The organism is Aeromonas aquatilis, from assembly GCF_054052405.1.
Genome location: NZ_JBSTYP010000029.1, coordinates 1 through 56,113 on the forward strand (window position 1 = coordinate 1; position 56,113 = coordinate 56,113).

Annotated in this window: 53 protein-coding genes (1 of these 53 cut by a window edge); 20 read left to right on the top strand and 33 right to left on the bottom strand. The window is 60.7% G+C overall.

Annotation, left to right across the window (positions count from 1 at the left end; translation table 11 throughout):
* Window positions 1–142: 142 nt before the first annotated feature.
* Window positions 143–1,111 (bottom strand): calcium/sodium antiporter, encoded by a 969-nt coding sequence (locus ACW5W8_RS12965; RefSeq protein ID WP_498628228.1) that lies wholly within the window; start codon window positions 1,109–1,111, stop codon window positions 143–145.
* Between the two features lie 126 nt (window positions 1,112–1,237).
* Window positions 1,238–1,711 (bottom strand): peroxiredoxin, encoded by a 474-nt coding sequence (locus ACW5W8_RS12970; protein ID WP_498628229.1) that lies wholly within the window; start codon window positions 1,709–1,711, stop codon window positions 1,238–1,240.
* A 155-nt stretch (window positions 1,712–1,866) separates the two neighbouring features.
* Between ACW5W8_RS12970 and ACW5W8_RS12975 the strand changes: the two genes are divergently transcribed.
* Entirely contained in the window at window positions 1,867–2,793 is a 927-nt protein-coding gene (locus ACW5W8_RS12975) for a phenylacetate--CoA ligase family protein (RefSeq protein WP_498628230.1), read from the top strand.
* Between the two features lie 91 nt (window positions 2,794–2,884).
* On the opposite strand, the gene yfcD is transcribed toward ACW5W8_RS12975, so the two are convergent.
* The gene (gene yfcD, locus ACW5W8_RS12980; protein ID WP_498628231.1) at window positions 2,885–3,367 is read right to left on the bottom strand and encodes an NUDIX hydrolase YfcD; all 483 of its coding nucleotides are present in this window, start codon (window positions 3,365–3,367) and stop codon (window positions 2,885–2,887) included.
* 203 nt (window positions 3,368–3,570) lie between these two features.
* Between yfcD and ACW5W8_RS12985 the strand changes: the two genes are divergently transcribed.
* Complete coding sequence (locus tag ACW5W8_RS12985) at window positions 3,571–3,789, top strand: DUF1107 family protein (protein WP_111805429.1); 219 nt, start codon at window positions 3,571–3,573, stop codon at window positions 3,787–3,789.
* Window positions 3,790–3,841: 52 nt separating this feature from the next.
* Here ACW5W8_RS12985 and ACW5W8_RS12990 read toward each other — a convergent pair whose 3' ends face one another.
* The 11 genes from ACW5W8_RS12990 to ACW5W8_RS13040 all read right to left on the bottom strand — a co-directional run bounded on the left by ACW5W8_RS12990 (window position 3,842) and on the right by ACW5W8_RS13040 (window position 13,985).
* The gene (locus ACW5W8_RS12990; RefSeq protein ID WP_498628232.1) at window positions 3,842–4,156 is read right to left on the bottom strand and encodes a DUF2845 domain-containing protein; all 315 of its coding nucleotides are present in this window, start codon (window positions 4,154–4,156) and stop codon (window positions 3,842–3,844) included.
* Window positions 4,157–4,345: 189 nt separating this feature from the next.
* Window positions 4,346–4,957, bottom strand: coding sequence for a BamJ family beta-barrel-assembly machinery protein (bamJ, locus tag ACW5W8_RS12995; protein ID WP_139708705.1), 612 nt, complete (start codon window positions 4,955–4,957; stop codon window positions 4,346–4,348).
* A gap of 149 nt (window positions 4,958–5,106) precedes the next feature.
* On the bottom strand, window positions 5,107–5,832 hold the full coding sequence (locus tag ACW5W8_RS13000) for a copper homeostasis protein CutC (protein ID WP_498628233.1): 726 nt from the start codon (window positions 5,830–5,832) through the stop codon (window positions 5,107–5,109).
* A gap of 41 nt (window positions 5,833–5,873) precedes the next feature.
* On the bottom strand, window positions 5,874–6,776 hold the full coding sequence (locus ACW5W8_RS13005) for an ROK family protein (RefSeq protein WP_005343908.1): 903 nt from the start codon (window positions 6,774–6,776) through the stop codon (window positions 5,874–5,876).
* 108 nt (window positions 6,777–6,884) lie between these two features.
* Entirely contained in the window at window positions 6,885–7,391 is a 507-nt protein-coding gene (locus ACW5W8_RS13010; protein ID WP_498628234.1) for a GNAT family N-acetyltransferase, read from the bottom strand.
* A complete protein-coding gene (locus tag ACW5W8_RS13015) occupies window positions 7,379–8,185 on the bottom strand; it encodes a M48 family metallopeptidase (protein WP_498628235.1) in 807 nt (268 codons plus the stop codon). Before ACW5W8_RS13015 ends, ACW5W8_RS13010 begins: the two co-directional genes overlap by 13 nt.
* A 181-nt stretch (window positions 8,186–8,366) precedes the next feature.
* The gene (locus ACW5W8_RS13020) at window positions 8,367–9,341 is read right to left on the bottom strand and encodes a PstS family phosphate ABC transporter substrate-binding protein (protein ID WP_203118201.1); all 975 of its coding nucleotides are present in this window, start codon (window positions 9,339–9,341) and stop codon (window positions 8,367–8,369) included.
* 329 nt (window positions 9,342–9,670) lie between these two features.
* On the bottom strand, window positions 9,671–10,966 hold the full coding sequence (gene phoR / locus ACW5W8_RS13025) for a phosphate regulon sensor histidine kinase PhoR (protein WP_498628236.1): 1,296 nt from the start codon (window positions 10,964–10,966) through the stop codon (window positions 9,671–9,673).
* 8 nt (window positions 10,967–10,974) lie between these two features.
* Window positions 10,975–11,664 (bottom strand): phosphate regulon transcriptional regulator PhoB, encoded by a 690-nt coding sequence (gene phoB, locus ACW5W8_RS13030; protein ID WP_005338414.1) that lies wholly within the window; start codon window positions 11,662–11,664, stop codon window positions 10,975–10,977.
* 101 nt (window positions 11,665–11,765) lie between these two features.
* Window positions 11,766–12,176, bottom strand: coding sequence for a VOC family protein (locus tag ACW5W8_RS13035; RefSeq protein WP_498628237.1), 411 nt, complete (start codon window positions 12,174–12,176; stop codon window positions 11,766–11,768).
* Window positions 12,177–12,305: 129 nt separating this feature from the next.
* A complete protein-coding gene (locus ACW5W8_RS13040) occupies window positions 12,306–13,985 on the bottom strand; it encodes a sigma-54-dependent Fis family transcriptional regulator (protein WP_498628238.1) in 1,680 nt (559 codons plus the stop codon).
* A gap of 236 nt (window positions 13,986–14,221) precedes the next feature.
* Between ACW5W8_RS13040 and exaC the strand changes: the two genes are divergently transcribed.
* Complete coding sequence (gene exaC / locus ACW5W8_RS13045; protein WP_042079825.1) at window positions 14,222–15,739, top strand: acetaldehyde dehydrogenase ExaC; 1,518 nt, start codon at window positions 14,222–14,224, stop codon at window positions 15,737–15,739.
* An 80-nt stretch (window positions 15,740–15,819) separates the two neighbouring features.
* Here the strand turns inward: exaC and ACW5W8_RS13050 are convergent, their stop codons facing one another.
* Window positions 15,820–16,605, bottom strand: coding sequence for a helix-turn-helix transcriptional regulator (locus ACW5W8_RS13050; protein WP_498628239.1), 786 nt, complete (start codon window positions 16,603–16,605; stop codon window positions 15,820–15,822).
* 233 nt (window positions 16,606–16,838) lie between these two features.
* Here ACW5W8_RS13050 and ACW5W8_RS13055 point away from each other — a divergent pair, with 233 nt between their 5' ends.
* Window positions 16,839–17,738: a DMT family transporter gene (locus ACW5W8_RS13055; RefSeq protein ID WP_498628240.1), complete on the top strand. Its 900-nt coding sequence runs from the start codon at window positions 16,839–16,841 to the stop codon at window positions 17,736–17,738.
* 76 nt (window positions 17,739–17,814) lie between these two features.
* On the opposite strand, the gene ACW5W8_RS13060 is transcribed toward ACW5W8_RS13055, so the two are convergent.
* From ACW5W8_RS13060 to ACW5W8_RS13080, 5 genes are all read right to left on the bottom strand, one after another.
* On the bottom strand, window positions 17,815–18,510 hold the full coding sequence (locus ACW5W8_RS13060; RefSeq protein ID WP_075115718.1) for a response regulator: 696 nt from the start codon (window positions 18,508–18,510) through the stop codon (window positions 17,815–17,817).
* A 3-nt stretch (window positions 18,511–18,513) separates the two neighbouring features.
* Window positions 18,514–20,082, bottom strand: coding sequence for an ATP-binding protein (locus ACW5W8_RS13065; protein WP_498628241.1), 1,569 nt, complete (start codon window positions 20,080–20,082; stop codon window positions 18,514–18,516).
* A 17-nt stretch (window positions 20,083–20,099) separates the two neighbouring features.
* Window positions 20,100–21,650: an NAD-dependent malic enzyme gene (locus tag ACW5W8_RS13070; protein WP_498628242.1), complete on the bottom strand. Its 1,551-nt coding sequence runs from the start codon at window positions 21,648–21,650 to the stop codon at window positions 20,100–20,102.
* 23 nt (window positions 21,651–21,673) lie between these two features.
* Window positions 21,674–22,990, bottom strand: coding sequence for a 2-hydroxycarboxylate transporter family protein (locus tag ACW5W8_RS13075; protein WP_498628243.1), 1,317 nt, complete (start codon window positions 22,988–22,990; stop codon window positions 21,674–21,676).
* 517 nt (window positions 22,991–23,507) lie between these two features.
* The gene (locus ACW5W8_RS13080; protein ID WP_498628244.1) at window positions 23,508–23,678 is read right to left on the bottom strand and encodes a hypothetical protein; all 171 of its coding nucleotides are present in this window, start codon (window positions 23,676–23,678) and stop codon (window positions 23,508–23,510) included.
* A gap of 298 nt (window positions 23,679–23,976) precedes the next feature.
* On the opposite strand from ACW5W8_RS13080, the gene ACW5W8_RS13085 reads away from it, so the two are divergent.
* From ACW5W8_RS13085 to ACW5W8_RS13100, 4 genes are all read left to right on the top strand, one after another.
* Window positions 23,977–24,489, top strand: coding sequence for a MarR family transcriptional regulator (locus tag ACW5W8_RS13085; protein ID WP_498628245.1), 513 nt, complete (start codon window positions 23,977–23,979; stop codon window positions 24,487–24,489).
* Window position 24,490: 1 nt separating this feature from the next.
* Entirely contained in the window at window positions 24,491–25,546 is a 1,056-nt protein-coding gene (locus ACW5W8_RS13090) for an HlyD family secretion protein (protein WP_498628246.1), read from the top strand.
* Complete coding sequence (locus tag ACW5W8_RS13095; protein WP_498628247.1) at window positions 25,536–26,639, top strand: DUF2955 domain-containing protein; 1,104 nt, start codon at window positions 25,536–25,538, stop codon at window positions 26,637–26,639. The genes ACW5W8_RS13090 and ACW5W8_RS13095 overlap by 11 nt, the downstream gene beginning before the upstream one ends.
* A gap of 234 nt (window positions 26,640–26,873) precedes the next feature.
* Complete coding sequence (locus tag ACW5W8_RS13100; RefSeq protein WP_498628248.1) at window positions 26,874–27,230, top strand: MliC family protein; 357 nt, start codon at window positions 26,874–26,876, stop codon at window positions 27,228–27,230.
* A gap of 56 nt (window positions 27,231–27,286) precedes the next feature.
* On the opposite strand, the gene ACW5W8_RS13105 is transcribed toward ACW5W8_RS13100, so the two are convergent.
* The 4 genes from ACW5W8_RS13105 to nrdD all read right to left on the bottom strand — a co-directional run bounded on the left by ACW5W8_RS13105 (window position 27,287) and on the right by nrdD (window position 30,818).
* Window positions 27,287–27,679 (bottom strand): TonB family protein, encoded by a 393-nt coding sequence (locus tag ACW5W8_RS13105; RefSeq protein WP_042658002.1) that lies wholly within the window; start codon window positions 27,677–27,679, stop codon window positions 27,287–27,289.
* A 176-nt stretch (window positions 27,680–27,855) separates the two neighbouring features.
* A complete protein-coding gene (locus ACW5W8_RS13110) occupies window positions 27,856–28,026 on the bottom strand; it encodes a YqaE/Pmp3 family membrane protein (protein WP_005343870.1) in 171 nt (56 codons plus the stop codon).
* Window positions 28,027–28,090: 64 nt separating this feature from the next.
* Window positions 28,091–28,600: an anaerobic ribonucleoside-triphosphate reductase-activating protein gene (gene nrdG / locus ACW5W8_RS13115; RefSeq protein ID WP_371155701.1), complete on the bottom strand. Its 510-nt coding sequence runs from the start codon at window positions 28,598–28,600 to the stop codon at window positions 28,091–28,093.
* 100 nt (window positions 28,601–28,700) lie between these two features.
* Window positions 28,701–30,818, bottom strand: a complete 2,118-nt coding sequence (gene nrdD / locus ACW5W8_RS13120; RefSeq protein ID WP_498628249.1) for an anaerobic ribonucleoside-triphosphate reductase — start codon at window positions 30,816–30,818, stop codon at window positions 28,701–28,703.
* Between the two features lie 445 nt (window positions 30,819–31,263).
* Here nrdD and ACW5W8_RS13125 point away from each other — a divergent pair, with 445 nt between their 5' ends.
* Window positions 31,264–32,238, top strand: coding sequence for an ABC transporter substrate-binding protein (locus tag ACW5W8_RS13125; protein ID WP_498628250.1), 975 nt, complete (start codon window positions 31,264–31,266; stop codon window positions 32,236–32,238).
* Window positions 32,239–32,321: 83 nt separating this feature from the next.
* Here ACW5W8_RS13125 and ligA read toward each other — a convergent pair whose 3' ends face one another.
* The 3 genes from ligA to ACW5W8_RS13140 all read right to left on the bottom strand — a co-directional run bounded on the left by ligA (window position 32,322) and on the right by ACW5W8_RS13140 (window position 38,987).
* Window positions 32,322–34,328, bottom strand: coding sequence for an NAD-dependent DNA ligase LigA (gene ligA / locus ACW5W8_RS13130; RefSeq protein WP_498628251.1), 2,007 nt, complete (start codon window positions 34,326–34,328; stop codon window positions 32,322–32,324).
* A 99-nt stretch (window positions 34,329–34,427) separates the two neighbouring features.
* Window positions 34,428–35,597 (bottom strand): cell division protein ZipA, encoded by a 1,170-nt coding sequence (gene zipA, locus ACW5W8_RS13135; RefSeq protein ID WP_498628252.1) that lies wholly within the window; start codon window positions 35,595–35,597, stop codon window positions 34,428–34,430.
* A gap of 15 nt (window positions 35,598–35,612) precedes the next feature.
* Complete coding sequence (locus ACW5W8_RS13140; protein ID WP_498628253.1) at window positions 35,613–38,987, bottom strand: AAA family ATPase; 3,375 nt, start codon at window positions 38,985–38,987, stop codon at window positions 35,613–35,615.
* A 214-nt stretch (window positions 38,988–39,201) separates the two neighbouring features.
* Between ACW5W8_RS13140 and cysZ the strand changes: the two genes are divergently transcribed.
* Both cysZ and ACW5W8_RS13150 read left to right on the top strand, forming a co-directional pair.
* Complete coding sequence (cysZ, locus tag ACW5W8_RS13145) at window positions 39,202–39,966, top strand: sulfate transporter CysZ (RefSeq protein ID WP_498628254.1); 765 nt, start codon at window positions 39,202–39,204, stop codon at window positions 39,964–39,966.
* 146 nt (window positions 39,967–40,112) lie between these two features.
* Complete coding sequence (locus ACW5W8_RS13150; RefSeq protein WP_498628255.1) at window positions 40,113–40,727, top strand: trimeric intracellular cation channel family protein; 615 nt, start codon at window positions 40,113–40,115, stop codon at window positions 40,725–40,727.
* An 85-nt stretch (window positions 40,728–40,812) separates the two neighbouring features.
* Here ACW5W8_RS13150 and ACW5W8_RS13155 read toward each other — a convergent pair whose 3' ends face one another.
* From ACW5W8_RS13155 to ACW5W8_RS13170, 4 genes are all read right to left on the bottom strand, one after another.
* Window positions 40,813–41,064 carry a DUF3862 domain-containing protein gene (locus ACW5W8_RS13155; RefSeq protein ID WP_498628256.1) on the bottom strand — a complete coding sequence of 84 codons (252 nt, stop codon included), beginning with the start codon at window positions 41,062–41,064 and terminating at the stop codon, window positions 40,813–40,815.
* Window positions 41,065–41,111: 47 nt separating this feature from the next.
* Window positions 41,112–41,657, bottom strand: a complete 546-nt coding sequence (gene mepK, locus ACW5W8_RS13160; RefSeq protein WP_498628257.1) for a peptidoglycan L,D-endopeptidase MepK — start codon at window positions 41,655–41,657, stop codon at window positions 41,112–41,114.
* Window positions 41,658–41,807: 150 nt separating this feature from the next.
* Window positions 41,808–43,292, bottom strand: a complete 1,485-nt coding sequence (locus tag ACW5W8_RS13165; RefSeq protein WP_498628268.1) for a L,D-transpeptidase family protein — start codon at window positions 43,290–43,292, stop codon at window positions 41,808–41,810.
* A gap of 91 nt (window positions 43,293–43,383) precedes the next feature.
* Window positions 43,384–44,148 carry a substrate-binding periplasmic protein gene (locus tag ACW5W8_RS13170; protein WP_498628258.1) on the bottom strand — a complete coding sequence of 255 codons (765 nt, stop codon included), beginning with the start codon at window positions 44,146–44,148 and terminating at the stop codon, window positions 43,384–43,386.
* Window positions 44,149–44,471: 323 nt separating this feature from the next.
* On the opposite strand from ACW5W8_RS13170, the gene ACW5W8_RS13175 reads away from it, so the two are divergent.
* The 5 genes from ACW5W8_RS13175 to ACW5W8_RS13195 all read left to right on the top strand — a co-directional run bounded on the left by ACW5W8_RS13175 (window position 44,472) and on the right by ACW5W8_RS13195 (window position 49,966).
* Entirely contained in the window at window positions 44,472–45,017 is a 546-nt protein-coding gene (locus ACW5W8_RS13175) for a hypothetical protein (RefSeq protein WP_498628259.1), read from the top strand.
* A 55-nt stretch (window positions 45,018–45,072) separates the two neighbouring features.
* Window positions 45,073–46,092 carry a glycosyltransferase family 2 protein gene (locus ACW5W8_RS13180; protein ID WP_058056731.1) on the top strand — a complete coding sequence of 340 codons (1,020 nt, stop codon included), beginning with the start codon at window positions 45,073–45,075 and terminating at the stop codon, window positions 46,090–46,092.
* Window positions 46,089–46,460 carry a GtrA family protein gene (locus tag ACW5W8_RS13185; protein WP_005338463.1) on the top strand — a complete coding sequence of 124 codons (372 nt, stop codon included), beginning with the start codon at window positions 46,089–46,091 and terminating at the stop codon, window positions 46,458–46,460. The genes ACW5W8_RS13180 and ACW5W8_RS13185 overlap by 4 nt, the downstream gene beginning before the upstream one ends.
* Entirely contained in the window at window positions 46,460–47,626 is a 1,167-nt protein-coding gene (locus ACW5W8_RS13190; protein WP_201994861.1) for a hypothetical protein, read from the top strand. Before ACW5W8_RS13185 ends, ACW5W8_RS13190 begins: the two co-directional genes overlap by 1 nt.
* 228 nt (window positions 47,627–47,854) lie before the next feature.
* The gene (locus ACW5W8_RS13195) at window positions 47,855–49,966 is read left to right on the top strand and encodes an alpha-amylase (RefSeq protein WP_498628260.1); all 2,112 of its coding nucleotides are present in this window, start codon (window positions 47,855–47,857) and stop codon (window positions 49,964–49,966) included.
* Between the two features lie 75 nt (window positions 49,967–50,041).
* Here the strand turns inward: ACW5W8_RS13195 and ACW5W8_RS13200 are convergent, their stop codons facing one another.
* A complete protein-coding gene (locus ACW5W8_RS13200; RefSeq protein ID WP_498628261.1) occupies window positions 50,042–50,668 on the bottom strand; it encodes a glutathione S-transferase N-terminal domain-containing protein in 627 nt (208 codons plus the stop codon).
* A gap of 171 nt (window positions 50,669–50,839) precedes the next feature.
* Here ACW5W8_RS13200 and ACW5W8_RS13205 point away from each other — a divergent pair, with 171 nt between their 5' ends.
* From ACW5W8_RS13205 to ACW5W8_RS13220, 4 genes are all read left to right on the top strand, one after another.
* The gene (locus ACW5W8_RS13205) at window positions 50,840–51,484 is read left to right on the top strand and encodes a response regulator (RefSeq protein WP_005338467.1); all 645 of its coding nucleotides are present in this window, start codon (window positions 50,840–50,842) and stop codon (window positions 51,482–51,484) included.
* Between the two features lie 113 nt (window positions 51,485–51,597).
* Window positions 51,598–52,194, top strand: coding sequence for a TetR/AcrR family transcriptional regulator (locus tag ACW5W8_RS13210; RefSeq protein ID WP_421318059.1), 597 nt, complete (start codon window positions 51,598–51,600; stop codon window positions 52,192–52,194).
* 82 nt (window positions 52,195–52,276) lie between these two features.
* Window positions 52,277–53,155: an alpha/beta hydrolase gene (locus ACW5W8_RS13215; protein ID WP_498628262.1), complete on the top strand. Its 879-nt coding sequence runs from the start codon at window positions 52,277–52,279 to the stop codon at window positions 53,153–53,155.
* Between the two features lie 112 nt (window positions 53,156–53,267).
* The gene (locus ACW5W8_RS13220) at window positions 53,268–54,413 is read left to right on the top strand and encodes a patatin-like phospholipase family protein (RefSeq protein WP_498628263.1); all 1,146 of its coding nucleotides are present in this window, start codon (window positions 53,268–53,270) and stop codon (window positions 54,411–54,413) included.
* Window positions 54,414–54,441: 28 nt separating this feature from the next.
* On the opposite strand, the gene ACW5W8_RS13225 is transcribed toward ACW5W8_RS13220, so the two are convergent.
* Window positions 54,442–56,113, bottom strand: the 3' portion of a protein-coding gene (locus tag ACW5W8_RS13225) for a cation:proton antiporter domain-containing protein (protein ID WP_498628264.1). Its footprint extends 281 nt past the window's final position; 1,672 of the gene's 1,953 nt are visible here — the last part of the coding sequence; its start codon lies off the right edge, out of view; its stop codon occupies window positions 54,442–54,444.

Here is a 56,113-nt window from a genome sequence, read left to right on the forward strand (position 1 = left end):
TTGAAAGGCTGGGGTATCCATGATGGTAGACCTCAAGGTGATGGCCTACTTCAAGCTTAGCCTTTCAACACGTAATTGGGACATAGCCAAAAACAAGAGGGGGAAGCTTGCGCTTCCCCCTCTCTCATTTCACCAACCCCTATCAGATAAACTGACTGGTCAGCAGCCAGCCTGTGTAGGCAACGAAGCAGGTGAGCAGCACGCCCCCCTCCAGCCGGTTGATGCGGCCCTGCCCCTTGCGGCCCAGACACATCACCAGCAGCAGCAGGGTCAGCCCCATCATGATACTCCAGTCACGGGTGAGCACCTCCGGCGCCACATCGAGCGGGTGGATGCACGCCGCAATCCCCACCACCGCCAGGGTGTTGAACAGGTTGGAGCCGAGCACGTTGCCAAGGGCCAGATCATGCTCGTTCTTGCGAATGGCGATCAGCGACGAGGCCAGCTCCGGCAGAGAGGTTCCTACCGCGACTATGGTAAGACCAATCACCAGATCGCTGATACCGAGCGCCTGAGCGATGGTCACCGCCCCCCAGACCAGCAGGCGGGAAGCACCGATCAGCAGCACCAACCCGACCACCAGCCAGAAGATGGCGCTCTTGAGGGACATCCCCTCGCTCTCGATATCCTCGGCGGTCTCGGTATCCAGCGCATCTCCCTTGCCATTCATGCCAGCCCAGATGGACCAGCCCATCAGGGCAACAAAGACGGCCCCCAGAATGATCGCATCCATCCGGCCCAGATGGCCATCGATCAGCAGGGCGCCGGAGAGCAGGGTAATACCAAGCAGGATCGGGATCTCCTTGCGCACTACCTGAGAAGCTACCGCGATAGGGCTGATCAGTGCCGTCAGACCCAGGATCAGCGCGATATTGGTGATGTTGGAGCCATAGGCATTACCGAGCGCCAACCCGGGATTGCCCTGGGACGCAGCCAGTGCCGAGACCACCATCTCCGGGGCCGAGGTACCAAAACCGATGATCACCATGCCGATCAGCAGCGGCGGCATCCCCGCATAACGGGCGGTGGCGGCTGCGCCATCGACAAACTTGTCTGCACTCCAGACCAGCAGCGCCAGTCCGGCAATCAGGGCAACAAAAGCCAGGGTCATAGGATCTTCATCTCTTGTTATCTGCAACGAAGCGCCAGCCCAAACGGGCAGGCACCATGGGAAAGTGGCGCCAGTGTAGCTGTGCCACCTCCCATTTCAAGGGGAAATCAAACCGTGATTAACATTTCACAGTGCAGCCAGCAGGCTCGCGGCATCTGAGACCTCAAACTTGCCTGGCGCCTCCACAAACAGCTGCTCGACCACACCATCGTTGGCGATCAACGCAAAGCGCTGGGCACGGATGCCGCCAAAGGCGCCGGTATCCTTGGCCAGATCCAGCGCCCGGGTCCAGCTGCCATCGCCATCTGCCAGCATGGTGATCACCTCGGCATTCTGGGCCGTCTGCCAGGCCCGCATCACGAAAGCGTCGTTGACCGACAGGCAACAGATGGCATCCACCCCTTTGGCCATAAACTGATCGGCCAGCACCACATAGCCGGGCAGATGAGCATTGGAGCAGGTAGGAGTAAAGGCGCCGGGTACCGCAAACAGCACCACTTTTTTACCGGCGAACAGCGTCTTGCTATCCCGCAGCTGCTTGCCCTCGGCGGTGATAAAGGTAAATTCGCCCGCAGGCAGGGGTTGTCCTACAGCAATCATGATTTCTCGTCCTGAGTCGTGATGGGAAGTCGCCAGTTTATCCCAGAGTGACGATGCCGCCTAACAGCGGCTCTGAGCCTGACCCTGGATAGCGGCAGGCATTTTCCCCTTGGGCAGACTACTCTTGAGCTGGTTTCACGGCGCCAGGAGGCCCCATGCAACACTATTACGATGGTCTGGAAATTCGTCCCCCCGCCATGCGCGAACAGCAGCAACTGGACCAGCTCAATCATCAGCTTACCCATGTCAGTCAATATTGCGCCGGTTACTCCAGCGCCTATCGCCAGTGCCGCCTCGAGGATCTGGCAGAGCTGGCCACCCTGCCACTGCTCGACAGCAAAGAGCTCTTTGCCGCCCAGCAGGCTCATCCCCCCTTTGCCGGTCTCACCGGCCGCCCCGCCAGTCAGGCGCTGCGGGTCTTCTCCTGTCCGGGCCAGCTGGCCATACCCGAGTATGCGGGTGCTGACTGGTGGGGGGCCGCCCGAGCACTGTTTGCCGCCGGCTTCAAGGCGGGGGAAGTGATGCTCAACAGCCACGACTATCATGCTGGTCCCACCGCCTTTATCTTCGATAACGGCGCCCGCCAGCTGGGGGCTCCCGTGGTACCCTGCGGCCCCCACGATACCCAGCGCCAGCTGGAGGCACTGCTGCGCTATCAACCCACCGGCTACGTCGGCCCGCTGGTGACCCTGCTCGACCTGCTGGAAGCGGCCGAAGCGGCGGAGATCCCGAGCGACTCGCTGCGCCACGCCCTACTGTGCGAAGCCACCCATCCTGAAACCGCACCACTGCGCGCCATTCATGGCATTGCGGCCCTCAACTGTCTGGTGTGGCAGGATGTGGGGGTGGTGGCCTACGAGAGTCAGCCCGGTCAGGGCTTTATCGTCAACGAGAGCTGCATCGTCGAAATCATCGATCCCGCCAGCGGCAATCCCGTGAGTGGCGACGAGACCGGCCAGCTGGTGGTGACCCGACTCGATCTGGAGTATCCGCTGCTGCGGCTAGCCACCGACTGGCAAGGTCACTGGCTTGCCAAGCAAAGCTCGTGCGGACGCACCAATCGGCGCCTCAAACTGGTGTAGCCACCCCAACAGATGCACACATGCAAACGGGCAGCCATCAGGCTGCCCGTCTTGTTGCTGAACCGGAAAAGAACATATCTGAAGAAAGACGTTAGCGTCTTGCCTGCCAGGTGGCGATGGCGAGCAGGGAGTCGGGGGTAAATTCGGCGGCACGCTCGGCAATCTCGGCCAGGCTCATCCAGTGCACCGCGCTTACCTCTTCGGCCTGCAACTGCAGCGGCCCCTGATAACGGCAACTGAAGAGGCCACCCCAGACCCGGTAGCCCTCCCCTTCCGCATAAAAGCTGCCAAAGCCCTGCAGAGGAACATCCATAATCCCCAGCTCCTCGGCCAGCTCGCGGCGGGCGGAGCGCTCCATCTCCTCACCGGTGGTGACCACGCCACCGGCGCAGGCATCCAGCATGCCGGGGCAGAAATCCTTGCTGAGGGTGCGTCGCTGCACCAGGATCCGATCCGCGTCGTCGAGCACCAGAATATAGCTGGCGCGATGGCAGAGATTCTCCCGCCGCACCTTGGCTCGCTCGGCCACGCCAATCACCCGGTTATCCTCGTCCACCACATCAACCCATTCCACGCACAGGCCCTTCTATTTGTTCCATTCAAGCCCGCAGTATATCGGTGCGGTGGTTTGCCATGGCACAACTTTTTCGATGATGCCGTCAATTTGCCGAGCTCACTGGCAAAATAAGGATTCATGCAAATCTTTATAAACCGTCATATCAGTGTCATCGACCGACACCATAGTGTGCCCTGTCCAGGCAATCAGGGAACCGTGTGATGAAGGTATTCAAGCAGTTATCCCCACGGCAGATCGCTCGCTACATCAAGAGCTTTCACCGAGGCTATTTTGCCATCGAGTCGCTGGGGACATTTGAATTCAACGCCGGCAGGATCAGCCTCCATGGCCTGACCTGCCGCCAGCGGCTGAGGCTGGCCCGCCAGATCAATCAGGCCGTCAGCCAGCTTCGTCACAACGAGCCCTTGCCGGACATGTGAGTCAAAGGGTCTTGCCCTACTGTCTGTTGTGCAACCATGTTTTGCCCGCCGGCTACTCGCCGCGCGGGCCGTTTTCGATGTCGGTGATGATGCCGTTGCGCACCGTCACGAAGCGCATGAACTCGTTCTTGCCGAAGTTGTAGGTCCAGCGTTCGCCATATTTGACCTGCACCAGGTTGCCAAACTGGTTCTCCTCGTTGCGGTTGAGCTCTTCTCGCAGCATGGGCTCACCGCACTTGATCAGCATCTCGGCGGTGGTGTCGCCCTCGGTGATCAGGGCGTTCTTGCAACGCATGGCATCAGCACTGGCCGGAATACTCAGCAGCAACAGGGCCAGCCCCGCTACCTTATTCATCTTCTTGCTCATCGAGTTCTCCTTCTCCGGTCGCATGAGTCGCAGTATGCCTGTTCCCGTTGCTGAAAAAACCAGTCAATGGCGCAAAAGTGCCGCCCTTTTCTGCTCTCCAGCCCGCTGGCCGCGACAAATGTTGTCTATCAGATTGCACCAAAAACAAACGGCGACCCGAGGGTCGCCGTTTGCATCAAACCAGCAGGATCACAGGATGTCCAGCAGCTCGACTTCAAATACCAGTGCAGAGTAGGGCGGGATGGAACCGGCACCACGGGCACCGTAGGCCAGATCGTGGGGGATGTAGAGCTTCCACTTGGAACCAACCGGCATCATCTGCAGTGCTTCAACCCAGCCAGCGATCACGCCGGTTACCGGGAATTCAGCCGGCTGGCCACGGGCGACGGAGCTGTCGAATACACCACCGTGGGTGAAGGTACCGTGGTAGTGCACGCGCACGGACTGACCGGCTACCGGAACAGCACCGTTGCCTTCGACCAGCACTTCGTATTGCAGACCGGAATCGGTCACGTTTACGTCGTCGCGCTTGGCGTTGTCAGCCAGGAAGGCTTCGCCGTCAGCAGCTGCGGCCTTGGCGACGGCTTCCTGCTCTTCTTGCATGCGTGCAGTGATCACCTGGAAGGCATCATTGATATCGTCACGGCTGACCGCGAACTCCAGACCATTCAGGGCATCTGCCAGACCTTGTTGCAGGGCCGGGATATCCAGACCGGCGAAGGCTTGCTGCGCCAGCTGATCACCCATGTTGCGGCCGATGCCATAGCTGGCCTTCTGTTCGATAGAGTCGTATTGGGACATTGAGATGTTGCTCCAGATCCATGTAGTAAAGAAGCGGGATAATATCAGACTTTTGGCCGGGGTGCTGCCGGGGTGCCCCTGATTTCCCCGTCAGTGGGAGGAACTTCACACAAGATGCGGATGAACGCCGCCCAACGGCGGCGATCTGCTTAACCGCGATCCAGCAAGGCTCTGACTGCAGCAACCTTGGCACCATCGGTGATATTGACCCGACCGTCGTCCGAGGTGCCCATGTTGACGCCATGGGGCACCATGCCACCGCGCCAACCCATGCCGGACATATGCACTTCGCTCACTCCGGTGAACTCGATGATGGTACGCACGTTGTCGGCATTGACCCCGGCCCCCGGCATCAGGCTGGCACGCCCCGCCAGCGCCTGTTGCATCGCCTGCAGATTTTCCAACCCAGCCAGCGCGGTTGCGGCGTGGCCAGAGCTCAGAATGCGTTCGCAACCGGCAGCGACTATGGTCTCCAGATCGAGGCGCCAGTCGGAGGAGAGGTCGATGGCGCGATGGAAGGTGACCCCCAGGGGGCCAGCGGCATCCACCAGCTGTTTGAGCTTGGCGGCAGGCACCCGCCCTTCCTCATCCAGCAAACCGACCACCACCCCTTGCAGACCGGCAGCGCGGGCCGCCGCGATATCTTGCAGCATCATCTCGAACTCGCCGTCGTTGAAACAAAAATCCCCAGCGCGCGGGCGGATCATGGCGTAAACCGGCACGGTGGCGTGGCGGGCTGCCAGCTGCATAAAGCCATAGGAGGGGGTCAGGCCGCCCAGACCCAGCGCAGAGCAGAGCTCGATGCGATCCGCCCCGGATTGCTGGGCGGTGAACAGGGATTCCAGGTTGTCGATACAGATTTCAAGACGGGTCATGAGGACTCCTTTTTCGGGGAGATCAGACCCCACATCTGATCTCATAGATTGAGCAAGGCTGCGCCGCGCACACCACCGGCACCGCCGAAGCGGGCCTGGCGGATCTCGGGCAGGGCGACCCCGGGCAGCAAGTGACCGGGCAGACGCAGCGGCAGCTGTTCATAGAGGGCGGGCAGGCCGCTCAGGCCGCCCCCCAATACCACCACCTCGGGATCAATCACCGAAATGGCAGTGGCAAGCCCGGCGGCCATGATCTCCAACCAGCAGTCGACCGTCTCGACCGCATGGGGTTCATGGGCCTCGAAGCGTCCCACAATCTGGTGACCCGTGGCGCGCTGGCCATGGAAATGGTGATAGAGACGCTCCAGACCGGTGCCGGAGGCATAGGTTTCAAAACAGACCAGACGGCCGCAGCCGCAACGGGGACGGGGCAACTCGGGGTACTTCATCAGCATGGTCGCGGGCAAGGGGTAGTGACCAATCTCGCCCGCCAGCCAGTTGCGCCCCTGAATAAGCTTGCCCGCCAGATAAACAGCGCCGCCGATGCCGGTGCCGATGGTGACGCCGAGCGCACTGCCGGCGCCGTCGGCTGCCCCTTGATGCACTTCGGACCAGAGGAAGCAGTTGGCGTCGTTATCCACCTTGACCGGCCGCTCCAGCAACTCGGCCAGATCGGCGCCCAGATGGCGACCATTGATGGAAGGCAGATTAGCCGCCACTATGCTGTGATCCTGGCTATTGATAACGCCGGGGAAACCGATGCCGACCGAGCCCCGTGCGCCGAAGCGGGCATCCGCCTGCTCGACCCGGGAGCGGATCAGCTGCTGCAACCCCTCATAATCATTGCCCGGGGTACTCATGCGCTCCTCGTGGCAGAGGTTCAATGCACCGTCATAGACCGCAAAAGCGATCTTGGTGCCACCGATATCAAAGCCGTAATACATGCCAGCACTCCCTTGTCAGCCCGTGTTTATCCAACTCTGTTCCAAGGGGGACATTGTATTAATTCGCAAAAAAAATAAAGTGACCGAGGGCGAAAAACGGGAGGGTGATCAGAGCAAACGGCTCATTTGTCGCTGCAGGCAGGTCTGCCCGAGGCTCATCAGGGTGCGCTCCTCGCCATCAAAGACGAAACCGCGGCGCAGGTAGAACCCCTCGCCAATGTGATTGCCATCGAGCAGCCACAACTTGACGCTGCCGCAACCGGCGCGGCGCATCTGCATCGCCACCGCCTGCCACAGCCGTTTGCCATAGCCTTGTCGCCAGTGATCGGGGTGGAGGTAAAAGGCGCGGATCAGGGCGCTGCTCTGCCCCTCTTCCTGCACAGGTTGCCAGTAGAGCAACCCGATAACGACTTCGTCGAGACAGAGCAACATGGGCCTTGGCCCAGCGTCAGCCAACCGCTGCTGCCAGATCTGCAGATGGGAGGTCACCGCCAGCTGTTCCAGCAGATCCGGGCCGAGCACCTGCCCATAGGCAGCGAGCCAGCTGGCTCGCTGCATTACCGTCATGGCGGCAGCATCCTCGGGCCGCGCCATGCGCAGGCTTATGCCTTGCATTGGGGCACCAGACCGTTGGCGCGGGCCTGCTCATAGAGCGGCAACACTTCCGCTTGCTGCGCTTGCAGCTCGGCGATCCGGTTCTCGTTGCTCGGGTGGGTGGAGAGCAGTTGCGGCGGCGTGTTGCCACCGGCAGCGGCACTCATGTTTTGCCACAGGGGAACAGCTTGCGCCGGATTGAACCCGGCGCGCGCCATCAGCTCCAGCCCCAACCTGTCCGCTTCGCTCTCCTGAGTGCGGCCATAGGGGAGCATCACGCCGACCTCAACCCCAAGGCCAAGGGCGGCCATGGTGGCGCCGCGATACTCGCTGGTGCCCATGGCGATGTCCGCAGCCGCCAGACCGATCCCCGCCAGCTGGCTGCGCGAGAGTCGTTCGTTGGAGTGTTGGGCCAATACGTGAGTCAGCTCGTGACCGATGACGGTCGCCAGCTGATCCTGATTCTTGGCCACCTTGAGCAGACCGCTGTAGACACCAATCTTGCCGCCGGGCAGGGCGAAGGCGTTGACCTGTTTGGAGTCAAACACCACCACTTCCCAGTTGGTGATGCCATAGCTGGCCGGCACCTGAGCGGTCACCGCCTTGGCGACACAGGAGACATAGGCGTTGAGTTTGGCATCCTTGCTCACCTTCTCCTGCTTTTTCATCTGCTCGAAGGAGTCAGCACCCAGCTGGTTCATCTGCTGGGGAGAGTAGAGCAGCATCTGGCTGCGGCCGGTCGGCGACTGGGCGCAGGCAACCAGCAGGGAACTACAGAGGGCTACCATGCCAAACTTGGTGAGGGACGCAATCATGAAGGGATCCTTTGCCGTAACATTGCCCTATTCTCGGAAATGCCGCCCTGCTGCGCAAGGGAGCCAGCCCCCGGCTGGCGGAAAAATATCCATCCTGCGCTATTAACAAAACTGACAGTCGCCAAAAACAAAACGAGCCCGCTTGGGGCTCGTTTTATCAGGGCATGCTGACTGCAGGCAGTTACATGATACCCAGCTTTTTCAGGTCAGCCTGTACCACCTTGGCCGGCACCGGCACGTAACCATCTTTGGCAACGATGTTCTGGCCTGCTTTGGAGAGCATCATCTTGACGAACTCTTGCTCCATCGGGGAGAGCGGCTTGTTCGGATGCTTGTTCACGTAAACGTACAGGAAGCGTGACAGCGGATACTTGCCGGTGATGGCGTTATCGGAGGTCGCTTCGATGAAGGTCTTGCCATCCTTGGAGAGCGGTACGGCACGCACGCCGGAGGTGACATAACCGATACCGGAGTAGCCGATACCGTTCAGGGAGGCAGAAACAGACTGCACCACGGAGGCAGAACCCGGCTGCTCGTTCACGCCGCTCTTGAAGTCGCCGTTACACAGGGCGTGCTCCTTGAAGTAACCGTAGGTACCGGATACGGAGTTGCGACCGAACAGTTGCAGATCCTTAGCGGACCAGTTGCCGTCCAGACCCAGATCAGACCACTTGGTGGCAGCCTTGGCTTCGCCGCACTTGAGGGTGCTGGAGAAGATGGCGTCGATCTGCGGCATGGTCAGCCCCTTGATGGGGTTGTCCTTGTTGACGAACACCGCCAGGGCATCGACTGCAACGCGGATGGCAGTCGGCTTGTAACCGTAACGCTTCTCGAATGCCTCCTCTTCACCGGCCTTCATGGCACGGCTCATCGGACCAAACTGGGCAACACCTTCGGTCAGGGCAGTCGGGGCGGTAGAAGAACCGGCGGCCTGGATCTGCACGTTGACGTTGGGGTACAAACGCTTAAATTCTTCGGCCCACAGGGTCATCATGTTGGCCAGGGTGTCCGAGCCGACAGAGGACAGGTTGCCCGAAATGCCGCTGGTCGGGGTGTAATCCGGCAGGTCTTTATCCACACCGGCAGCCAGGGCGCTGACAGAAAACAGGGTTGCTGCGGTGAATCCGATTACACCAGCCAGTTTGTTGAGTTTCATCCAATCTCTCCAAAGTTACAAAAGGCGATTACCTTGAGCTTCATTCTGTCTCCTATCTCCGAGGTGACAGAAGGCTATTGCCAATACATGGCGCCGATTAACACTGTCTTGCGGTAGTCAATTCGACTGAGTCAGCGGTGAGTTCCATTCCGACTCACTCTCCAAAGTTACAGAAGGTCCGTTCTTAAGACGGCGCCAGTATCTGACCTGGCAGTGACAAATTTATGGATTTAATGTGACACTTTAATGACATGGCGGCGCTTTTATCCAAATGGCAAAGGGCTGCCAACGCAGCCCTTCCCGTATATCTAACACCTTGTCATAAAAGACTATTTTATCACCACCATCCGGCTCGGAATGAGAAAGCTGAAGCGGCTGCCAAGGCCAACACGGCTCTCGATATCGAGCTGGCAGTCGTGATGACTGAGGGCATGCTTGACGATGGCAAGGCCCAAGCCTGAGCCGCCGGTGTGGCGCGAGCGGGCCTTGTCGACCCGATAGAACCGCTCGGTCAGCCGCGCCAGATGCTCGGGGGCAATCCCCTCCCCTTCATCGCTCACGGCAAACAGCGCCATCGCCCCCTGCTTGCGCCACTCCACGGTAATTTTTCGCCCCGCCGGGGTGTAGTGGATGGCGTTATAGACCAGGTTGGAGACGGCACTGCGCAGCTGCTCCTGATCCCCGCGCACCAGCAGATTGGGCTGCACCACAAATTCGAGCTGGTGGGCCCGTTCGCCCGAGAGCGCTCGCGCCTCCTGCTCCAGCAGCCCCAGCATGGCAGGCATGTCCACCAGATGGGAGAGATCCACGGTCGGGGCCGCCTCGATACGGGAGAGGGTGAGTAGCTGATTGACCAGATTATCCATCCGGATGGTCTGCTCCATCATCACCCGATGCGCCTTGGCCCACATGGCGGGCGGGGGCGGCTCCTCGGTCATCTCCAGATAGCCTTTGAGCACGGTGAGTGGCGTGCGCAGCTCGTGAGAGACATTGGAGACGAAGTGCTTGCGGGTCTTCTCGAGACTGCGCAAACGGGTGACATCCCGCACCACCAGCATCGCCTGATCGGAGGCGTAGGGCATGATGCGAAACTCGAGAAACTTCTCTTCGTTGACCGGGGAGTGCATCTCGAGGGGCTCGTCATACGCCCCCTTGCCCAGATAGGCGTTAAAGGCAGGATTGCGAATGAGGTTGCCGATATGCTGGCCGGCATCCTCCGGCCAGCGAAAACCGAGCAGTTGCTCTGCCAGCCGGTTGCACCAGAGGATGCTGCCATCTTCGCGAAACACCACGGCCGCATCGGGCAGCGCCTCGGCCCCCTCTCGAAAGCGGCGGATCAGCCCCGCCAGCTCGCGCCGCCGAGCCCGGTGACGCTGTTGCAACTTGTAGATCCCGTTGAAAATGTGCTCCCAGCTGCCACTACCGTTAGGTGGCACCAGGCTGCGGTCGTGCCACAGCCAATCAGACAGCCGCTTCTGGAAACGGTAATGCCAGCCCAGATGCAACACGGCCGCCACCAACAGGCAGAGGGCAAGATGATCAATCAACCAGCCAACCAATGCGAAGGGGGCGTAGAAAAACGCCATTCGCCACAACTGTCGCCGCCAGGCGTAAGGTTGCAACATAACTGCCTCTAGAGACGGGTTGAGAAGCGGTACCCGGCTCCACGCACCGTCTGGATCAATCTGTCGTGCCCTGTCTCTTCAATCGCCTTGCGCAGGCGACGAATATGCACATCCACGGTTCTGTCCTCGACGTACACATTGGTACCCCAGACATTGTTGAGCAGCTGCTCACGGCTGTAGACCCGCTCGGGGTGAGTCATGAAAAAGTGAAGCAGCTTGAATTCGGTCGGCCCCATGTCGAGCGCCTTCTCTTCGGCACTGACCCGGTGGGAGACCGGATCGAGTTTCAGCCCCTGCACCTCGATCACCTCATCCACCGAGGTGGGCGACACGCGGCGCATCACCGCATGGAGGCGAGCGGTCAGCTCCTTGGGCGAGAACGGCTTGGTGATGTAGTCGTCGGCACCGGCCTCCAGACCACGCACCTTGTCCTCCTCTTCACCGCGAGCGGTGAGCATCACCACCGGGATCTGGCGGGTCACTTCATCCTGCTTGAGCTGCTTGATAAACTGGATGCCACTGCCACCCGGCATCATCCAGTCGAGCACGATGAGTTCGGGGTAGGGTTCGCGCACCTTCGCCAGTCCATCGGCGTAATCTTCCGCTTCAATCGTCTCATATCCCTTCTGCTCCAGCACGAAGCAGAGCATTTCGCGGATCGGTGCTTCGTCCTCGACCACCAGAATTCGCTTAGCCATTCCCTTCTCTCTCCTCTGTGAAGATGGGTGCGCCAATTATTAGAACTTTCTGTGACACTTTTATGACTTTATGACAGGCGGGATGATAAACGTTTTCAGATTCAGTTGGCAGCAGCGCGTTGCAGCAAGTCCCAGCGGTTGCCACTGATGTCCTCGAACACCACCACCATGCCGTATGGCTCGCTACGTGGCTGTTCACAAAAATGCACACCGTACGCCTGCATGCGCTGGTAATCACCCCAGAAGTCGTCAGTCTCAAGGAACAGGAACACCCGACCGCCGCCCTGCTGGCCGATGGCGGCCTGTTGCTCGGGCGTGGCGGCGCGAGTCAGCAGCAGCGCCGAACCGGGGGCGCCTTTGGGGGCAACCCGTACCCAGCGCTTGCCCGGTTTGCCCGGTTCATCGAGCCGAGTGTCCTCCAGGAGCGCAAAGCCAAGTCCCTCGGTAAAAAAGCGAATGGCCTGATCGTAATCAGCCACCAGCAGGGTCAGCGCCCCTACGTGTTGTGACATGGCAGAAAATCCTTAACAGATGAGTCAATGGGCGCAACGCCCCGGCAAGGGCGCATCATAGCGGCTGGATGGGCAGGGCTCCAGCCGTCATGTGCGTCTTGAAAACGACCGAAGAGGGGGAGTGAGCGCTCAAGGCGCTTCGCGCAGCGTCCGGTAGAGGGTGGTGCGGCTGATCCCCAGTTGGCGCGCGGCCTCGCTGACGTTGCCGCCGCATGCCGCCAGCGTTTGCTGCACCTGCCGCCGGGTTTGTTCACGCAAGCTGGTCGCCTCCCCCATCGGCAAGGCGCCGGGCTCTGTGGCCACACTGGGTAGATGCAGGTGGGCGGGTTCTATCCAACCCACTCCCTCTGCCAGCACACTGGCCACTTCCAATGCCTGCTTGAGCTGACGCACGTTGCCGGGCAGCGGATGGGCCAGCAGTTGTTGCTCCGCATCGCGGGTCAGACGCAAGGTCGGGTCCATCTCCGCCAACAGTCGCTGGATCAGCCCCAAACGCTCAGCGGCAGGCCAACGGCGCAGCGGCATCAGCTGCTGGCGCCAGCCGCAAATCCGGTAATAGAGGTCTTCGCGAAATGCGCCACTCTGCACCATGGCCGCCAGATCCCGGTGGCTGGCACTGACCAGCCAGAAATCCACCGCCTCCGGCTTGTGACTGCCAACCGGCGTCACGCTGCGCTCCTGCAATACCCGCAGCAGTCGGGTTTGAGCCTGCAGCGGCAGTTCGCCAATTTCATCGAGCATCAGCATGCCGCCATGGGCTGCACGCAGATAACCCTGACTGCCCTGGCTGCGGGCACCGCTGAAGGCCCCGCCCACATACCCAAACAGCTCGGCTTCCACCAGATCTGCTGGTAACGCGCCACAGTTGACGCACACCAGTGGCTGATCCCGCCGACTGGACGCTCGGTGCAGGGCCCGCACCAGATGCTCCTTGCCGCTGCCGGTCTCCCCCTCGATAAGCAGCGAAATGCCGCGTTCCAGCATCTTGAGCGGCACCTGCTGCGGATGTGGCACCGGGCTTGAGTGGCCTGGCAGCACGGCGCGGGAAGGTGTCGCGTCCGCTGCTGGCACCAGCCGCAAGCCACGCCCCTCGCGCAGCAGTTGCCTGCCATCGAAAGGATGCTGACCGAGCCAGAGCCGGCCTGCCCGGTTGGCGCCGAGCAGTTCCCCCTCCTCTCCCAGCAACAGGCGAGCGGACCAGAGGCTCTGGGGATCGAGATCCACCAGCCAGCCCGGCTGACGCGCCAATAGTGCGTTTTCGAGGGTCATCGCCAGCAGCCGCACCGTGCCCAGCATGTCGCCATCGTGATGGGCCGCATCGGTGGAGATGTCGAGCACCCCCAGCAATTGCCCATCCGGTCCGAGCAACGGGCAAGCGCTGCAACTGAGGAAGCTGTGCTGGGCGAAGAAGTGCTGATTGCCGAGCACCTGCACTTCACTCTGCTCGGCCAGCGCGGTACCGATGGCGTTGGTGCCCTTGCTCGCCTCACCCCAGCGGGCGCCACTGCGCAAAAAGATACGCTCGGCATGGCGGGCGAACCCCTCATCACCACTGGCGGCCAGAATGGCCCCCTCACCGTCACACAACAACAGGCGACAGGGGCGCCCTGCCAACAACTGGCCAAACAGCGGCAACACGAAGCGCTGGAAGCAGGCAATCAGCGACCTGTGCTGCTCCTGACGGGCCGACAGCTCCCCCTGGGGCAGCAAGTCCAGATCGGCGCTCTGCTGGCGGCTCAGCCCCTGATGCAGGCAACGCTGCCAGGAACGCTGGATCGGACCGGGACCGGGTTGAAGTGACTCACTCATCACACCTCCTGTTCACAAACAGCACGACTGTCTCGGCCACTGTCCAGAAACGGTACAGTTTTATCGCAATAGCCATGGTCATTGGTTAACCAAGATACGCTGCCACACCCCATTTGGTAACGTTTTTGCAACCTTTTGCCTACTGGTCAGACCCTTTGGCACGCCCCTTGCGATATCAGCTGGCAACCGGTCTGTCAGCCAGTCCGGTCAGGATCACACACATAAAGGATGATGAGATGATTTATACCGCTCCCGGTCAGGCAGGTGCCCTAGTCAGCTTCAAATCCCGTTACGACAACTTCATCGGCGGTGAGTGGGTGGCTCCTCGCGCCGGCCGCTACTTTGAAAACATCTCGCCGGTGGATGGCAAAGTATTCTGCGAGGTCGCCCGCTCCGACGCCGCCGATATCGAACTGGCGCTGGATGCCGCCCACAAGGCGTTCACCAGCTGGAGCAAGACCAGCGTCACCGAGCGCAGCAACCTGCTGCTGCGTATCGCCGATCGCATCGAGCAGAACATCGAACGGCTCGCCATCGCCGAAACCTGGGAGAACGGCAAGGCGGTGCGCGAAACCCTGGCCGCAGACCTGCCGCTGGTGGTGGATCACTTCCGCTACTTCGCTGGCTGCATTCGCGCTCAGGAGGGCTCGGCCGCCGAGCTGGATCAGAACACCGTCAGCTACCACTTCAAGGAGCCCATCGGCGTGGTCGGCCAGATCATCCCGTGGAACTTCCCGCTGCTGATGGCCGCCTGGAAGCTGGCCCCGGTGCTGGCGGCCGGTTGCTGCAGCGTGCTCAAGCCCGCCGAGCAGACCCCGGTCACCATCATGCTGATGATGGATCTCATCAAGGACATTCTGCCCCCCGGCGTGGTCAACGTCGTCAACGGCTTCGGCGCCGAGGCAGGTCAGGCACTGGCCACCAGCAACCGGATCCAGAAGCTCGCCTTTACCGGTTCGACCGAAGTGGGCGCCCATATCCTGCGCTGCGCCGCCGACAAGCTGATCCCCTCCACCGTGGAGCTGGGGGGCAAGTCCCCCAACATCTACTTCGCCGACGTGATGCAGCACGAGAGCAGCTATATCGACAAGGCGGTAGAAGGGATGCTGATGACCTTCTTCAACCAGGGCGAGGTGTGTACCTGCCCCTCCCGCGCCCTCGTGCAGGCCAGCATCTATGACGACTTCATGGACCGGGTGCTGGCACGTGCCCGCACCATAGTGCAGGGCAACCCACTCGATACCGCCACTCAGGTGGGTGCGCAGGCGTCCCGCGAGCAGTTCGACAAGATCCTGGGCTACATGGAGATCGGCCGCGGCGAAGGGGCCAAGATGCTGATCGGCGGCGGCCCGGCCAAGGTGAGCGGACTGGAGGGGGGGTTCTACATCCAGCCCACCATCTTCTCCGGCCAGAACAAGATGCGGGTGTTCCAGGAGGAGATCTTCGGGCCGGCGCTCGGGGTCACCACCTTCAAGGACGAAGCCGATGCTCTGGCCATTGCCAACGACACCCAGTACGGGTTGGGGGCAGGCCTGTGGACCCGCGACAGCAATCTGGCCTGGCGCATGGGGCGTGGCATTCAGGCTGGCCGGGTCTGGGTCAACTGCTACCACGCCTACCCGGCACACGCCGCCTTTGGCGGCTACAAAAAGTCGGGGATCGGCCGCGAGACCCACAAGATGATGCTGGACCATTACCAGAACACCAAAAACCTGCTGGTGAGCCACGACATCAACCCGCTCGGCTTCTTCTAGCGCAAGCGGATGTCATCAGAAAGGGCGCCTGCGGGCGCCCTTCTTGTTTTGCTTCATCAGATGACATGTCCGGCAATTTGTTATCGGCCTGACTGTAGGCGATAACGCTGGGGGGAGCAGCCCAGCTCCCGGTTGAACATGGCGATAAAGGCCGAGGTGGAGCCGTAACCGAGCCGCCAGCTGATCTCCTGAATGGGCATGTCGCCCTTGAGCCAGGCCAGCGCCTTGAGCAGCCGCAGCCGGGCCCGCCACTGACCGAAACTCATCCCCAGCTCCCGCAGGCAACGCCGCGCCAGGGTGCGCTCTGTGGTGTGCAGTTGTCCGGCCCACTGAGCCAGAGTACGGGGATCGGCAGGATCGCTGTGCAACGCCGCCAGCATGGGAGCCAGCAGCTTATCCTGACTCATCGGCAGGTAGCTCTCCTGACAACGGGTGCGCGCCAGCCGCTCCACCAGCAACTCGGCCTGACGCTGATCCCACTCATCCACCATATGGCCTACCCGCCGTTCGCAAAAATCGCTCAGCAGGGCGCGAATAAGTGGGGTGAGCAGCAGCAATCTGGGCTCTGGCGGCAGCTTGGCCGCCAACTCGTGGCTGACGTAGATGGAGGTGTAGTCGAGGGTCTGCTCGTTGTAGGAGGTGTGCTCGAGATCCGCCGGTACCCAGATCAGATAGTCGGCAGGGGCCACCAGTCGCTGATCTCCCAGCTCTATCTCCATGATCCCCAGACTGATCATGTTGAGCTGTCCCCAGGGGTGGGAGTGCAGCACGGTCGCGCTGTCGGCCAGCATCTGCTGGTAACTGAAAAAGAGCGGATTGGGAGCGGGCAGAACGACATCTACCGGCTGAAAGTGGTGAGTGGCCATTAGCGCCCCTTGTCAGCGAGAGAGAGGAGCAGGCGTGATACAACGCCCTGTTGGCTCGGTCTCCGGCACAGGTCAAAAGCAGCCATCAGTTGCGGGCAGACGCAGTCCGTATGGGCCGGAATAAGGTGCATCAGAAAGAGTTGTCTTTTCTGCTGGGTCATCTGTCTGTTTTACGCCACTTGATAATATAAAGACAAGGGTAGACTTGGCCCCCTGTTAATAAGGAGCCTCTGATGCGAATCTTTTCCCCCCTGCTCTTTCCGCTGATGGCAGTGCTGATCTGGGCGACCAATACCGTGGTCTCCAAGGCGGCGGCCAGCGTGCTCGATCCGGCTGCCATCTCTTTTTACCGCTGGGTAATCGCCGCCCTGGCGCTGACCCCCTTCTGCCTACCCCAGTTGTGGCGCCGCCGCCACGAGATCCGTCCCTGGTTTGGCAAGCTGCTGGTGCTGGCGGCGCTCGGCATGGTGCTGTTCCAGTGTCTGGCCTATTACGCCGCCCACAGCACCTCGGCCACCAATATGGGGGTAATTGGCTCACTGATCCCGATGCTCACTCTGCTGTTGGGGGCCACCTTCTTTGGTCAGCGTCCTGGCAAGCAGGCGCTGGCGGGCATGAGCATCTCGCTGTTCGGGGTATTCTGGCTGCTGAGCAAGGGCCAGCCGCTGGCGCTGCTGCGCAATGGCATCAACCCCGGTGATGGCATGATGCTGCTGGGCTCGGTCAGCTATGCGCTCTACGGGTTGCTGATCCGCCGCTGGCAGCTACCGTTTGGCCCCTGGCTCAACCTCTATGTGCAGGTCCTGCTGGCCGTACTGCTGCTGGTACCGGTGGCGCTGAGCGCCGATTCGCTGGCGGTGCCTGCCGAAGGGTGGGGGCTGGTGCTGTTTGCCGGGCTCGCCTCGTCCCTGCTGGCGGCCTACTGCTGGATGCGCGGCCTTGCCTGCATGGGGGCCGAGCGTACCTCGGTGTTCATGAACCTGCTGCCGCTCTGTACGGCGCTGATCGCCGTCATCAGTCTGGGGGAGCCGATCCACGGCTATCATCTGCTGGGAGGTGGTCTCATTCTGGGCGGAGTGATGGCCTCCCAACTGAAGATGCGCGCGCCGGTGGTCGAACAGGAAGTCGCTTGAGGCTGCACAGTATCTAGCAACAACAAGGGAGCCAATGGCTCCCTTGTTGCTTTTACCATGCTTGCATGTGTGGGCCTCAACCCGCCCGACGCCAGCGATAGCGCCGCTCCGGCCGGCCCCGCTGACCATAGTTGAGATCCACATCGACCCGATCTTCTGACTCCAGATACTCCAGATAACGGCGCGCCGTAGTGCGGCTGAGGGAGAGTCGCAGCGCCACCGTGTCGGTGGAGAATACGCTCTCCGGCTCGCCCGCCAGCAGATCCAGCACCTGACGCAGGGTGATGCTGTCGATCCCCTTGGGAGTGACGCGCATCTCCTTGATCTGGGAGCGCCCTCCCTTGCCCAGCAGCTTGTCGAGATCTTCCTGCTCCAGCCGACCCCGCTCGCAGAGGCGGCTGTGCAGTTGCAGGATCTCGTCCAGACTCTGCTGGATGCGAAACAGCCGCAATGGTTTGATGACGTAGTCATGAACCCCCAGATTGAGGGCCTGCTGGATGGTCTCCACATCCCGCGAGGCAGTCACCATGATGACGTAGGCTTCGCGGTTGTGGCTGCGCAGGCGGCTCACCCACTCAAGGCCGGAGCCATCGGGCAGGGAGACATCCACCAGCAGCAGTTGGGGCACCACACCGGCCATCATGGCATCGGCCTGGGCCAGGGTGCCGGCCCGCCCCAGCAGGGAGAAACCGGGTGTCGCCGCCACCAGTTCTGACAAGATGGCACCGATCCGATCGTCATCTTCAATAACAAGCGTGATTATTGGGTCCATGGCTCACATTAATTGGTTTTTATTCAAGTAGATACCAAACAGGGTGGTCTGCTCGGCGGTTCGCCGCCATTCTATCACACCCTCGTGCCGACCCACGGTCTCCTTGACCAGGAACAGACCCACTCCGTGATCGCCGCTCTGACGACTCACCCCGTAATCGAACAGATGATCGGCCAGCTCCTCATCGACCCCCTCGCCGCTATCCTCCACCTCGATCACCAGCCGCCGCCCCACATCGCACAGAGAGAGCAGCACCCGCGGCGGCCGCTGCTGGCGATTGCGCCAGGCCGCCTGCAGGCCGTTGTCCAGCAGGTTGCCAATGAGGGTAATGAGATCGGCCGAGACCGAGGCCGGATACTCCGCCAGCGCCGAATCGGGATCGAGCTCCAGGGTCACCCCCAGCTCGCGAGCCCGGCTGAACTTGCCGAGAATAAGCCCCGCCACCGGCTTGTTGTCGATCAGCCGCAGCAGCTCCTGCAGCATGGTCTGGCACGCCTCGTTCTCCTGCTGGATCAGCTCCACCGCCTGATCCACATGGCCCAGCTGCAACAGGCCGGAGAGGCTGCTCAGCTTGTTGGCAAACTCGTGGCTCTGCATCCGCAGCATCTCGGCATACTGGCGCAGGTGGGTCACCTGCACCCCCAGACTGGCAGCCACCTCTGGGCGGCTGAAGATCAGCAGCCGCCCCGGCGCCTTGCCCTGCACCGCCTGCCAGCGACCGACGAAGGACTCCCCCTGAATGGTAAAGCTCACTTCCCCACCCTCCTGCTCCAGACAGGGGGCAAGGGGCGGCACCAGCTCCGCCAGCGACTGCCCCTGCAAGGCGTGGCGCCCGGTGACCGGCAGCCGCAGCTGATAGCTGGCGGTACTATTGATCATGTTGATGTTGCCGCGACCATCGAGGGCAATCACCCCTTCAGTGATGTGTTCCAGCACCAGATCCTGCAGAGTGAATCGGCGCACGATCGCCTCCGGCTCCAGATCGAGCAGGGTCTTGCGCAGCAGGTATTGCACCCAGAGCGCCAGCAGCAGGCCACACCCCAGCACCGCAACGATGGCACTGATGAGCAGGGCCACCCGCTCCATATAGATGCCCTCTACCTGCTGCATCAGATAACCAACAACCACGGCCCCCATGACGCGCCCATCCCCGCCAACCACCGGGGAGAAGCAGCGGATCGCCGGCCCCATGGTGCCCCGATCCTTGGAGCAGTAGCTGCGTCGCTCCTGCAGCGCGGGCCAGATATCCTCGCCGCGAAACTTCTGTTCCACCAGCTCGGGGTTGGGGTGGCTGAGGCGGCGACCATGCTCATCGGTCACCACCATATAGGTGGCGTCGGTGCGGTTGCAGACCGCCTCCACGTAGTCGCGCAGGGTCGGATCACTGCCCTGACGCAGGGCCTCGACCACCCGGGTGTCCGCCGCCATCACCCGTGCCAGATCGCTCCCCTTATCCTGCAGATTGCTCTCCAGAAGATGGCGGATAAAGAGGGCCAGCAGGCTGCCCAGAATGAGGATCAGCAGCAGGGAGAGCCCAAGAGAGAGGGTGACCAACTGGTGGCGTAGTTTCATGCACATACCTTAAAACGTCAGGACGCTGCCCAATAGTGCGGATGCCACCAGGTCTGGTCAATCAAAGGTGCCGGATCGCCAACAAAATCGGCCAATCCTTCCTCGCGTGCGCAGAGCGCCACCGCTCTGGCGACGGCGCGGGCCACCTCTCCCACCTGTTCAATCGGGGGCAACAGCCGGCCCGCCACCAGCGGATAGGCACCAACCGCCCGCACCGCGGCCAGCAACATGCCATCGCTGATGCGGCGCGCCTTGACCGCGCAGGCCCCGAGACCAATCCCCGGGAAGACATAGACGTTGTTGCACTGGGAGACTACCCGCCACTCCCCGGCCACCGTCACCGGCGCAAAGGGGCTGCCGGTGGCCAGCAGGGCGCGGCCATCTGTGGCAGCCCACACCTGCTCGGGGGTGGCCTCGGCGCTGCGGGTCGGGTTGGAGAGTGGCAGGATCACCGGCTGATCGCACTCCTCCCCCATCGCCTGCAACACCTCGCCAGTAAAGAGGCCGCCCTGCCCGCTCACCCCGATCAGCACCGCCGGGCGAACTTGACGGATGGTCTCCAGCAGCGAACTGTTCCCCTCCTCAACGGCGCGGGCAAACGGCTGTTGGGCGCGAGTCAAGTTGGGACGATCGCTGCAGACCACTCCATCCTGATCAAACAGCCAGACGCCATCGCTGCGCCCCGCCAGCTGGGCCAGCATGGCGGCGATGCCGCAACCGGCAGAACCCGCGCCGACGATCAGCACCGGGGCATCGCCCAGGGCGGTACCCGCCTGCTGCAACCCGGCCAGCACGCAGGCAGAGGCGACCGCCGCCGTCCCTTGAATATCGTCGTTGAACATGCAGAGATCGTCCCGATAGCGGGTCAGCAAGTTGGCGGCGTGCTTGCCGGCAAAGTCTTCAAACTGCAGCACCACCTGCGGCCAGCGCTTGCGAATGGCGGCCACCACCTTGTCCATAAAGTGGTAGTAGCTCTCGCCGTCAATGCGCGGGGATTGCCAGCCGAGGTAGGAGTCATCCTCCAGCAGCTCGGGGTTGTTGGTACCCACATCGACACAGAGCGGCAGGGTGCGCGCCGGATTAATGCCGCCAGCAGCGGAGTAGAGCGCCAACTTGCCGATACAGATCCCCATGCCGCCGATACCGAGATCGCCGAGCCCCAGCACCCGCTCGCCATCGGAGATGACGATCACGTCCACCTCCTGCTCCACCGACTCGAGGATATCATCCAGATCATCCCTGTCGTGCCAGGAGAGATAGAGGCCGTGGCTGCGCAGATAGAGGTCGCTGTGGCGCTGGCACGCCTCCCCCACCACCGGGGTATAGATGATCGGCAACAGCTCCGGCAGATGGTGGCGCACCAGATCGTAGAACAGCACCGGATTGTCCTCCTGCAGCTGACGCAACAGCAGATGCTGGTCAAACGGGCTTTGCATGGCGCTGACCAGCCGGTAGATCCGCCGCCGCTGCTGAGAGAGGGACTCCTCCTTATGGGGCATACGACCCCGCACGCCCTGACGTTTGCGCTCGGCATAGGGCAGGCTGGTACCCATCATGATGTCGTTCATCTTGTTTGTTCCTCAATCCGGTATCAGGCAAGCAGGGAGATAAGGGCGGTGGCCAAAATCAGCATTACGGCACCGCCAAGGCGAGAAGATATTTGGGCAAAGGGCATCAGCTTCATGCGCTGGGCCGCCGAGAGCACAGCGACATCGCCGGTGCCGCCCATGTTGGCCATGCAGAGTCCGCCGGTAATGGCCGCCTCGATGGGATAGAAACCGATCATCCGGCCCACCAGCGCCGCGCCGAGGGCGCCACCGATCACGGTAACCATGACCAGCACGAAATAGCTGATGGAGAAGGCGCTGATCAGCTCAGGAATACTGGTGTAGGCGACGCCGATCCCCACCAGCAGGGAGGGGGTGAGGTTGCTCACCACAAACTGATACCAATCGGCCGCCGCCTGCTCATAACGGCGCGGCAGCACGCCGCTCACCTTGATGAAGGCAACCGCCAAAATCATCAGGGCGAAGGGGTGCATGGGGATAAAGTTGCCGAGCAGGGAGCCCAGCACAAACATGCTGGAGCTGATGAAAAGGCCCATGCCAAGACTCTGCAGGGTCGGCGCTTCGGCCTGCTCGTCAGCAATACTCTGGCTATTTTCCTTGACCATCAGCTTGCCGTTGCCGGTCAGGGAGGGGTAACGGCGACCAAGGCGCGCCAGCAGGGAACCCACCAGAATGGCCAGGGTATTGGCGATCACCACCGCCGGTACTATGCGCGACAAGAGATCCGCACTGGACATCTGCATCGGGCCGGAGAGGATCTCCACCAGGGGCACGGCACCTGCGCCCATGCCACCGCCCATGATGGGCAGGCCGATCAGCAGCACGGCATTCTTGAAGCCGTAACCCATCAGGGAGCCGACGAAGCCGACGCTCAGCAAGGCCAGCGTCACGCCGCCGAGGATCACCGGCAGATAGCGCATGGCGGCATTTTTCAGCAGCGCACTGCTCATGCCAAACACCGAACCGGTCACCAGACTGGCGATAAAGAAGTTGAGAAAGCCCCCCTCCTTCATGAAGTTGGTGATGACCTGCCCCGCCTGCACCGGCAGCAGCTGATATTCAAACAGGGCGGCGCCACCAAAGATGGCGAGGATGGTGCCGCCCCCCAGATATTCACGGATCGGCATGATCCGCTCCCCCAGCTCGGTCAGCAGGGTGCCCAGCACAAACATCAGTGCCAGCGCACCGACCATGCCCAGCGGCAACGAGCCATTCCAGCCGGAAAAGAGAACGCAAGTCGCCAGCCCCCAAAATATAAAGAGCGGCATACCGGCAATTTGTTGGCCGCCCATAAAGGCGGCCTTTTCTTGTGTGGTTGGTAGGGGTGAGAGGTTTTTCATTGTTATGTACTCTGCGTGTGATTGTGGCCGCTACTTTATTGATCCCCCTCGCCCCTGTCGGTTAGCCAGATTGCAAAGCCATATAAAAACATTAAAAACTTAAACATCATGGTGCCGCCAACGCATGCAGTACAATAGAACACCAGACCATCGATGCCCTGCTTGACCAGGAAATTGGGCGATAAAACGAGCGAGCCCAATGGCGGATATTTGGGTGATCAGCAGTAATAACGATGCGATGATCTCCCCCCTTCGAGGAAATAACAGAGCCAGATGACAAGCTCTGCGACCATTTATCGCCACAGCTCCTGTGAGTGATAATCAGCGGGCAATGTCATCGCCATAACGCAAGTGCCACGGCTTGCCACATCAGGGTTTGAGTCAGCGTGCAGGAAGCACGCACGATGGAAAATGGTGAGGAGAAAGATGCAAAAAGGGGAGATTGAAATAGTGATGAGTCAAGCCAGCGAATACCAGAGCACTGGCTTGAACTCACAAGGAACACACACGGTCAGGTCTATTCTGCCAACAGCAATGGAATATTGGCGGGGTCAAAATCATGACTGATATCGGTACTTCTGATTGCGCCTTCCCGATTCACGCCATGGTGTGACTCTGCACCATATTCTCCATCACTCAACAGCGTTTCAATTGCCAGATACACACATCCACTGTCATATTCATCCACAGCCCGTTCCCCCCTTGTTTTATAACCCCATCAATATTAGCGGATAAAAAAAGAGCTGCTCGCTGAAGCTGAAAATTTTATGAAAATAACCACCGGATATCCTCAATTCACGGCGCAATATCCGAATCGGCAAGAGAGCCTCGGGTGGATCAGCTCCGAGAATAATATCAGGGGCTCGAACGATGCTAACTCGCACCAGCGAAAGATCCGACCAGAAACATGATCCGCATCACACTATTTACTTAGCCTGCTAAACAAGTATGATGGTTAGCAGGCTAAGTATATTGAGGATGAGAAGATGACGGATCTGGAAAGGTTGCGCGAGCTGTCGCTCGCCGAGCAGATAGCGCGGATGCACCGGCTATGGCGTACTGCCGCCGATCTGGAGCTGGCCCCCCTTGGCCTCACCCATCCCCGCTGGACCGCGCTGTGGAAGCTCTCCCGCATGGGGAACCATGTCAGCCAGAAGACCCTGGCCGAAGCCCTCGAGATAGAGCTCCCATCCCTGATGCGCACTCTGGGCCAGCTGGAAGAGCAGGGACTGATTGAGCGCCACTGCTGCAGTCAGGACAAGCGGGCCCGCATCGTCTGCGTGACCCCGGCCGGCCAGACCCTGCTCGATCAGATCGCCGACCGCATCATGAATATCCGCCGCGAGCTGCTGGGGGGCATCGACGAGCAGACCCTGCAGCTGTTTGAAGCCACGGTGCAGCGGATCTCGGCCAACGCCCTCAGCAAAATTGAACAACACCACGACCGACAAGTCGGAGGCGATACAAGTCCTCCCGAGACCGACACAGAGAGAGAATAAGATGACCCCGGATCAACAATTTACCCGCTGGATCAAATGGTCCATGGCGGGCTTTGCCACCCTGTTTGCCTATTTTCTGATAGCCGACCTGCTGATGCCCCTCACCCCTCAGGCGATGGCGACCCGGGTGGTCACCAAGCTGGCCCCCCAAGTCAGTGGCAAGGTGATCGAGGTCGCCGTTCACAACAACCAGCAGGTCAAGAAGGGGGATCTGCTGTTCAGGCTGGATCCGGCCCCTTTTGAACTGGCGGTGGAGCAGGCCCGCCTTGCGCTGGCGCAGGCAGAACAGCAGAACAGTGAACTGGATGCGGCCCTGACCGCCGCCGTTGCCGAGATCAACGCCAAAGAGACGTTGGCCAACCAGAAGTGGCGCGAGGCTGAGCGAACCGATGCGCTGTTTCAACGCCATATGGTTTCGTTGCAACAAAAAGATGAGGCTGACAGTGCCCTGCGCAGCGCTCAGGCCAACCTGCGCGCCAGTCAGGCCAAGCTGGCCCAGATCAAGGCGAGCCGTGGCGTGACCGGTGAGGGCAATCTGTTGCTGCGCCAGGCCCGCAACAAACTGGCGCAAGCGGAGCTGGCCCTCTCTTACAGCCGGGTCCACGCGGATCAGGATGGCACCATCACCAACCTGCAGCTCAAGCCGGGCAGTATCGCCAGCACCGGCAGCCCGCTGCTGGCGCTGGTGTCGGAACAGGTAGATGTCATTGCCGATTTTCGGGAGAAGAGCCTGCGCCATATCGGCGAGCAAACCCGCGCACTGGTCGCCTTCGATGGCGAACCGGGTCAACTCTATCCTGCCCGGGTAAGCAGTCTGGATGCCGGGGTGAGTGCCGGTCAGTTTGATGCCAATGGTCGACTGGCGGCGCCAGTGGAGTCGGATCGCTGGGTACGGGATGCCCAGCGGATGCGGCTGCACCTCGAGCTGGACCAGCTCCCCGACCATCTGCCAGCCGGTGCGCGGGCCACGGTGCAACTGCTGCCGGACAATGCCCTGACCGCCATGCTGGCACGGGGCCAGATCCACCTGCTCAGCCTGCTGCATTATGTCTATTAATCAGGTATCTACTAATCCCGTAGCGACCTCCGTAGCTACCAATACCGTGCCTGCTCATCACGCCGCGCACCTCTGGTATCGCCCCCTCACCGGCAACGAGCTGCGCCAGTGCCTGCGCATCGCCTTTGGCTGCACCACGGGCTTTCTGCTCTGCAAGCTGTTTGGCTGGGGTTACGGGGTCTTCTACACAGTTACCCCAGTGTTGCTGCTGGGGATGGTACCTGTAATGAATGGCCATGCCGCGCGCCAGCTGATCGCCGCGGCGGCAGTCTGTGGTGTGGAGGTCGGGCTGCTGGGAGGGCTGTTTGGCAGCCATCCGGCGCTGATGACCCCCATCGCCTTTCTGCTGTTTCTCTACCGCTTCGCCGCCATGTCGCGGGGCAGCCTGTTTCTGTTCGGGGCCAACGGGGTGCTGAGCCTCAGCATCATGCTGCACTTTGCCAGCTATCCGCAGACCGACCTCAACGACCTGATCCTCAACAACCTCTGGTCGAGCGTGCTGTCGGTGCTGATCGCCTATCTGATGACCATGCTGATCCCGGATGTGGAGACCAGACCCAAACCCTCGTCAGCCCCCAAGGCGCCGCACCGGATGCGCCATGAGGCGCTGCTGGGTGCCACAGTGGCCACCCTCTCGTTTCTGGTGTTTCAGATATTTGATCTGCATGACTCCATGTCCGCCCAAGCCACGACCTTGCTGGTGCTGTTTCCCATGCACTGGAACGGTGCCCTCAGTTATGCCCGCAAACGGGCGATGGGCACCTTGCTGGGGGTCACCTTCGGCCTGCTCGGCCAGCTGGTGCTCTATGACTGGTCAGGGCAACTGTTGCTGGTCGCCCCACTGCTGTGGCTCGGCGCCATGCTGTTCAGCCATGCACATGTCAAGGAGGCGGGCGGCTCGGGGGTCGGCTTTGGCGCCCTCACCACTCTCGGCATCCTGTTTGGCCAGTACCTCACCCCGGGCAACGATCTGGTGTTCAGCGCCCTCTACCGGGTGAGCAGCATACTGTTTGCCATCGTCGTCACCCTGCTGGCCTGCTACCTCATCCACCGGTTGCTTAACCGCTTCGAGGCAACCCGCTTCGGTTATTGATCTCCTGTTGTAAACACTGTTGTCAGCCCATGGATGAGCTCATTTCCGCCCCGTCGCTTGCCGGGGTGTTTTTTTGTCTTCCGCGTTTCCCCCTCCCTCGCCATCCCTGCCGCAAATTAGAGGTACCTCCGAGGCAGGCCAGACAGCCAACGACGCACCGAATGGCCACATGGATTGCACAATAACGGCAACCTGTTAGGCTCACGCCCGTATGACACCAATGGAGCTGTAATCATGAATAAGGCACATATGATGGCCGCTGGTGCGCTGACCCTCGGCCTGCTCGCTGGCTGCAATCAGGGCAATACCCTCTCAGTCACTGGTGGCGAACCTGTCGGTTACCAGTGCGAGCAGGGCAAGAAGGTGCAGGTGCGCTACTTCTCCCTCTCCGACGAAAGCCTCAGTTTTATCAAGCTGTCGCTGCCAGATGGCAAGGATTACACCCTGCCCCAGGCCATTTCGGCCTCCGGTGCCCGCTATACGGACGAGCACGAGGCCGTCTGGTGGAACAAGGGGAATGAGGGTTTTGTCGAACTACGGGATCAGGATGGCGAGTGGCAGACCGCCTACAACGACTGCAAACAGCAATAAACGTGACCCCGGCCTGGCCGGGGTCTCTCTTTCTCTGGCATCAGAGTGATGGGGGATCAGTTGATCTCGATCTCGAAGCGGTTGGTCACCTCGACCGGAATGGCATCCGGGTTGCCCTCTGCCGGGCTGTAGCGGATCCGCGAGAGGGTCGCCAGCGCGCTCTGTTCCAGCTCGCCGGGGGGCTCGGCCGCCACCACTTCCGGCTTGACCGGCGTGCCGCTGGCGTCGATTTGATAGCGAACTTCCACATACCCCTTGACCGGTTTGGCTGGCAGGGCGGGCTCGTCATTGCCAAGCCATGACCACTGCGTCTCCTGAACCCAGTAGCTGGACAACTGCTCGAGAGGGATAGCGATCGGAGCGCGCTCGTGCGCTACCTCCTGACGGGATGAGCACCCCAGCAACAGTGTCACTGCCAGACCTGACCATACTGCGACTTTCCACTTCATGTAACGCTCCTTGTTCTCTGCCGGTGTTTGTTGCCGGACTGCAGGGCGCTCAACGCGGCCCGCTTGGTCAGTCACCCATCCTAACGAAAAAGTATTCGTATGAACATGAACAAAAGGGCCAACCCCGAGAGGTTGGCCCTTTTATCGTCAATAAGCTCACTAACCAGCCGCTGGCATCAGCCGCGCTTGTCGCTCACCACCAGCCAGAGCGCATGGACCATGCCTGGCAGACCGCCCAGCAGGGTCAGCACTATGTTGATTAAAAAGTGCAGGCTAAAGCCCACCTGGATAAAGGCGCACACAGGGGGCAGGAAAATGGCCAGCAGGATCTTGAGCAGATTGTTCATCTCGGCTCTCCTTTTCAAAAATGTCGTCAGGATTGGAATGGGCTAACCATAAACATCCCGGACTTCAACTGCAAACCAGACAGGGAATTCGCTCACCCGCATCACGCCAGGCGTTGAGGTCGTGGATCTGCTGATTGCTGCTGCCACGCCAGAGCAGGCCCGGGTCTGCCAACTCCTTTTCATACTTGCCATCCACCAGCACATCCAGCAAGGCCACCAGCTCGCGCTGGGCCTCTGACAGTTCGCCGAGCAGATAACCGGTCCAGCACCAGATATCCTTGCCCGGACACTCGGCACGCACCCGTTTCACCAGCGCCAGCACGTGAGGCACGTTGGCCGGGTGGAGCGGATCGCCGCCGGAGAGCGACAGACCTCGCCGTTTGATGCGGCTGTCGTTGAGATCCGCAATGATGCGATCGCTCATCGTCTCATCGAACGGCTTGCCGCCATCGAGCCGCCAGGTGCTCTGGTTGTAGCAACCCGGGCACTGATGTTCGCAGCCCGAGACAAACAGGGTGGCACGGGTGCCGGGGCCATTGATCACATCGACCGGATAGTATTGGTGGTAGTGCATCGTTTGTTTCCTGCCTCGTTCACGGGACTGCGGCATGGTTGCCGCCCTCCAATGAAAATGGCCCCTTGAGTCAGGGGCCAGCTCTTCATCATTGCAGCGCTCACATATGTTTGACGCGGCGCTTCACCTCTTCCTGCTTGCCCGCATTGAAGGGGCGCGCATCCGGGCTGCCGAGGTAACCGCAGACACGGCGGGTCACCGACACCTTGGCGGGGTCGTGGTTGCCGCAGCGCGGGCAGGTGAAGCCCTTGGAGGTACACTCGAACTCGCCGGTAAAGCCGCAGTCGTAGCACTCGTCGATGGGAGTGTTGGTACCGTAGTAGGGCACCTTGTCATAGCTGTAATCCCAGACGTTTTCAAGCGCTTCCAGATTGTGCTGGATGTTGGGGTACTCGCCGTAGCAGATGAAGCCACCGCTGGCGATGGGCGGATAGGGCGCCTCGAAGTCCAGCTTGTCGTACGGATTGACCTGCTTCTCCACATCAAGGTGGAAGCTGTTGGTGTAGTAACCCTTGTCGGTCACGCCGGATACCACGCCAAACTCCTTGGCGTCGATGCGGCAGAAACGGGTGCAGAGGTTCTCGCTCGGGGTGGAGTAGAGACTGAAGCCGTAGCCGGTCTCCTCTTTCCACTCATCGATGGCTGCTTTGAGACGGGCGATGATGGCGATGGCTTTCTGTTGCAGCTCGGCGCTGTCAAACAGGTGCACCTTGTCACCAAACAGGGCGTTGATGGTCTCGTGAACCCCGATATAACCGAGGGAAATGGAGGCACGACCGTTCTTGAAGATCTCGCTGACGTTGTCGTCTGCCTTGAGACGCACGCCGCAGGCCCCTTCCATATAGAGGATCGGCGCAACCCGTGCTTTCACCCCGTCCAGACGGGTGATGCGGTACATCAGCGCCTTCTTGGCGACCCGCAGGGAGGCATCGAGACGATCCCAGAAGTCCGCTTCGTCACGGGATTTCAGGGCAATGCGCGGCAGGTTGAGGCTCACCACCCCTAGGTTGTTGCGACCTTCGTGGATCAGCTCGCCATTCTCCTCGTAGGCACCGAGGAAGGAGCGGCAACCCATGGGGGTCTTGAAGGAGCCGGTCACCTTGACCACCTGGTCGTAGTTGAGAATGTCCGGATACATCCGCTTGGAGGCACACTCCAGCGCCAGCTGCTTGATGTCGTAGTTGGGATCGCCCTGCTTGTGGTTGAGGCCATCCTTGATGGCGAACACCAGTTTCGGGAACACGGCGGTCTTCTTGTTCTTGCCAAGGCCGGCGATGCGGTTGCTGAGGATGGCGCGCTGGATCATCCGCGACTCCCAGCTGTCCCCCAAGCCAAAGCCGAAGGTGACGAACGGCGTCTGACCGTTGGCGGTGTGCAGGGTGTTGACCTCGTACTCCAGCGACTGGAAGGCGTCGTAGCACTCTTTCTCGGTGCGAGCCATGGCGTAGGCTTCCACATCGGCAATGCCCCACTCTTCGGCCACTTCACGGTGTTTCTGCCAGCTGATGGTCACATAGGGGGCCAGCACTTCGTCGATGCGGTTGATGGTGGTGCCGCCATAGATGTGGCTCGCCACCTGGGCGATGATCTGGGCGGTCACGGCCGTGGCGGTGCTGATGGATTTCGGAGTATCGATCTCCGCATTGCCCATCTTGAAGCCGTGGGTCAGCATCCCTTTCAGATCGATCAACATGCAGTTGAACATCGGGAAGAAAGGTGAGTAATCGAGATCGTGGAAGTGCAGATCGCCGCTCTCATGAGCCTGAACCACATCACGGGGCAGCATGTGGCTGGTGGCATAGTGCTTGGCGACAATACCGGCCAGCAGGTCGCGCTGGGTCGGGATCACCTTGGAGTCTTTGTTGGCGTTTTCGTTGAGCAGGGCGGCGTTGGTCTGCTCGACCAGACCACGGATCTCCTGCGCCAGACGGCCGCGGGCCTCGCGAGCCTGATCCCTGTCGTGGCGATATTCGATATAGGCACGGGCGATGGCCTTGTCGTCGGAAGCCATCAGGTGGTTTTCAACCCGGTTCTGGATCTCGTGGATATCAACTTCACCACGCCCTTCCAGCTCCTGACTCACCGCATTGGCAATGCGGGAGGCGAGTGCCGGATTGGCCTGATTGACCGCTTCCGCCGCTCGGCTGACCGCATCGCGAATCAGCTGGGCATTGAATGGTGCGCGACATCCGTCACGTTTGATCACAACCGGTTTCATGAATTTTCCCCGTTAAAAGGCCAGGCATTTGCCTCTGGCTCACCCTTGTTGGGCCCCCCTCCCGGCATCTCGTCCTGGACGCAAATAAATTCAGCCGAGGCTTGACAAGCCTGGGCTGAAGATAGGAAGGGAACAGCTTATACACAGCTTAATAACACAACATATAGGGATTAAAAACGAATGCGTCCCTATATGTGGTGTCTATTAGGCACCAAAGCGAAGCCTCATTTCTTGATCCAGAACAGGTTTTTCAGCGAGCGGGACAGTTCACGACCAACCAGAAAAAGCTCCAATCAAATCCAGCCCCAAGCGTGGTGCGGGCTGGCGTCCGATCCGTCCAACCGAAAAAAATCGCTCCTCCGCCACACCCGTTTCGAGATGACAGCGCCAACCAAAACCACCCATACTGAGTAAGTACACTTTACCGCTCGACAAGGGATTACCTATGCGCACCTCCCTGATGTTGCTACTGCTCTCCACCCTCGCCCTGCCGCTCTGGGCTGCCAACATTCTGGTGATCAGCAGCTACCATCCCGAATACCTGTGGGATCAAAGCTACAACGAAGGACTGCTCGATGGCTTGCAGGGGGAGCACAAGATCACTCACTTCTATATGGATACCAAACGCCATCCACGGGAGAAGTTTGACGAGATCACCCAGCAAGCCATCTCCTTTTATCTGAAGAGCAAACCGGATCTGGTAGTACTGGGGGATGACAACGCCATCAACTATCTGGCCAACGAGATCGCCTCGCTGGGTACCCCGGTGGTGTTTCTAGGCATGAACGAGAACCCGCGCCTCAAGGGCTTTGTCGGCCACCCCAAGATCACCGGCGTGCTTGAGCGTCCCCTGCTCAAGCGCAACATCAGCGAAATAAGCCAGATGATGGGGGGGCTCGACAAGGCACTGGTGCTGTTTGATTCCAGTAATGTGGCCCTCACCGCCATTGAGGATGAGTTCAAAACCCAGACCGAGCTGCGGGTCGGTCAGACCCGGGTCAACAGCCAGCTGATGGGGGATTACAGCCTCTGGCAGGAGGCGGTGCTCAACGCCAAGAAGAACGGCTATCAGGCGATCTTCCTCGGCCTCTACCACACACTGGTCGATGACAATGGCAAGCATGTGAGCGAAAAGACGGTGCTGGAGTGGACCAGCGCCAACACGCCGGTGCCGCTCTTCTGTTTCTGGGAATTTACCGTCGGCAAGGGGATGGCCATCGGCGGGCTGGTGCTGGACGGCCACGATCAGGGGATACAGGCAGCCAGCCTCATCAACACCATACTGGCGGGTACCCTGCCCCGTACCATCTCCCCGCGCGCGGCCCTGCGCGGCGAATATGTCTTCAGCAAGAGCGAGCTGGCCCGCTGGCAGCTCACCGTGCCCGACAAATGGCGTCACAAGATCCTCTGGCGTGAGTGACCACCCAAACAAAAAAAGAGAACCCGGCCATGCCGGGTTCTCTTTTATCGGGTGCTGCGGTTAGCAGGCTTGGTGAGGGCTATTCAGCCCTGCAACGCCTGTTGCAGCTCCTCTTCGGTCCAGATGGTGATACCCAGCTCTTGTGCTTTGGTCAGCTTGGAACCGGCAGCTTCCCCCGCGACCAGCACATCGGTCTTGGCAGATACAGAGCCCGCTACCTTGGCGCCCAGCGCCTGCAATGCCGCCTTGGCGTCGTTGCGCGACAAGGTGGTCAGCGTACCGGTCAGCACGAAGGTCTTGCCGGCAAAGGGTTGCTCCGCGGCCTCTTTCTTCTCGATGGCCGGCCAGTGGATGCCGGCTGCCAGCAAGGCTTCCAGCACCTCCACGTTGTGGGGCTGACGCAGGAAGTAGTAGACATGCTTGGCCACCACATCGCCCACGTCAGCCACTTCGAGCAGTTGCTCCACCGAAGCGGCGTGCAGGGCATCCAGGGTGAGGAAGTGATTGGCAAGGTTAAGCGCAGTCGCCTCCCCCACTTCGCGGATCCCCAGAGCAAACAGGAAGCGCGGCAGGGTGGTGCTGCGCGCCGCATCGATGGCGGCTACCAGATTGAGGGCCGATTTTTGCCCCATCCGCTCAAGACCGGCCAGCTGGATGGCGTTGAGGCTGAACAGATCGGCGGGAGTCTTCACCAGCCCCTTGTCCACCAACTGCTCGACAATCTTGTCGCCAAGGCCATCCACATCCATGGCGCGACGGGCGGCAAAGTGCTTGATCGCCTCCTTGCGCTGCGCCTCGCAGAACAGGCCACCGGAGCAGCGGGCAACCGCTTCCCCTTCCAGCCGCTCCACCGCAGAGCCACAGACCGGACACTCGGTCGGGAAGAGGATCGCACGGGCGTCGCTTGGGCGCTGCGCCTCCACCACGGCGACGATCTGCGGGATCACGTCCCCTGCCCGGCGCACGATCACGGTATCGCCGACCATGACGCCAAGGCGCTCGATCTCGTCGGCGTTGTGCAGGGTGGCGTTGGAGACAGTCACGCCGCCAACAAACACAGGTTTGAGCTTGGCCACCGGCGTCACGGCGCCGGTACGGCCAACCTGAAACTCGACGTTCTCAAGCTCTGTCATCTCCTCCTGCGCCGGGAACTTGTGGGCGGTCGCCCAGCGCGGCGCGCGGGCCACAAAGCCCAGCTCCTCTTGCAGAGCGATAGCATCCACCTTGTAGACCACACCGTCGATCTCGTAAGGCAGCTCGCCACGGCGGGCCAGAATGTCGTCGTGGAACGCCTGACAACCGGTAGACCCCTCTTTGAGTTTCACCTCGGGACTAAGTGGCAACCCCCACTCCTTGAGCTGATTGAGGCGACCGAAGTGAGAGCCACCGAGCTGCTCGCCGCCGACACCGACGCCGTAAGCGTAAAAGCTCAGGGGACGGCTGGCGGTGATGCGTGAATCGAGCTGACGCAGGCTGCCAGCGGCGGCATTGCGCGGGTTGACGAATACCTTCTCGCCCGCTGCCAGCGCCTTGGCGTTCATCGCCTCAAAACCGGCCTTGGGCATAAAGACTTCGCCACGCACCTCCAGCCGGGCAGGCCAGCCAGTGCCACGCAGCGCGAGCGGAATGGCCTTGATGGTGCGGACGTTCTCGGTGATCTCCTCACCGGTGGCGCCATCGCCCCGGGTGGCCGCCTGCACCAGCTGACCATTTACATAGAGCAGGCTCACCGCCAGACCGTCAAGCTTGGGCTCGCAGCAGAAGGTGAAACGCACGTCACGCTTGAGGCGATCGCTCATCCGTTGTTCGAACGCCTGCAACTCTTCGCTGCTAAAGACGTTATCCAGACTGAGCATGGGGATCTCGTGACGCACCTGACGGAACGCCGTCAGCGGCTGGCCGCCGACCCGCACGCTCGGGGACGCCGGCGTTTTCAGCTCGGGGTGGTCGGCTTCCAGCGAGATCAGCTCGCGCATCAGGCGATCGTATTCGGCATCCGGCACTGTGGGGTTATCCAGCACATAATACTGGTGACCATATTCGGTAAGCAGTTCACACAATTGACGGTGGCGGGAGAGAATATCGCTCATGAAAAAGTCTCGAAGTGTGATTGAACATACGGCCGGGGTAGAAACAAAAATGCGGTACCAGGGTACCGCACTTTTTCTTCACTCGACCCGCATGGCGTATTAGTCGCGACTGGCCTCGTAGGCAGCCAGCTCGTGACGGTAACGGGCAATGGTCTCGTCGCTCAGCGGGCTGCGATCCATATCTGTCAGCATGGCATCGAGATCGCTGGCCAGCTGATCGGCAGCCTGCAGCATATCCTCGAAGGCAAACGCGGCATTGCTGCGCAGCGGCAGTTGCATGAACAGGGAGACACCCGGCGTGGTGAACTGTTCCATCCGGTACGGGTTAAAGGTACCCGGCTTGACCATGTTGATCATGGAGAAGAGCACTTCACCCTTGCCGTTGGGATCTTCGTGACGGTGGAAAATATCCATCTCGCCAAACTTGAAGCCCAGCGCCATCAGGGATGAGAGCAGGGTCGCACCTTGCAAGTCGTGACCCGGACGGCCCATCAGGTTGATGACATAGACATCCTGCCAGATCTTCTCGACCGGCTGGGGGGCCATGCGCGGCTCTTCAACCACAGGTGCAGGTGCCACATAGGCCGGCTCTTCATACACAGGCTCGGGAGCCACATGACGGGGCTGCGGCTGGTATTCCGGCTCGGGTGCACGCACCGGCTCGGCACGAACGGTATCAGCGGTACGGACTGTCTCTGCACGGGCACCAAAGGTCGGTGCGGTCGCATAAGCGGGCTCGACCAGCGGCTCGTCGTCCAGCGACTGCATCATGGGCTCGCGCTGGGGACGGGAACGGTAGACAGGGGTACGACGATTGACCTGAGCAGGCTTGCGCACCGGCGCGGCGGGCGCCTCGTCGATCTCCTCGGGCAGCGGTTCGTCGAACGCTTCCTCTTCTTCATAGACAGGAGGCGGCGGAACCGGGCGGGCAGCAGGCTTGCGCACTACGGGCGGCGGCAGATCGTCCTCGTCATCTTCATCATCAAAGGCGGGTACGGCGGGGCGACGAGCGAGTTCCGGCTGGCGGCTCTCTTCGCTACGCAGCTTGGGCTCGGCACGACGGCCACCACTGACCACACGCACCTGGCCGATGCCATCGCTGTCGAAGGCGTCGTTGTCACGATCCCGCGACTTGGAGTCCATCCGTCCAATCGGTTTCTCTTTGATCGGTGCCTGACGATTTTTTCTGTTGCTCCACAACCCGTGAATGAGCAATGCCGCAATAGCAATACCGCCCAGGGCAACCAAGATGTAACGCAATTCCTGCATTAGCTGCTTCTCTTTCTAGTTTTGCTCAGCCAAAGCGACGGCTTCACCGATATCGACCGACACAATGCGAGAAACCCCGGGCTCTTGCATCGTGACGCCAACCAGCTGCTCAGCCATCTCCATGGAGACCTTATTATGACTGATGTAAACGAACTGTACTGTGCTCGACATCCCTTTGACAAGAGAACAGAAGCGACCGACGTTCACTTCATCGAGCGGTGCATCCACCTCATCCAGCAGACAAAAAGGTGCTGGATTGAGTCTGAAGATGGCAAAAACCAGCGCAAGCGCGGTTAACGCCTTCTCCCCCCCGGAAAGCAGGGCAATGGTAGCATTCTTCTTACCCGGAGGTCTCGCCATGATGCTCACTCCGGCCTCCAAAAGATCATCGGAGGTCAACTCAAGCCAGGCACTGCCCCCACCGAACACTTTTGGAAACAGGGATTTTAAATCTTCGTTGACCTTATCGAAAGTGTCCCGGAACCGTATTTGTGTCTCTTTATCAATTCTTTTAATGGCTTGGCTCAAGGTTTCCAGCGCTTGCTCAAGATCCTGACACTGATTTTCCAGATACGTTGCTCGCGTTTTCGCCTCTTCGTACTCTTCCAGCGCAGCCAGGTTGATGGCACCAAGTGCTTCTACTTGCGTCTCCAACGTCTGGATCTCCTGGCGCAGCTTGCCGCGATCAGCGGCAATCAACACCGCCTGATCGAGATCTACCAGTCGAACCCCCAACTCTTCGAACTGCTCGTGCAGCCCCTGTCGACGGGTGAGGTTACGTTCGCGCTCAAGGCGCAGGGTTGCCAGCTTCTCTTGCAACGTCACCAGCTGCTTGTGATCGGCACTTCTGGCATGTTCCAGCTCACCAAGCTGGCGCTCCAGCTCCGCAAGCCGTTGATGGCAGGCGAGCTGCTGCGCCTCCAGATTGCGCTGCTCGGCCAGCAGGGGCGCCAGATCCGGCACGGCCTCGCTATCCGGCCCTTTCAGCCCGGCCAGCTCCAGCCCGAGCCTCGCCAACTCCTCTTCGCCCAGGGTAATGAGTTGGCGCAGATTGCCCAACTCCAGTTGCAAACGCTGGCAGACCGCTTGTTGCTGCTCGCGGCGCACACGGGCCTCGTCGACCGCCCGCTCGCAGCGGGTCAGCTGCTCCTGAGCGACCTGCAACCCTTGCGTCAGCGGCTCCCCCTGCTCCTGCAACTCGGTAAGGCGCGCCTCATCGCATTCCAGTTGTTCACGGGCGCTGGCCAGCCGCTGTGCCTCTTCGGCCTGCTCCTGATCGAGCCGGATCAGCTCTTCGCCGAGCTGACCGAGCCGCTGCAACCGCTCTTGCCGCTGACCCTGTTGCAGGCTCCAGGCTTCGCGCAGTTGTTGCCATTTTTGCTCCTGCTCGCGCAAGGTTCGCTGCGACAACTCCTGCGCGCTGGCAAGCTGGGCGCGCCGGGCATCGGCAGCAACAAGTTGCTCGCTCAGCTGTGCCAGCCCAGCGGCAACCTTCTCCTGCTCGGCATGCAACCGCTCACGCTCACCGAGCAGCGCCATGGTGCCGAGCGCCGCGCCCTGCCCCAGATCTGCCCAGTTTGGCCCCAGCCAGTCACCAGCAGGAGTCAGTACCGACTCACCGGCCGCAAGGCTTGGCTGGCGGGCCAATGCGGTCTCCCGGCTCTCCACCAGCCAGATGGCATTGAGGAAGGCGGGAATGTGCTCACCACCCAGTTGCGCCGCCAGCGTACCGGCAACCGCCGGTTGCGCCGGGCCAATCCAGAGTCCCTCTTGCGCCAGATTGCACTCGTCCGCCGGCGTTGCGGTGAGCCAGCGACCCAGCACCTTGTCGAGCGCCTGTGCCCACTCAGGGGCAACCTGCAGTCGATCTGCCAGGGTCGCCCCCTCCATCTGCTCGCCGAGGATCTGATCCAGCGTCGCCAGCCGAGCCTCCAACTCCCGTTGCAGGCTCAACTGCTGGCCATGCTGCTGCTTGAGTTGTTCATGGGCGTCGACCGCCTGCGCCAGTTGCTCGGTCAGCTCACCATTGGCCGCCCGCGTCAGCTCCAGCTCACCACTCAGGGCATCGAGGGCCGGTTGCAGATCGTCAGCCTCTGTGCCGAGGGGGCCAGCGCGTTCATCTTCCAGCTTGAGGCGCGCCAGCCGGGTCTTGGCTTGCAGCTCCTGCAAACCACCCAACCGGGTACGGGTCTGATTGAGCTGCCCCTGCACCCCGGCCAACTGTTGTTGCCACTGCTGCTGGCGTAGGCGGGCCTGCTCCAGCTGCTCGCTGGCGTGCTGGCGGGCCTCCTGCTGCTCGGTGAGCAACTGCTCACACTGCTCCAACCGGGCGCTCTCCTGCTCTGCGCGCAATACCCCTTCGGTCAGTTGATCCTGCTGGCTGGCAAGCTGCGCCTTGCGGGTAGCAATCCGCTCACCGAGCGCCTCTGCACGGGCCTGCCAGTCGCGCCCCAGTTCACTCTGGTGCAGCTGTTGCTGTTCGAGGCGAGCGATGGCCTGGCCACCGAGAAAAATCTGTTGCTGGCGGCTCGCCTGTTCGGCTTGCGCCTCTTGTCTGGCGACCGACAGGGTGACGTGGCGCCCTTCGTCTGCGGTGCGTTTGGCATCGAGCGCCGCCAGCGCCTGCTCGGCCTGCGCCAGCTCTGTTTTAGCCTCGCCAAGGCGCGTCTCCAGCGCCCACAACTCGGAGCCAATCAGCTCTGAGCGAGCTGCGCGCGAACGACTCTTGAGCTGTTTGTAGCGCTCGGCGGTCTCGGCCTGGGCTTTGAGGTGGTCAAGGCGAGAGCCCAGCTCGCCGCGAATATCGCCGAGGCGCTCCAGATTTTCCTGGGTGTGGCGAATGCGCTGCTCGGTCTCGCGGCGCCGCTCCTTGTAGCGGGAGACCCCGGCCGCCTCTTCCATAAAGAGTTTGAGGTCGGCCGGGCGCGACTCCACCAGTCGGCTGACTGTGCCCTGCTCGATGATGGCGTAGCTGCGGGGGCCAAGGCCGGTGCCGAGGAAGAGGTCGGTCACATCCTTGCGGCGGCACTTCTGGCCATTGATCTGATAGTGGTTGGAGCCGTCACGCAGCACTTCGCGGCGCACCGAGATCTCGGTAAAGCGGCCGAACTCGCCGGGCACCCGGTTGTGGGGATTGTCGAATACCAGCTCCACCGAGGCGCGCCCGTGCGCACTGCGGTTGATAGAGCCATTGAAGATGACATCGGTCATGTTCTCGCCGCGCAGATGGCGGGCGGAGCTCTCCCCCAGCACCCAGCGCACCGCGTCGATGACGTTGGATTTGCCACAGCCATTGGGGCCCACCACGGCAGTCATGTCTGCCGACAGTTCGATGCGGGTCGGCTCGACGAACGACTTGAAGCCGGCGAGTTTGATCAGTTTCAGACGCATGGCGACCTGTATCAGTGGCTAAATAAAGAGGAGGCGGGCAGGCAATTTTACCAAATCCAGACCCGGCTTTGTTTGTAATATGCAGGCATCATCCCCATTCAATGCCCGATTTTCAGTCGCCACGGCACGAAATAAGGAATAGTCGGCGACTTTACCAAATCAAAGGCTTGTTTGTAATATGCTGGCAGTTCTCCCATGCATAGATGGAGCTCACATGAGCCAATCACCCCATATGGTCAAAGATTCAATCAGCGGTGCAGACTACTTCCTGCGCGGGTTTTCCCTTATTCGCCAACCGGGCATCCGCACCTTTGTGCTGATCCCCCTGCTGGTCAACTTCGTGCTGTTTGCCGGGGCCTTCTATGCCCTTCTGCTGCAGCTCGACGGCCTGTTCGCCTGGCTCCATCAGCAGATCCCCGCCTGGCTCGACTGGCTGGACTATCTGCTGTGGCCCATCGCCCTCATCACCATCCTGGTGGTCTTCTCCTTTATCTTCAGCTCGGTTGCCAACTGGGTAGCCGCCCCCTTCAACGGCCTGCTGGCGGAGAAGGTGGAGCAGATCCTCACCGGCCAATCCGCCAATGACAGCGGTATGCTGGATATCGTCAAGGATGTGCCACGAACCTTCGGCCGCGAATGGACCAAGCTGAAGTATTACCTGCCCAAGGCCATCGGCTGCCTGATCCTGTTCCTGATCCCGGTGGTGGGCCAGACCCTGGCGCCTGTGCTCTGGTTCCTGTTCAGCGCCTGGATGATGGCGATCCAGTACATCGACTATCCGTTCGACAACCACAAGATAAGCTTCATCACCATGCGCGATGCCTTGAAGCAGCGCCGTGGCAAGTGCCTGAGTTTCGGCGCCCTGGTCACCCTCTTCTCCGCCATTCCGGTGGTGAACCTCTTTGTGATGCCGGTCGCCATCTGTGGCGCCACCGCCATGTGGGTCGATCACTACCGGCAGCAGCAGTTGGGACGCTAATCCTTGAACATTGATTAGAAAAAGGCACCCGAAACGGTGCCTTTTTCGCATTTAGCATGAATTAAATTAATGCATGTATTCGAACGCTTGTCCCATATAACTCGAGTTGGTAGGATGCGGGCCTTTCTCGTTCCCTGGGATATCTCATGTTATATGCACTCTTCTTGGTGGGCCTGGTGGCCGAAGGGATGACCGGCGCGCTGGCCGCGGGTCGGCGACGGATGGATCTGTTTGGGGTGGTAATCATCGCTTCGGCGACGGCCATCGGTGGCGGTACCATTCGCGATGTGCTGCTGGGCCACTATCCGCTGCTCTGGATTGAGCATCCGGAATATGTGCTGCTGGTTGCCGCCGCTGCAATGGCGGGGGTGGTTTCCGCCCCCCTGATGCGCTATCTCGGCAAGCTGTTCATGGCGCTCGATGCGCTGGGACTGGTGGTATTCTCCATCTTCGGCGCAGCCCGTGCGCTGGATATGGGCCACGGTGCCGGCATCGCCTGCATCATGGCGGTGGTGACCGGGGCCTTCGGCGGCGTGCTCAGGGATCTGCTCTGCCAGCGTATTCCGCTGGTATTTCGCCGCGAGCTCTATGCCGCCATTTCGCTGATCACTGCCGCGCTCTACTGTCTGGCACTGGATCAGGGCCTGCCCAACGACTGGGCGGCTTTCGGCGCCATTGGCATCGGCTTTGTGCTGCGACTGCTGGCGGTTCGCTTCAAGTGGGGACTGCCCACCTTCAACTACCAGTACGCCACCCACTGAGTACGCCAGTTTCTGGCGAAGCGGGTTGGATTGCGAGCAACAAAAAAGCGCCCGAGTGGCGCTTTTTACATGGACGGTCTGCGACTCAGTTAATTCCTTCCGAGCTGAAGAAGGTCGCCTTGTCGGCGATAAAGCGGATCTTGATGTTCTTCCCCTCGCCGCCCCAAAGGCAGCTGGTGGTGCCCAACGCATCGTCACAACGCTTCGCCTTGCCCAGAATGGTGTTGGCCTCGGCGTAACTCATCCCCATCTTCAACTGGTCGTAATTTTCGCGGTTGAGCTTGCTGCAACCGGTCACCAACAGGGCGATCAGGCCACCAATCACTAACTTTTTCATCGCTATCTCCTCACTGGTGGGAAGAGCTTGGCAGCTTGCCAACCCCTTTACCAGCTGCGGACCGGGCCGGTATCGAGGTGAACGAAGTTATCGCGGGGATAGTAGCCGACGCCACCCACCTTGAGATGGAGCGCTGCCTTGCGCAGATTGGCCAGCTGCACGCCGGGAATGCGCACATCGACCGCCTGCCCCAGAGTGTGGTAGCTGTGCTTGGCCACGCCGCGGCTCTTGTGACGCTTCTGGCGATTGGTCGCAGGGGCGCGATAGCCGGAGATCAGCTGGATTTCGCTGCGCCGGCCCAGCTTGTGCTGTAACAGGAACAGCTGATCAAACAGCTTCTTGTCGATGTTGAACACTTCATTGCGCCGGTAATCGCGGAAGATATGGTTGAGCTCGGCCAGCCCATCATTCAGATAGCGGCCATTCTCCCAATAACTGACCCTTGCCCGCTCACCGGTGTTGAGGTTGAAAAAACTCAGTTCACGACCAGTGGTACTGCGGCTTGCCAGTGCGGGGAAGGAGATCAGCGAGCTGCCCAGCAGGCAACCGGCACCCAGCAACAGGCGACGTCGACTTATCTCTTGTTTAAGCATTCGTTGTCCGTCCATCGCAGATTGAAGTGAAACAGGTGAATGAATTTGATACCGGGGCTCGAAACTACCTGCAGGTCCCCCTCATGTCAAACCGCAGGGGCTCAATAGAAAAGCCCGGCACAGGCCGGGCTTTTCACTCTGTGGCAGGGATCACAACAGGCGGCTCTGGAAGCTGACCCGATCAAATCCGTAGATGTCGTTGCGCAGTTGCTGGCGACCATTTTCGTCGATCCAGCTGCTCCAGTAGACGGTAAAGACCGGGATCGGCTTGGTCAGCGGCAGCCACTTGGTCTCGCTCTCCTTGAGGATCGAGGCCACCTTATCCGGCTGGTAGCGGGAGTCCGCCAGCAGCAGTTCAGCCAGATCATCGGCATGCTCGACCCGGATACAACCCGAGCTGAAAGCGCGCGCCCCCTGCTCGAACAGCGCCTTGCGCGGGGTCGAGTGGAGGTAGATGGCCTCGTTGTTGGGCAGGTAGAACTTGTAGCGCCCCAGGGCATTGTGATCACCCGGCTTTTGCCGCAGACGATAGGGGAAACCGGCGGCCAGCGCCTGACGCCAGCCCTCTTCGGTGAACTGGATCGGGTTACCCTCACCATCGATGACATCGAACTGCTCACGACTCAGATAGGCAGGATCGCGACTCAGCTTGGGCAGAATGTCCTTGCTCAGGATCGAGCGCGGCACATGCCAGGAGGGGTTGAGTACGATGGAGCGAATTTCGCTTGCCAGAATGGGAGTAGCCCGCTGCTCCTTGCCGACGATGACCCGGCTGGTAAACACCTCGTTGCCGGACTCCACCACGCTCAGGCGATAGTCGGGAATATTGACCAGCACGTAGCGGCCAGCGGCGAGCTGATCCACCAGATCGCGACGCCACAAGTTGCGCAACAGCAGGCTGGCGCGCACTTGCGGGCCGGTATTGAGCCAGGAGCGGGTCTGGCGGCCGATAATACCGTCAGCGGTAAGGCCATGACGACGCTGGAACTGCTTGATGGCCTGCTCGGTATCGCCATCGTAAATCAGATCACCGTGGCTCGGGGCGCTGTCACCCAGTTCGTTGAGCATGGCGCGGATTTGGCCAAGCTCGGCGGAGCTCTCTCCGGCACGCAGGGTCGGCATATCGAGGGTCGGCCACTTGCTGGCCATCGGCATTGCCAGCAGTTTGTGCACTTTAGCCCGCACCGCCTCGTATTCCGCCACCTGAGGGCGCAGGGATTTCACCTGGGTGAGCAGGTCATCATCGCTGGGTTGGGTCACTACAGGGCGGTTCAAATCGAGCTTGAGAGTCTTCATCTGCTCGCGCGAGACCAGATCCATCCCCCGCCAGGCATGCTGGAAACGGCTCAGCTTGGCAAAAATGTCGTCATAGATGGCACCACGCTTGGCGGCAGGCGCGGCCTGCAGGCGCTTCCACAAGGTGAAAAAATCGGGGTGCAACTGAGCCAGCACAGCCTCTTGCAACTGCTGCTCCAGCTCGACACGGGCCTGTTCGGCCTGACTGCCCTGATACCAGTCATGCCCGGTTTTACTGGCCGCCATCACTACTTGTGCTTCGGTCGCATGTACCACGCCGGTGGGCAAACATCCCAGCCACACCAAATTGGCAAGGGCCAGCCAATACTTCATCCCCATGAATACCTCAAACGGTTTGTTCACTCTGTCAGGCCTGACAGGCCGACCCGATGCTCAGGCCGCTCATGATGCGTGAACGGCCAATACTTTGCTAGCGCCCGGAAGCATAACGTTGCCAGATAATGTCATACGCATCGGTCCCCTTGAACCGCGCTAACGCCTGATTGAATTGTTGCAAGAACTGCGGCGAAAAGCTGCGCTTGCCCAACATAAAGAAGCTCGGCGATTCAGATACCACCATGGGGTGGCTGGTGAACAGACCGCTCATCCCCTCCTTGTTAAGGGCGCTGGGGGTAGCCAGCATGTCACCGAGAAAGCCGTCGATCCGCCCGCGGGCCAGTTTCTCGAAATTCTGCTTGTCGCTCACCGCACTCACCTGTTTGGCATAGCGGCCGAGCAGCGACATCACCTCATCACCATAAAAGTACTCTTTGGTGACCCCGAGGGAGTAACCACTGGCCAGCCAGCTCGCCAGATCCTGCTCGGGGTAGTGGCTGCCCTTGCGGATCCACAGCAAGGTGCGCCCCGGGTTGTAGGCGTCGGAAAACCAGGCATAACGGGCGCGCTCATCATTGATATTCGCCTCCATCGCCATGTCTATCTCGCCATGCTCCATTTCGTGCAGTACCCGCTTCCAGGGCAGCTCCACATAGTTGACCTTGCAATCCATGGCAGTGAGCACAGCCGTCAGCACCTCGGCGGCATAACCGCGAACCTGTGTCGGTGAATCGGCCTCATGGTAATGGTAGGGGGGCCAGTTATCGTAACCGACCCGAATGGGCTCGGGACACTGGGTCTTGGCCAATGCCATTGGCGCCCATAATCCAAGCAGTAGACAGCAGGAGATCCACTTCATATGTCATCCTTGACGAACGGGTAAGTCATCATAAATCGCCCCCTGAAAAATGGCGAGAGAGGCCAGCTGACTATCGCATCCGCTAGAAAATGACGCAGCAAAGTCTCTCTATCTGCCAAACCGCCTGCCGGAGCACCCCTTGCCACTGGCGACTTACGCCCCGCCAGCCTTGTTTGACCAGAAGACTGCAACGTTTGGAACAGGGGGAAAAAGGGGTTAATATGTGACCAAATATTTTTTTGTGATCCACTATGCTTTTTTTGCAATTGGATTAGCATATGCGCGACATCGGCCTACCCATTCTGTCAGGCATAGAGAGTGATATGACGTACAAAAAGTTCGGTTTTTTGACTGCCATTATGGCGTTAAGCGGTTTTTATCTTTACACCCTCTATCTGGCTGCTCACCCCAACGTGAGCCTGGCCTACAAACTCTATTATCTGGAAGGCAAGACCCGCTTCTGGGAACACAACTCCAGCATGACCTATCAGCCGGGCAACGAGCTCAATCTGACCAAACCGAGCCGTTTCCTGTCGAGCGAAGGCTGGGCCAAGAAGCCGAGCGACGAAGGTACCTTGCTTAGCGGTCAGGGCGGTCTCTACTTTGTGCTGCCCAAGCAGGCGGCCAATCCGGATCAACTTACCGTACAGGCCCGCATCCACAGCCCGGAAGCCGGCGCTCTGTTGAAAGTGGCGCTGGGTCACGACTTCACCACCACGGTGAAACTGGCCAAAGCGGGCATCAACGAAATCCGCTTCAGTCTGCCCGGTGACTCGCTCACGGCAGATCCCAAGCGCCCCAATTTTCTGGCGCTCTCGGCACCTACTCCCATCAATGTGCAGTCGGTACGTTTGACCGTAGCCCAGTGATCCTTGCCCCGAACACCATTTTATAAAAACAACTATCCCAAATAAGGACGTTCTTATGTCGCATCCAGATTTTCGACTCTCTCTGGTCGTTCCCGTTTACAACGAGGAAGAGAGCATCGATGCCTTCATCAACGCGATAGACAACGAACTGGCCCCGCTGAAAGACCAGCTTGAAATTGTATTCGTCAACGATGGCAGCCGTGACCGCACCCGTGAAGTGGTCGAGCAGGCCATCGCCCGTGACCCGCGCGTGACCCTGGTCAACCTGGCACGCAACTTCGGCAAAGAAGCCGCCTTGACCGCCGGTCTGCATCAGGCCAAAGGGGATGCCATCGTGCCGATGGACGTGGATCTGCAAGACCCGCCCGCCCTGATCCTGGAGTTCGTCAAACTGTGGCAGACCGGTGACTATGACACCGTCTACGGCATCCGCGTCGATCGCAGTGCCGATACCCCGATGAAGCGCCTGACTGCCGGTGGCTTCTACCGCTTCTTCAATGCGCTCTCCACCAGCACCAAGCTACCGGAGAACGCAGGTGACTTCCGCCTGATCGACCGTCGCGTAGTCGAGGCGATCAAGCTGCTGCCGGAGCGCAACCGCTTTATGAAGGGGCTGTTTGCCTGGGCCGGTTTCCGTGCCGTTGGCGTCCCCTACGAGCGCCCGGCCCGTCACGCCGGTGAAACCAAGTTCAACTACTGGAAATTGTGGAACTTCGCCCTCGACGGTCTGCTCAGCTTCTCCAGCTGGCCGCTGCGGGTCTGGAGCTATGTGGGGGTCAGCGTCTCGCTGGTGGCCTTCCTCTATATCCTGAAAATCATCACCCAGGTGATCTTCTTCGGCATCGACGTACCCGGCTATGCCTCACTGATGTCCGTGGTGCTGTTCCTCGGCGGTATCCAGCTGTTGTCGCTCGGCATCATCGGCGAATACATCGGCCGCATGTTCGTGGAAGTGAAACAGCGTCCGGTCTACCTCATTGAAGGGGTCTATGGCCAGTATGCCAAGCAGGATGCGGCCAAACCGCAGAGCGCTGACAGCAATCCGCAAGAGCAGCAGGAGCAGGCGCCTCAATGATCTCCCGCGAGGAATTCTGGCGGCTGGTACGTTTCGGTTTTGTCGGCGGGGGGGCTACCCTCGTCGACCTTGGCACCTCCATCGCACTGTTTCATACCTGGCCCACCATCTCGGAGCACCTGGTTACCACGCTGGCTTTTGCCATCGCGTTCTGGTTCTCCTTCTTTGGTCACCGCTACATCACCTTCCAGAAGCAGGGAGCCGCCAGCAAGTTTCTGCTGGTCGCCCTCTTCTCGCTGGCGGTGCGTAACCTGATCCTGAGCGGCCTGCTGTTTGCGGGGCTCTCCGGTCTGCTGCCGGTGGTCATCGCCACCCTGACCGTTACCGTCCTCACTTACGTTCTCTCTCGCGTCTGGGTTTTTGCCTGATGAATGATATGACCAATACTGCCCCGCTAACCGGGGCTGCACTCCCCTATCGCCCGTCACTGCGCATCAGCGGTCGTGACTGGCTGATGATCATCGCTGCCTTCATGCTGAGCCGGGTGGCGCTGTATGGCATGGGCTACTTCGGTGTCCAGCTCTATGGCTCCCCCGACATCGGCCCGCTGCAGGCCTATTGTCAGTTCGACTGCGTCTGGTTCCAGCGCATTATCGAGAACGGCTACGATCTCTACCCGCGCTGGCTGAGCAAGGGCAATGCGGCCAACTGGGCCTTTATGCCGCTCTACCCGATGGTCTCCGGTGCCATCTCCAACCTGTTCAATGTCGAGAGCCTGATCGGCCTTATCATTGTGGCCAACGCCTCCTTCTTCGCCAGCCTGCCGCTGATGCTGCTGGTGCTGCGTCAGCTCAAGCTGGGTGACGATACCGCCCGCTTCGGCGTCTGGCTGCTCGCCTTCTCCCCCTTCTCCGCCTACTTCGTCTCCGGTTATACCGAGTCGACCTTTATGGCACTGATGCTGGGGATGTTCCTGTTCGCCTATCGGGAGCAGTGGCTGATGGTGGCCGTGCTGGGGGTCTGTATCTCCGCCACCCGCAACCTGGGGGTGATGATGGTCTTCCCGGTGCTGATCCTGGCGCTGCAGGCCTACGGCTGGCGGGAATTTTTCCGCTTTACCGAGCGCGCCTTCAAGGTGGTGTTCACCCTCTGGATGATCCCGTTTGGCCTGTTTGCCTACATGGTCTACCTCTATCACCTGACCGGCGATGCCTTTGCCTTCAAGCACATTCAGGTGGCCTGGGGTCGCTACATGGACAGCCCGCTGGACTGGTGGCTGAGCGGTTTCGAGCTGGGCGGCCGCAAGGCTTACCTCTCCATCATGGTGATCTTCGGCTGGTGCCTGAACGGTTACCTGTTCAGCCAGAAACGCTGGGCGGAAGCGACCCTGATGTTCATCTGCTGCACCATTCCGCTGATGACCGGCCTCAACGCCATGCCACGCTATATGTTCGGGCTCTACCCGACCCTGCTGGCCATCATTCTGCTGACCCATCGCTGGCCAGCCATCCGCCCTGCTGTACTCTGCATCAGCGGCATGGTGGCCTCCTTCATCGCGGTGGCCTTCGTCAACTTCAAGTTCTTCACCGTCTGATGTGACGACGATGCCTGAAACGCCAAATGCCGGTCACCTGACCGGCATTTTTTATGGCCGCTATTTTTATCGACAGAGCGTCCCATCTCCTCTCCGTCACACTTTCCTCGGCTTGAAAACGTAACCATTTGAACTGATGTCACAAATCGGCATTTTGCCGATCCAAGGCGCGCTTTGCTGCTCCTAGAATGGGCCCTTGTCCGAACTGCCCTGCTCAAGGAATGGCTTATGCGTCGTGCTCCCCTTTTATCCCCCCTCTGGCTTGCCCTGCTGGCCGCGCCTCTGTTCACCCCACAGGCGATGGCCGCCCCCGAGGTTCGCCTCTATGTGGATGGTCAACCGGTGGCGACCCCGATCGTTCTGGACAAGGGCACGGTGGAGCTGACTCACCCTCTTGCCAAGGGGAGCCACCAGATCCGCATCAGCGACGCAGGAAACAGTTGCGGCACCAGCTTTGGCCCAAACGAGAGCAAGCCGCTCCCCTTCGGCACCGCCCAGCCCATGGACAAATGCAGCAAGGATCAGAGCTTTACCCTTCGGGTGATGCTGGCCGGGGAGTATCAGTTCACCTTCAACCCGGATACCCCCAGCCTCAAGGTGTTGCGGGCGACCAAGAAGAGCGAGTTCAAGCGCCAGCCACCAGAAGAGCCCTGCATCAGCTGGGATGGCGGCCCGGTCACTGTATCCCTTAAAGGGATTTGGCCCGACGGCACCCGACTGCGGGATGCCTACTCAAAACAAGAGGCGGTGGTCAAACAGGGCAAGCTGACCCTGACCCCGAGTAAAGAGAGCGGCGGCCTGCTGCTGCTCGAGCCGGTCAAGGCAGCCAAGCCAGCACCATTCAGCTGGGATCAGGCGAGCATCTATTTCCTGCTGACCGATCGCTTCCACAACGGCGATCCCGCCAACGACCAGAGCTTCGGCCGCCAGAAGGATGGTCAAGACGAGGTGGCTACCTGGCACGGCGGTGACTTCAAGGGGCTGACCGAGAAGCTCGACTACATCAAGAGCCTCGGCATGAACGCCATCTGGATCACCCCCATGGTGGAGCAGGTGCACGGCTTTATCGGCGGTGGCGAGCAGGGCAATTTCCCTTTCTACGCCTACCACGGCTACTGGGCGCTCGACTTCACCAAGATTGACCCCAACTACGGCGATGAAGAGAGCCTGAAAACCCTGGTGGACGAGGCCCACAAGCGCGGTATGCGGATCATCCTCGACGTGGTGATGAACCACGCCGGTTACGCCACCCTGGCCGACTTGCAGGATCTGGGGCTCACCGACCTCACCCAGAACACAACCAAGCTGCCGACCGTCTGGAACCAGTGGCGCCCGAGCGGCGGCCTTAACTGGCATGGCTACAACCAGTTCATCGACTATCAATCACCCGCGTGGAACAAGTGGTGGAGTGGTGACTGGGTGCGCGCCGGTCTGCCCGGCTACCCGCAGCCCGGCACCGACGATGTCACCGGCTCGGTGGCGGGGCTGCCGGACTTTCTCACCGAATCGACCAAACCGGTAGGGCTGCCGCCGCTGCTGGCCGCGAAAAAAGACACCCTCGCCAAGGCGCTGCCCGACGCTACCGTGAGCGACTATCTCATCGCCTGGCACACCGACTGGGTGCGCCGCTTTGGCATCGACGGCTTCCGCGCCGACACCGTCAAGCATCTGGAACCCGAAGTGTGGGCCAAGCTCAAGCAGGCGGGCAGCGCTGCACTCAAGGAGTGGAAGACTAACAACCCGGGCAAGGCCCTCGACGATCTGCCCTTCTACATGGTGGGCGAGGTGTGGGATCACGGGGTGGCCAAGGATTTCTGGTATCAGAACGGTTTCGATTCGTTGATCAACTTCGACTATCAGCGCGAGTTCGCACTGTCACAGGCCCAGTGCATGGCCAGCGCCGAGCCCACCTATGCCAGCTACGCCAGCCGCATCAATCAGGATCCCGAGTTCAACGTGTTGAGCTACATCAGCTCCCACGACACCAAGCTGTTCTTTGGCGACTATCAAGATGTGCCGCTACAACGCCGGGTCGCCAACAGCTTTATGCTGCTGCCGGGCGGCATCCAGCTCTACTACGGCGACGAGTCAGGCCGCGGGCTGGCCAAGGATGGCGGGGTGTTCGATCAGGCGCTGCGCTCGGATATGAACTGGCAGGAGCTGGCCAGCGGCGACAAGGCCGAGCTGGTCAAGCACTGGCAGCAACTGGGCCAGTTCCGCGCCGCCCATCCGGCCATTGCGGCAGGCAGTCACCAGAAACTCTCGGATGCACCCTACGCCTTCGTACGGGAGAAGGGGGATGACAAGGTCGTGGTGGTCTTTGCCGGCCGGCAGAAGTAACCCTTAAGCCACATTGACCAGCAGCAGAGAGGGGAGCCACTGGCTCCCCTCTCTCGTTTATCTATCTGCCAAGGCTCACTGTGACTGGCGCGCCGCCACCGGCCACTGCAACCGCGCCTTGACCAACATCTCTTGCCACAGAGGCCAAGAGAGCAGTGCCTGCTGATAGACCCCCGCCTGACCGGGCAACAGGATGCCATAGCTGGCCAGCCGATAGGCCATCACGGCATAGAAGGCGTCGACAATGCCCGCCTCGCCAAAGTAGAAGGGGCCCCGCGCCTGCGACCAGATCTCCTGCAAACGGGCCAGCTCACCGACCGCCTCCACCGGGGGATCGATACGGGTTGGCGCACCAAGGAAGAAGGGGACCATAGAACGGATCTGCCGAAATCCTGCATGCAACTCGGCGCAGAGGCTGCGAGCCAGTGCCCGCTCGGCCAGCGAAACCGGATAGAGCTGACGGTCGGGACAGAGCTCGTGAACATATTCGGCGATGGCCAGCGAGTCGTGAACCCGCACGCCATCGTGTTCGAGCCAGGGCACCAGACCGGCCGGTGCCAGCCGCTTGAGCCGCGCCAGCGACTTGGCATCCTCCAGATCGAACACCTGCTCCTGCCACGTCAGCCCGCTCATGGCGAGCACCAGTGCCGCCCGCATCGCCCAGGTGGAGCCGGTGCCCACCGCCAATACCAAGGATCCCATCTGTTGCCTCCTGCATGAGTTGCCTGCGACCGGCCTGTCTGCCTTTGATGGCAAAACATCCGATGGTCGCTTCACATTTGCACACCGGCGGGTTTGACCCTCTTGGTGAGCGATGCTAGTTTGATTTTTCAAAACAATCAGTTAGCAACAATGTGAGCCATTAACCGAAATATGGACAGCCAATTTACCATCGTCATCGCAGATGACCACCCCCTGTTTCGGGGCGCCCTTTACCAAGCGGTGCACATGGCCATCAACGACGCTCAATTGCTGGAAGCAGACTCCATCGACAGCCTGACCAGCCTGCTCGGCGAGCACCCCGAAGTTGACCTGTTGCTGCTCGATCTCAAGATGCCGGGGGCCAACGGCTTCGAGGGGCTGGCACACCTGCGCGGCCAGTATCCCGACCTGCCTATCGTGGTGGTCTCCGCCTCGGAAGATGCGGCCATCATCCAACAGGTGTTGCGGCTCGGTGCGCTCGGCTTCATTCCCAAATCGGTGCCGATGAAGGAGCTGGTCAACGCCCTCAATACGGTGATCGGGGGGGATAACTGGGTGCCGGAAGGCATCTCGCTCCATCCCGAATCGGAAGATGGCCCCGATTTCGCCAGCAAGCTGGCCAGCCTCACCCCCCAGCAGTACAAGGTGTTGATCATGCTGCGCGATGGCAGCCTGAACAAACAGATCGCCTGGGAGCTCAATGTCTCCGAAGCCACCATCAAGGCCCATATCACCGCCATCTTCAGAAAACTGGGCGTCAAGAACCGCACTCAGGCGGTTATCGCCCTGCAACAGCTCGATATCAAGGAGAGCTGAGACCCGCGCGCAGTGACACGCGGGAGACGACATAGCCAGCCATGCTGGCTATTTGTTGCTCGACAATTAGCACGATCGTACTTTATGCTGCCAGCGCCAACGAGGAGAGAAGGATGAGCAAGGGGCGCCTGACCCGGGAAACCATTTTGCAGACTGCCTTTGAGCAGGCGAGCCAGCAGGGGCTGGAGAGCCTGACCATCGGCTCGCTGGCCAGTGCCTGCGAGATGTCGAAAAGCGGCCTGTTTGCCCACTTTCAATCCCGCGACAATCTGCAGATCGCCGTGCTGGAGTACGCCGCCGAGGTATTTCGGCTGCGGGTGATCCAACCGGTACGCCAGCAGGAGCACCAGAGCCAGCACGACAAACTGATCGCCCTGCTGCGCGCCTGGCAGGCGTGGAACCACTGCTTCGCCGGACGCTGCATGTTTCTCGACGCCTGGACCTCGGTGCAAGATGGCCATGAGCAAGAGAGCCCTGTGCAGCAAGCAGCCCGGCAACTGGTTCGCTTCTGGCTCGACTATCTGGCTCGTCAGGTGGTGCAAGGTCAAGCCGCAGGCGAGTGGCGACAGGAGATGGATCCCTGGCGCGCCGTTTACCGCCTCTATGGCCTCTATCTGGCGGATCAGGTGTTCAACGACCTCGAACTGTGTCAGGATCCGGCCCGCCACTTCTGGCCCGAAGTGGACGCTCTGCTCGCCAGCTGGCGCTGATGTTTTGGCATCCGTTCAACACTAATTTTTAAAAACCGATAAAAAAGCACGACCGTTCGAACATAAAAGCCACAGGATGACCATGAGCAGCAAGATCTACTTCAACACCCGCCGCTTCAGCCCGAGCAAATGGCTGCTGGGGATCGGCACCCGGTTACACCACAGACTTGCCCCCACCCATGCCAAGCACACCGCCAGCAAGTTGCTGCTCACCCCACAGCGCAACCAGCGGGATGGCCACGAACCTGCCGGTCTGGTGAAGCAGGCCGTCCATACCAGCGAAGGGGTATTGATGAGCTATCGGCTCGGTCAGGGGCCACTGTGGCTGCTGATGCACGGCTGGTCCGGCAGCGCCAGCCAGTTCTATCCGCTGATGAGTCATATCGCCGCGCAGGGGTTCACCGCCATTGCCTACGATCATCCGGCCCACGGCCACAGTGCAGGCAATACCGGCCACCTGCCCCGCTTCGTGCGCGCCTTCGACGAGCTGGCAGCCAAATTGGCCAGCGAAGTGGGCCCGCTGCACGGGGTCATCGCCCACAGCATGGGGGGCGCCGTCACTCTATCCAGCCGTCAGCCGGGTATAGATACCCTGCCGCTGCTGTTGATTTCGCCAGTGCTCGACTATGTGCCTCAGCTTTATGGCATGGTGGCGCGCTCCGGCTACTCCATCCGGTTGTTCGATGCGGTGGTCAAGGAGATTGAGCAGGAGTATCAACACCCATTGAGCACGGTCGATCCACTGGGTCGCCTTGCCAGCCGCAGCGGCGAGGCCATCATAGTGCACGACGAGGAGGACAGATTTGCCCCCCATAACGACTCCTTGCGGGCCAGTCAGGATGGTCATACCCGGCTGGTGAGCACCCGGGGTCTGGGCCACGGTCGCATCCTCGCCAGCGCCCCGGTATTCGCCGCCTTCGATCAGCTGGCGCGGCCGGAAAATCCCCAGCGGGCTCTTTGACATGGGGCCATGAAAAAAACGGGCGAGCGCCCGTTTTTATATTTGATACAGCGCTTTATAGTTAACTTGTCAGTGGGAACATTCTTGTCAGAACACGATAAGGCGCCAGCATATGGCCAGACCCAATACAGCGTTGTTGCTCACCGGTGGCGGTGCTCGCGCCGCCTATCAGGTCGGCGCCCTCAAGGCGATTGCCGAGCTCTACCCGCGCAATCTCGGCATCCCTTTTCCCATCCTGTGTGGCACCTCGGCGGGGGCTATCAATGTCACCGCACTGGCCTGCTACGCCTCCAGCTTCCATCTGGGGGTGCGCAAGCTGGAGTGGGTCTGGCGCCGCTTCGAGACTCACCACATCTTCGATTTTCACCCGGGGCGCCTGCTGTGGCGGTTGATGTACGAGGGGTCGGCGGGGCTGATCAATCCCCACACCAACCACGCCTTTCACCTCTTTGACAACGCGCCGCTGCACCGCCTGCTGGATCAGCTCATCGACTATCACCGCATCGATGACAACATCCTCTACGGCAGTCTGGAGGCGCTGGCCATCACGGCGTCGGATTACGATGACGGCCTCTCCACCACCTTCTTTCAGGAGCGGGCCGACCACCATCCGTGGGAGCGGGCCAGACGGCGCGGGGTACGCACCGTGCTTACATCGGAGCACCTGCTCGCCTCCTCGGCGTTGCCCTTTGTCTTTCCTGCCACCCGGATCGGCGAGAAGTTCTACGGCGACGGTTCCATCCACCAGCTGAGCCCGCTCAGCCCCGCCATCCATCTGGGGGCTGAGCGGATCCTGCTGATCACCCTGGATCCGCCGGCGCACTCGGCGCCGACCCATCACCACGGCCATCTCACCAGCTCCAATATCGCCAGCCATCTGCTCGATACCGTCTTTACCGACACCCTCAACTCAGATCTGGAGCGGCTGTGGCGCATCAACCAGACACTGGATCTTATCCCGCTACGGGAGCGCAACCGCCTGCAATTGAAACGGGTGGAGACCTGCGTGCTGAAACCGAGTCAAGATCTCGACACCATGGCGTTGGCCTACCTGCGCAAGCTGCCGTTGCAGTTGCGCCGCCTGTTGCGGGTATTGGGCGTGAAGGGAGATGAGACCAGCAGTCTGGCCAGCTTTTTGATGTTCTATCCGGGTTATTGCCAGCAGTTGATCAAGCTGGGCTATCAGGACACCCTCAGGGAGCGGGAACGGGTCGTCGCCTTCCTCGATATCGAAGGGCTACCAAAAGAGCGGGAGTAAAGGGGGCGGCCGATGAGTGCGAGGGGATTCAGCGCCCCTCCAGCAAACGCTGCTCCGCCTGCTCCATCGCCACCACGGTACCAAACAGGATCAGCCGATCGCCAGCCGCCAGTACCAGCTCGGGTCTGGGCTCCAGGCTCTGATCCCCGCGCTGCACCTCCTTGATCCGCACCTCATCAAGCGGCAGCTCGCGCACTTCACGGCCCACCGCCCACGCCTGATCGTGCAGCAACAGCGGATGGAGGCGTTCAAGCAGCTGATCTGCCTCCAGATTGCTGGCACTCTGATCCCCCCAGTAGAAGCCGTGCAGGAAGCGATACTGGCTGCTACGCTCCAGCTCCATCCGGCGGATCACCCGACCGATGGGGATATCGCAATTGAGCAGCAGGTGGGAGACCAGCATCAGGGCCCCCTCCTGGGATTCGGGGATCACCTCGAAAGCCCCCGCCTGCTTGTACTGCTCCAGAAAACTGTCATCCCGGGTGCGCACCAGCACCTTGAGATCCCCCGCCAGTTCTCGGATCAGCGCCAGCATCGCCTCAACCCGCTTGCGGTCATCGAAGGTGATGATCACCAGCCGTGCCCGCAACAGCCCGGCGGCAAGCAGAATATCGCGGCGGCTGGCATCGCCGAAGGCCACCTGCTCCCCCGCCAGCTTGGCCTCGCTCACCCGCTCAGGGTCGAGGTCGAGGGCCAGAAAGGGGATCTCTTCGATTTTGAGGAAGCGGGCACAGGTCTGCCCGGCCCGGCCAAACCCGGCGATGATGACATGCTGGTTCTTGCTCAGGCCCGACTGGGCGACTTCGGAGCGGGTCAGCAGCGCCGGATCGGTGAGGCTGCGGGCCAGCGAATGGGCCTGGGTCACCAGCCAGGGGGTCATGGCGATGGAGATGATGCCGATGCCGATCAACCGGGAGACCAGTTGCGGATCCAGCAGGCCGTGGTGCAGTGCCAGCGCCAGCAGCACAAAACCGAACTCCCCCACCTGACTCAACATGATGCCGGCCGCCATGCTGTCGCGCTTGCGCTCTCCCATCAGCCGCCCAGCCAGCAGCACCAGCAGGGATTTGCAGAGCACCAGCAACACCACGCAGATCATTACCTGCCACCATGCCCGCGCCACCAGCTCCCAATCCATGGCCATGCCGATGGTGATAAAGAAGAGCCCCATCAGCACATCGCGAAAGGGCTTGATGTCTACCTCAAGCTGATGACGGTAGTGGGACTCCCCCAGCATCATCCCCGCCAGAAACGCCCCCAGCGCCATCGACAGCCCCAGTGAATGGGTCATGAAAGCGGCGAGCAGCGCCACCAACAGGGCACTCAGCACGAACAACTCGTCGGAGCGCGCCCGCGCCACCTCGTGAAACAGCAGCGGCAGCAACCACTTGCCCACCGCCAGCAGAGTGAAGAGAGCAAACAGCCCCTTGAGGGTGGCCCAGGCGATCTCGGCGGCCAGCGCACTCCCCTGCACTTCCGGCTGGGCGAGGATAGGGATCATCACCAGCAGGGGTACCACCGCCAGATCCTGAAACAGCAGCACGCTCACCCCCAGCTGAGCCCGGCGGGTATGGAGCTGCTTCTGCTCACCGAGCTGCTTGATCACCACCGCCGTCGATGACAGAGCAAGCGTCCCCGCCACCACCAGCGACTGGGCCAAACCCAGCCCCCACCACCAGCCGATGGCGAAGAAGAGCAGT

What these genes read in the sequence shown, in the direction of transcription:
- ACW5W8_RS12965 (WP_498628228.1), bottom strand. Translation starts at nt 1,111, where the DNA reads ATGACCCTGGCTTTTGTTGCCCTGATTGCCGGACTGGCGCTGCTGGTC.
- ACW5W8_RS12970 (WP_498628229.1), bottom strand. Translation starts at nt 1,711, where the DNA reads ATGATTGCTGTAGGACAACCCCTGCCTGCGGGCGAATTTACCTTTATC.
- ACW5W8_RS12975 (WP_498628230.1), top strand. Translation starts at nt 1,867, where the DNA reads ATGCAACACTATTACGATGGTCTGGAAATTCGTCCCCCCGCCATGCGC.
- ACW5W8_RS12985 (WP_111805429.1), top strand. Translation starts at nt 3,571, where the DNA reads ATGAAGGTATTCAAGCAGTTATCCCCACGGCAGATCGCTCGCTACATC.
- ACW5W8_RS12990 (WP_498628232.1), bottom strand. Translation starts at nt 4,156, where the DNA reads ATGAGCAAGAAGATGAATAAGGTAGCGGGGCTGGCCCTGTTGCTGCTG.
- bamJ (WP_139708705.1), bottom strand. Translation starts at nt 4,957, where the DNA reads ATGTCCCAATACGACTCTATCGAACAGAAGGCCAGCTATGGCATCGGC.
- ACW5W8_RS13000 (WP_498628233.1), bottom strand. Translation starts at nt 5,832, where the DNA reads ATGACCCGTCTTGAAATCTGTATCGACAACCTGGAATCCCTGTTCACC.
- ACW5W8_RS13005 (WP_005343908.1), bottom strand. Translation starts at nt 6,776, where the DNA reads ATGTATTACGGCTTTGATATCGGTGGCACCAAGATCGCTTTTGCGGTC.
- ACW5W8_RS13010 (WP_498628234.1), bottom strand. Translation starts at nt 7,391, where the DNA reads ATGCAAGGCATAAGCCTGCGCATGGCGCGGCCCGAGGATGCTGCCGCC.
- ACW5W8_RS13015 (WP_498628235.1), bottom strand. Translation starts at nt 8,185, where the DNA reads ATGATTGCGTCCCTCACCAAGTTTGGCATGGTAGCCCTCTGTAGTTCC.
- ACW5W8_RS13020 (WP_203118201.1), bottom strand. Translation starts at nt 9,341, where the DNA reads ATGAAACTCAACAAACTGGCTGGTGTAATCGGATTCACCGCAGCAACC.
- phoR (WP_498628236.1), bottom strand. Translation starts at nt 10,966, where the DNA reads ATGTTGCAACCTTACGCCTGGCGGCGACAGTTGTGGCGAATGGCGTTT.
- phoB (WP_005338414.1), bottom strand. Translation starts at nt 11,664, where the DNA reads ATGGCTAAGCGAATTCTGGTGGTCGAGGACGAAGCACCGATCCGCGAA.
- ACW5W8_RS13035 (WP_498628237.1), bottom strand. Translation starts at nt 12,176, where the DNA reads ATGTCACAACACGTAGGGGCGCTGACCCTGCTGGTGGCTGATTACGAT.
- ACW5W8_RS13040 (WP_498628238.1), bottom strand. Translation starts at nt 13,985, where the DNA reads ATGAGTGAGTCACTTCAACCCGGTCCCGGTCCGATCCAGCGTTCCTGG.
- exaC (WP_042079825.1), top strand. Translation starts at nt 14,222, where the DNA reads ATGATTTATACCGCTCCCGGTCAGGCAGGTGCCCTAGTCAGCTTCAAA.
- ACW5W8_RS13050 (WP_498628239.1), bottom strand. Translation starts at nt 16,605, where the DNA reads ATGGCCACTCACCACTTTCAGCCGGTAGATGTCGTTCTGCCCGCTCCC.
- ACW5W8_RS13055 (WP_498628240.1), top strand. Translation starts at nt 16,839, where the DNA reads ATGCGAATCTTTTCCCCCCTGCTCTTTCCGCTGATGGCAGTGCTGATC.
- ACW5W8_RS13060 (WP_075115718.1), bottom strand. Translation starts at nt 18,510, where the DNA reads ATGGACCCAATAATCACGCTTGTTATTGAAGATGACGATCGGATCGGT.
- ACW5W8_RS13065 (WP_498628241.1), bottom strand. Translation starts at nt 20,082, where the DNA reads ATGAAACTACGCCACCAGTTGGTCACCCTCTCTCTTGGGCTCTCCCTG.
- ACW5W8_RS13070 (WP_498628242.1), bottom strand. Translation starts at nt 21,650, where the DNA reads ATGAACGACATCATGATGGGTACCAGCCTGCCCTATGCCGAGCGCAAA.
- ACW5W8_RS13075 (WP_498628243.1), bottom strand. Translation starts at nt 22,990, where the DNA reads ATGAAAAACCTCTCACCCCTACCAACCACACAAGAAAAGGCCGCCTTT.
- ACW5W8_RS13085 (WP_498628245.1), top strand. Translation starts at nt 23,977, where the DNA reads ATGACGGATCTGGAAAGGTTGCGCGAGCTGTCGCTCGCCGAGCAGATA.
- ACW5W8_RS13090 (WP_498628246.1), top strand. Translation starts at nt 24,491, where the DNA reads ATGACCCCGGATCAACAATTTACCCGCTGGATCAAATGGTCCATGGCG.
- ACW5W8_RS13095 (WP_498628247.1), top strand. Translation starts at nt 25,536, where the DNA reads ATGTCTATTAATCAGGTATCTACTAATCCCGTAGCGACCTCCGTAGCT.
- ACW5W8_RS13100 (WP_498628248.1), top strand. Translation starts at nt 26,874, where the DNA reads ATGAATAAGGCACATATGATGGCCGCTGGTGCGCTGACCCTCGGCCTG.
- ACW5W8_RS13105 (WP_042658002.1), bottom strand. Translation starts at nt 27,679, where the DNA reads ATGAAGTGGAAAGTCGCAGTATGGTCAGGTCTGGCAGTGACACTGTTG.
- ACW5W8_RS13110 (WP_005343870.1), bottom strand. Translation starts at nt 28,026, where the DNA reads ATGAACAATCTGCTCAAGATCCTGCTGGCCATTTTCCTGCCCCCTGTG.
- nrdG (WP_371155701.1), bottom strand. Translation starts at nt 28,600, where the DNA reads ATGCACTACCACCAATACTATCCGGTCGATGTGATCAATGGCCCCGGC.
- nrdD (WP_498628249.1), bottom strand. Translation starts at nt 30,818, where the DNA reads ATGAAACCGGTTGTGATCAAACGTGACGGATGTCGCGCACCATTCAAT.
- ACW5W8_RS13125 (WP_498628250.1), top strand. Translation starts at nt 31,264, where the DNA reads ATGCGCACCTCCCTGATGTTGCTACTGCTCTCCACCCTCGCCCTGCCG.
- ligA (WP_498628251.1), bottom strand. Translation starts at nt 34,328, where the DNA reads ATGAGCGATATTCTCTCCCGCCACCGTCAATTGTGTGAACTGCTTACC.
- zipA (WP_498628252.1), bottom strand. Translation starts at nt 35,597, where the DNA reads ATGCAGGAATTGCGTTACATCTTGGTTGCCCTGGGCGGTATTGCTATT.
- ACW5W8_RS13140 (WP_498628253.1), bottom strand. Translation starts at nt 38,987, where the DNA reads ATGCGTCTGAAACTGATCAAACTCGCCGGCTTCAAGTCGTTCGTCGAG.
- cysZ (WP_498628254.1), top strand. Translation starts at nt 39,202, where the DNA reads ATGAGCCAATCACCCCATATGGTCAAAGATTCAATCAGCGGTGCAGAC.
- ACW5W8_RS13150 (WP_498628255.1), top strand. Translation starts at nt 40,113, where the DNA reads ATGTTATATGCACTCTTCTTGGTGGGCCTGGTGGCCGAAGGGATGACC.
- ACW5W8_RS13155 (WP_498628256.1), bottom strand. Translation starts at nt 41,064, where the DNA reads ATGAAAAAGTTAGTGATTGGTGGCCTGATCGCCCTGTTGGTGACCGGT.
- mepK (WP_498628257.1), bottom strand. Translation starts at nt 41,657, where the DNA reads ATGCTTAAACAAGAGATAAGTCGACGTCGCCTGTTGCTGGGTGCCGGT.
- ACW5W8_RS13165 (WP_498628268.1), bottom strand. Translation starts at nt 43,292, where the DNA reads ATGGGGATGAAGTATTGGCTGGCCCTTGCCAATTTGGTGTGGCTGGGA.
- ACW5W8_RS13170 (WP_498628258.1), bottom strand. Translation starts at nt 44,148, where the DNA reads ATGAAGTGGATCTCCTGCTGTCTACTGCTTGGATTATGGGCGCCAATG.
- ACW5W8_RS13175 (WP_498628259.1), top strand. Translation starts at nt 44,472, where the DNA reads ATGACGTACAAAAAGTTCGGTTTTTTGACTGCCATTATGGCGTTAAGC.
- ACW5W8_RS13180 (WP_058056731.1), top strand. Translation starts at nt 45,073, where the DNA reads ATGTCGCATCCAGATTTTCGACTCTCTCTGGTCGTTCCCGTTTACAAC.
- ACW5W8_RS13185 (WP_005338463.1), top strand. Translation starts at nt 46,089, where the DNA reads ATGATCTCCCGCGAGGAATTCTGGCGGCTGGTACGTTTCGGTTTTGTC.
- ACW5W8_RS13190 (WP_201994861.1), top strand. Translation starts at nt 46,460, where the DNA reads ATGAATGATATGACCAATACTGCCCCGCTAACCGGGGCTGCACTCCCC.
- ACW5W8_RS13195 (WP_498628260.1), top strand. Translation starts at nt 47,855, where the DNA reads ATGCGTCGTGCTCCCCTTTTATCCCCCCTCTGGCTTGCCCTGCTGGCC.
- ACW5W8_RS13200 (WP_498628261.1), bottom strand. Translation starts at nt 50,668, where the DNA reads ATGGGATCCTTGGTATTGGCGGTGGGCACCGGCTCCACCTGGGCGATG.
- ACW5W8_RS13205 (WP_005338467.1), top strand. Translation starts at nt 50,840, where the DNA reads ATGGACAGCCAATTTACCATCGTCATCGCAGATGACCACCCCCTGTTT.
- ACW5W8_RS13210 (WP_421318059.1), top strand. Translation starts at nt 51,598, where the DNA reads ATGAGCAAGGGGCGCCTGACCCGGGAAACCATTTTGCAGACTGCCTTT.
- ACW5W8_RS13215 (WP_498628262.1), top strand. Translation starts at nt 52,277, where the DNA reads ATGAGCAGCAAGATCTACTTCAACACCCGCCGCTTCAGCCCGAGCAAA.
- ACW5W8_RS13220 (WP_498628263.1), top strand. Translation starts at nt 53,268, where the DNA reads ATGGCCAGACCCAATACAGCGTTGTTGCTCACCGGTGGCGGTGCTCGC.